Annotated in this window: 45 protein-coding genes and 2 other RNA genes; 30 read left to right on the forward strand and 17 right to left on the reverse strand. The window is 53.0% G+C overall.

Features of this window, described 5'->3' with window-relative positions:
* Nucleotides 1–658, reverse strand: a protein-coding gene (locus OGY72_RS22215; RefSeq protein ID WP_249362192.1) for an IS1-like element IS1A family transposase whose coding sequence is annotated in 2 segments (ribosomal slippage) — nucleotides 1–409 and nucleotides 409–658 — 659 coding nt annotated over the 2 segments. Because the reading frame shifts where the segments join, the coding sequence is not laid out codon by codon here. This gene is flagged as partial in the annotation.
* A 530-nt stretch (nucleotides 659–1,188) separates the two neighbouring features.
* On the opposite strand from OGY72_RS22215, the gene OGY72_RS22220 reads away from it, so the two are divergent.
* The 6 genes from OGY72_RS22220 (at nucleotide 1,189) to OGY72_RS22245 (ending at nucleotide 2,631) form a co-directional block, all read left to right on the forward strand.
* A complete protein-coding gene (locus OGY72_RS22220; RefSeq protein ID WP_286549545.1) occupies nucleotides 1,189–1,455 on the forward strand; it encodes a hypothetical protein in 267 nt (88 codons plus the stop codon).
* Nucleotides 1,445–1,597 carry a hypothetical protein gene (locus OGY72_RS22225; RefSeq protein WP_180270928.1) on the forward strand — a complete coding sequence of 51 codons (153 nt, stop codon included), beginning with the start codon at nucleotides 1,445–1,447 and terminating at the stop codon, nucleotides 1,595–1,597. The genes OGY72_RS22220 and OGY72_RS22225 overlap by 11 nt, the downstream gene beginning before the upstream one ends.
* Before the next feature lies 1 nt (nucleotide 1,598).
* Entirely contained in the window at nucleotides 1,599–1,748 is a 150-nt protein-coding gene (locus OGY72_RS22230; protein WP_202217794.1) for a hypothetical protein, read from the forward strand.
* Complete coding sequence (locus OGY72_RS22235; protein WP_286549550.1) at nucleotides 1,745–1,927, forward strand: hypothetical protein; 183 nt, start codon at nucleotides 1,745–1,747, stop codon at nucleotides 1,925–1,927. Before OGY72_RS22230 ends, OGY72_RS22235 begins: the two co-directional genes overlap by 4 nt.
* 63 nt (nucleotides 1,928–1,990) lie before the next feature.
* On the forward strand, nucleotides 1,991–2,506 hold the full coding sequence (locus tag OGY72_RS22240; protein WP_286549553.1) for a hypothetical protein: 516 nt from the start codon (nucleotides 1,991–1,993) through the stop codon (nucleotides 2,504–2,506).
* The gene (locus tag OGY72_RS22245; protein WP_286549555.1) at nucleotides 2,506–2,631 is read left to right on the forward strand and encodes a hypothetical protein; all 126 of its coding nucleotides are present in this window, start codon (nucleotides 2,506–2,508) and stop codon (nucleotides 2,629–2,631) included. Before OGY72_RS22240 ends, OGY72_RS22245 begins: the two co-directional genes overlap by 1 nt.
* Before the next feature lie 476 nt (nucleotides 2,632–3,107).
* On the opposite strand, the gene OGY72_RS22250 is transcribed toward OGY72_RS22245, so the two are convergent.
* The 3 genes from OGY72_RS22250 to pth all read right to left on the reverse strand — a co-directional run bounded on the left by OGY72_RS22250 (nucleotide 3,108) and on the right by pth (nucleotide 5,762).
* Nucleotides 3,108–3,791: a hypothetical protein gene (locus tag OGY72_RS22250; protein ID WP_202217797.1), complete on the reverse strand. Its 684-nt coding sequence runs from the start codon at nucleotides 3,789–3,791 to the stop codon at nucleotides 3,108–3,110.
* Nucleotides 3,792–3,967: 176 nt separating this feature from the next.
* The gene (gene ychF, locus OGY72_RS22255; RefSeq protein ID WP_003020818.1) at nucleotides 3,968–5,062 is read right to left on the reverse strand and encodes a redox-regulated ATPase YchF; all 1,095 of its coding nucleotides are present in this window, start codon (nucleotides 5,060–5,062) and stop codon (nucleotides 3,968–3,970) included.
* Between the two features lie 115 nt (nucleotides 5,063–5,177).
* Nucleotides 5,178–5,762, reverse strand: a complete 585-nt coding sequence (gene pth, locus OGY72_RS22260) for an aminoacyl-tRNA hydrolase (protein ID WP_003020814.1) — start codon at nucleotides 5,760–5,762, stop codon at nucleotides 5,178–5,180.
* Nucleotides 5,763–6,036: 274 nt separating this feature from the next.
* Between pth and ychH the strand changes: the two genes are divergently transcribed.
* Entirely contained in the window at nucleotides 6,037–6,318 is a 282-nt protein-coding gene (gene ychH, locus OGY72_RS22265) for a stress-induced protein YchH (RefSeq protein WP_003833480.1), read from the forward strand.
* Nucleotides 6,319–6,444: 126 nt separating this feature from the next.
* On the opposite strand, the gene lysC is transcribed toward ychH, so the two are convergent.
* Nucleotides 6,445–7,806: a lysine-sensitive aspartokinase 3 gene (lysC, locus tag OGY72_RS22270; protein WP_286549558.1), complete on the reverse strand. Its 1,362-nt coding sequence runs from the start codon at nucleotides 7,804–7,806 to the stop codon at nucleotides 6,445–6,447.
* Between the two features lie 608 nt (nucleotides 7,807–8,414).
* On the opposite strand from lysC, the gene OGY72_RS22275 reads away from it, so the two are divergent.
* Nucleotides 8,415–9,800, forward strand: coding sequence for a diaminobutyrate--2-oxoglutarate transaminase (locus OGY72_RS22275; RefSeq protein WP_126957259.1), 1,386 nt, complete (start codon nucleotides 8,415–8,417; stop codon nucleotides 9,798–9,800).
* A gap of 15 nt (nucleotides 9,801–9,815) precedes the next feature.
* Nucleotides 9,816–11,279 (forward strand): pyridoxal phosphate-dependent decarboxylase family protein, encoded by a 1,464-nt coding sequence (locus OGY72_RS22280; RefSeq protein WP_126317881.1) that lies wholly within the window; start codon nucleotides 9,816–9,818, stop codon nucleotides 11,277–11,279.
* A 98-nt stretch (nucleotides 11,280–11,377) separates the two neighbouring features.
* Here OGY72_RS22280 and dauA read toward each other — a convergent pair whose 3' ends face one another.
* The 4 genes from dauA to lolB form a co-directional block, all read right to left on the reverse strand.
* Complete coding sequence (gene dauA, locus OGY72_RS22285) at nucleotides 11,378–13,060, reverse strand: C4-dicarboxylic acid transporter DauA (protein ID WP_071692414.1); 1,683 nt, start codon at nucleotides 13,058–13,060, stop codon at nucleotides 11,378–11,380.
* Between the two features lie 124 nt (nucleotides 13,061–13,184).
* Nucleotides 13,185–14,132 carry a ribose-phosphate diphosphokinase gene (prs, locus tag OGY72_RS22290; protein ID WP_001518537.1) on the reverse strand — a complete coding sequence of 316 codons (948 nt, stop codon included), beginning with the start codon at nucleotides 14,130–14,132 and terminating at the stop codon, nucleotides 13,185–13,187.
* A 269-nt stretch (nucleotides 14,133–14,401) separates the two neighbouring features.
* On the reverse strand, nucleotides 14,402–15,253 hold the full coding sequence (gene ispE / locus OGY72_RS22295) for a 4-(cytidine 5'-diphospho)-2-C-methyl-D-erythritol kinase (RefSeq protein WP_003833423.1): 852 nt from the start codon (nucleotides 15,251–15,253) through the stop codon (nucleotides 14,402–14,404).
* The gene (gene lolB, locus OGY72_RS22300) at nucleotides 15,250–15,873 is read right to left on the reverse strand and encodes a lipoprotein insertase outer membrane protein LolB (RefSeq protein ID WP_003833422.1); all 624 of its coding nucleotides are present in this window, start codon (nucleotides 15,871–15,873) and stop codon (nucleotides 15,250–15,252) included. The genes ispE and lolB overlap by 4 nt, the downstream gene beginning before the upstream one ends.
* A 211-nt stretch (nucleotides 15,874–16,084) precedes the next feature.
* On the opposite strand from lolB, the gene hemA reads away from it, so the two are divergent.
* The 6 genes from hemA to kdsA are packed head-to-tail and all read left to right on the forward strand — an operon-like array spanning nucleotide 16,085 to nucleotide 21,389.
* Nucleotides 16,085–17,341 carry a glutamyl-tRNA reductase gene (gene hemA / locus OGY72_RS22305; protein WP_003833420.1) on the forward strand — a complete coding sequence of 419 codons (1,257 nt, stop codon included), beginning with the start codon at nucleotides 16,085–16,087 and terminating at the stop codon, nucleotides 17,339–17,341.
* Between the two features lie 41 nt (nucleotides 17,342–17,382).
* On the forward strand, nucleotides 17,383–18,465 hold the full coding sequence (gene prfA, locus OGY72_RS22310) for a peptide chain release factor 1 (protein WP_003020786.1): 1,083 nt from the start codon (nucleotides 17,383–17,385) through the stop codon (nucleotides 18,463–18,465).
* Complete coding sequence (gene prmC, locus OGY72_RS22315) at nucleotides 18,465–19,298, forward strand: peptide chain release factor N(5)-glutamine methyltransferase (RefSeq protein ID WP_286549567.1); 834 nt, start codon at nucleotides 18,465–18,467, stop codon at nucleotides 19,296–19,298. The genes prfA and prmC overlap by 1 nt, the downstream gene beginning before the upstream one ends.
* The gene (gene sirB2 / locus OGY72_RS22320; protein WP_003833414.1) at nucleotides 19,295–19,687 is read left to right on the forward strand and encodes an invasion regulator SirB2; all 393 of its coding nucleotides are present in this window, start codon (nucleotides 19,295–19,297) and stop codon (nucleotides 19,685–19,687) included. The genes prmC and sirB2 overlap by 4 nt, the downstream gene beginning before the upstream one ends.
* A gap of 2 nt (nucleotides 19,688–19,689) precedes the next feature.
* Nucleotides 19,690–20,499 carry an invasion regulator SirB1 gene (gene sirB1 / locus OGY72_RS22325; RefSeq protein WP_191235508.1) on the forward strand — a complete coding sequence of 270 codons (810 nt, stop codon included), beginning with the start codon at nucleotides 19,690–19,692 and terminating at the stop codon, nucleotides 20,497–20,499.
* Nucleotides 20,500–20,534: 35 nt separating this feature from the next.
* Nucleotides 20,535–21,389, forward strand: a complete 855-nt coding sequence (kdsA, locus tag OGY72_RS22330) for a 3-deoxy-8-phosphooctulonate synthase (RefSeq protein ID WP_003020772.1) — start codon at nucleotides 20,535–20,537, stop codon at nucleotides 21,387–21,389.
* Nucleotides 21,390–21,456: 67 nt separating this feature from the next.
* On the opposite strand, the gene bdcA is transcribed toward kdsA, so the two are convergent.
* A complete protein-coding gene (gene bdcA, locus OGY72_RS22335) occupies nucleotides 21,457–22,170 on the reverse strand; it encodes an SDR family oxidoreductase (protein WP_048216243.1) in 714 nt (237 codons plus the stop codon).
* Between the two features lie 72 nt (nucleotides 22,171–22,242).
* Here bdcA and OGY72_RS22340 point away from each other — a divergent pair, with 72 nt between their 5' ends.
* Together OGY72_RS22340 and OGY72_RS22345 are read left to right on the forward strand one after the other, a co-directional pair.
* Nucleotides 22,243–22,836 (forward strand): TetR/AcrR family transcriptional regulator, encoded by a 594-nt coding sequence (locus tag OGY72_RS22340; protein WP_003833409.1) that lies wholly within the window; start codon nucleotides 22,243–22,245, stop codon nucleotides 22,834–22,836.
* Nucleotides 22,837–23,121: 285 nt separating this feature from the next.
* Nucleotides 23,122–23,253, forward strand: coding sequence for an amidohydrolase family protein (locus tag OGY72_RS22345; RefSeq protein ID WP_164084794.1), 132 nt, complete (start codon nucleotides 23,122–23,124; stop codon nucleotides 23,251–23,253).
* A 54-nt stretch (nucleotides 23,254–23,307) separates the two neighbouring features.
* Here the strand turns inward: OGY72_RS22345 and chaA are convergent, their stop codons facing one another.
* Entirely contained in the window at nucleotides 23,308–24,408 is a 1,101-nt protein-coding gene (gene chaA / locus OGY72_RS22350; RefSeq protein WP_003833407.1) for a sodium-potassium/proton antiporter ChaA, read from the reverse strand.
* 403 nt (nucleotides 24,409–24,811) lie between these two features.
* Between chaA and OGY72_RS22355 the strand changes: the two genes are divergently transcribed.
* Nucleotides 24,812–25,507: a gamma-glutamylcyclotransferase gene (locus tag OGY72_RS22355; protein ID WP_286549580.1), complete on the forward strand. Its 696-nt coding sequence runs from the start codon at nucleotides 24,812–24,814 to the stop codon at nucleotides 25,505–25,507.
* Between the two features lie 54 nt (nucleotides 25,508–25,561).
* Here OGY72_RS22355 and OGY72_RS22360 read toward each other — a convergent pair whose 3' ends face one another.
* Complete coding sequence (locus tag OGY72_RS22360) at nucleotides 25,562–25,807, reverse strand: DUF1883 domain-containing protein (RefSeq protein WP_003833405.1); 246 nt, start codon at nucleotides 25,805–25,807, stop codon at nucleotides 25,562–25,564.
* 261 nt (nucleotides 25,808–26,068) lie between these two features.
* Entirely contained in the window at nucleotides 26,069–26,422 is a 354-nt protein-coding gene (locus OGY72_RS22365; RefSeq protein WP_003833402.1) for a DsrE/DsrF/TusD sulfur relay family protein, read from the reverse strand.
* 72 nt (nucleotides 26,423–26,494) lie between these two features.
* Between OGY72_RS22365 and nasR the strand changes: the two genes are divergently transcribed.
* The 7 genes from nasR (at nucleotide 26,495) to OGY72_RS22400 (ending at nucleotide 38,993) form a co-directional block, all read left to right on the forward strand.
* Nucleotides 26,495–27,676: a nitrate regulatory protein NasR gene (gene nasR, locus OGY72_RS22370; protein ID WP_286549584.1), complete on the forward strand. Its 1,182-nt coding sequence runs from the start codon at nucleotides 26,495–26,497 to the stop codon at nucleotides 27,674–27,676.
* A 222-nt stretch (nucleotides 27,677–27,898) separates the two neighbouring features.
* Nucleotides 27,899–29,158 (forward strand): CmpA/NrtA family ABC transporter substrate-binding protein, encoded by a 1,260-nt coding sequence (locus OGY72_RS22375; protein WP_286549585.1) that lies wholly within the window; start codon nucleotides 27,899–27,901, stop codon nucleotides 29,156–29,158.
* A 1-nt stretch (nucleotide 29,159) separates the two neighbouring features.
* Nucleotides 29,160–30,035 carry a nitrate ABC transporter permease gene (gene ntrB, locus OGY72_RS22380; protein WP_008784966.1) on the forward strand — a complete coding sequence of 292 codons (876 nt, stop codon included), beginning with the start codon at nucleotides 29,160–29,162 and terminating at the stop codon, nucleotides 30,033–30,035.
* Between the two features lie 9 nt (nucleotides 30,036–30,044).
* On the forward strand, nucleotides 30,045–30,833 hold the full coding sequence (locus tag OGY72_RS22385; protein WP_148361898.1) for an ABC transporter ATP-binding protein: 789 nt from the start codon (nucleotides 30,045–30,047) through the stop codon (nucleotides 30,831–30,833).
* Between the two features lie 10 nt (nucleotides 30,834–30,843).
* Nucleotides 30,844–34,908 carry a nitrite reductase large subunit NirB gene (gene nirB, locus OGY72_RS22390; RefSeq protein ID WP_286549590.1) on the forward strand — a complete coding sequence of 1,355 codons (4,065 nt, stop codon included), beginning with the start codon at nucleotides 30,844–30,846 and terminating at the stop codon, nucleotides 34,906–34,908.
* Nucleotides 34,905–37,505: a nitrate reductase gene (locus OGY72_RS22395; protein ID WP_063940835.1), complete on the forward strand. Its 2,601-nt coding sequence runs from the start codon at nucleotides 34,905–34,907 to the stop codon at nucleotides 37,503–37,505. The genes nirB and OGY72_RS22395 overlap by 4 nt, the downstream gene beginning before the upstream one ends.
* A gap of 102 nt (nucleotides 37,506–37,607) precedes the next feature.
* On the forward strand, nucleotides 37,608–38,993 hold the full coding sequence (locus tag OGY72_RS22400; RefSeq protein ID WP_050542097.1) for a YchO/YchP family invasin: 1,386 nt from the start codon (nucleotides 37,608–37,610) through the stop codon (nucleotides 38,991–38,993).
* 21 nt (nucleotides 38,994–39,014) lie between these two features.
* Here OGY72_RS22400 and narL read toward each other — a convergent pair whose 3' ends face one another.
* The gene (gene narL, locus OGY72_RS22405) at nucleotides 39,015–39,665 is read right to left on the reverse strand and encodes a two-component system response regulator NarL (protein WP_003833392.1); all 651 of its coding nucleotides are present in this window, start codon (nucleotides 39,663–39,665) and stop codon (nucleotides 39,015–39,017) included.
* Nucleotides 39,658–41,454 (reverse strand): nitrate/nitrite two-component system sensor histidine kinase NarX, encoded by a 1,797-nt coding sequence (narX, locus tag OGY72_RS22410; RefSeq protein ID WP_003833391.1) that lies wholly within the window; start codon nucleotides 41,452–41,454, stop codon nucleotides 39,658–39,660. Before narX ends, narL begins: the two co-directional genes overlap by 8 nt.
* 340 nt (nucleotides 41,455–41,794) lie before the next feature.
* On the opposite strand from narX, the gene OGY72_RS22415 reads away from it, so the two are divergent.
* The 5 genes from OGY72_RS22415 to narI all read left to right on the forward strand — a co-directional run bounded on the left by OGY72_RS22415 (nucleotide 41,795) and on the right by narI (nucleotide 50,244).
* Nucleotides 41,795–43,186 carry a NarK family nitrate/nitrite MFS transporter gene (locus OGY72_RS22415; RefSeq protein ID WP_003833390.1) on the forward strand — a complete coding sequence of 464 codons (1,392 nt, stop codon included), beginning with the start codon at nucleotides 41,795–41,797 and terminating at the stop codon, nucleotides 43,184–43,186.
* A gap of 395 nt (nucleotides 43,187–43,581) precedes the next feature.
* The gene (locus OGY72_RS22420) at nucleotides 43,582–47,325 is read left to right on the forward strand and encodes a nitrate reductase subunit alpha (RefSeq protein ID WP_063940833.1); all 3,744 of its coding nucleotides are present in this window, start codon (nucleotides 43,582–43,584) and stop codon (nucleotides 47,323–47,325) included.
* The gene (gene narH / locus OGY72_RS22425; RefSeq protein WP_003833388.1) at nucleotides 47,322–48,860 is read left to right on the forward strand and encodes a nitrate reductase subunit beta; all 1,539 of its coding nucleotides are present in this window, start codon (nucleotides 47,322–47,324) and stop codon (nucleotides 48,858–48,860) included. The genes OGY72_RS22420 and narH overlap by 4 nt, the downstream gene beginning before the upstream one ends.
* On the forward strand, nucleotides 48,857–49,567 hold the full coding sequence (gene narJ / locus OGY72_RS22430) for a nitrate reductase molybdenum cofactor assembly chaperone (protein WP_063940832.1): 711 nt from the start codon (nucleotides 48,857–48,859) through the stop codon (nucleotides 49,565–49,567). Before narH ends, narJ begins: the two co-directional genes overlap by 4 nt.
* A complete protein-coding gene (gene narI / locus OGY72_RS22435) occupies nucleotides 49,567–50,244 on the forward strand; it encodes a respiratory nitrate reductase subunit gamma (protein ID WP_286549597.1) in 678 nt (225 codons plus the stop codon). The genes narJ and narI overlap by 1 nt, the downstream gene beginning before the upstream one ends.
* A gap of 240 nt (nucleotides 50,245–50,484) precedes the next feature.
* Here the strand turns inward: narI and OGY72_RS22440 are convergent.
* Nucleotides 50,485–50,615, reverse strand: a non-coding RNA gene (locus OGY72_RS22440) — RtT sRNA.
* Nucleotides 50,616–50,659: 44 nt separating this feature from the next.
* Nucleotides 50,660–50,790: non-coding RNA, RtT sRNA (locus OGY72_RS22445), on the reverse strand.
* Nucleotides 50,791–50,912 lie beyond the last annotated feature (122 nt).

A 50,912-nucleotide genomic window follows, 5' to 3' on the forward strand; every position in this document is an offset into this window, starting at 1 on the left:
TTGTCATGCAGCTCCACCGATTTTGAGAACGACAGCGACTTCCGTCCCAGCCGTGCCAGGTGCTGCCTCAGATTCAGGTTATGCCGCTCAATTCGCTGCGTATATCGCTTGCTGATTACGTGCAGCTTTCCCTTCAGGCGGGATTCATACAGCGGCCAGCCATCCGTCATCCATATCACCACGTCAAAGGGTGACAGCAGGCTCATAAGACGCCCCAGCGTCGCCATAGTGCGTTCACCGAATACGTGCGCAACAACCGTCTTCCGGAGCCTGTCATACGCGTAAAACAGCCAGCGCTGGCGCGATTTAGCCCCGACATAGCCCCACTGTTCGTCCATTTCCGCGCAGACGATGACGTCACTGCCCGGCTGTATGCGCGAGGTTACCGACTGCGGCCTGAGTTTTTTAAGTGACGTAAAATCGTGTTGAGGCCAACGCCCATAATGCGGGCGGTTGCCCGGCATCCAACGCCATTCATGGCCATATCAATGATTTTCTGGTGCGTACCGGGTTGAGAAGCGGTGTAAGTGAACTGCAGTTGCCATGTTTTACGGCAGTGAGAGCAGAGATAGCGCTGATGTCCGGCAGTGCTTTTGCCGTTACGCACCACCCCGTCAGTAGCTGAACAGGAGGGACAGCTGATAGAAACAGAAGCCACTGGAGCACCTCAAAAACACCATCATACACTAAATCAGTAAGTTGGCAGCATCACCTTCGGAACCGTCTAAACGCATTGATATTGCTGGTTTTTATTCTGTAAGGCTCCAAAAGGTCTAAATAAAACTATTACAGAGGTAATAAAATATATACATGTATGTATAAGCTACATACATGTATATATTTTATGTAGCGTTGGTATGCAGTGTTTCGGACCTCTCGGTATTCAGACCCTTCCCACATTAAAATCCAGTAATATCAGTAAGTTGTAATTATCTGAATGAAAGGGCTATTCAGACCCTTTTCACACCAGCGTGGCAATCGCGTACTTTCCGCCGCCTGCATCTTAATTGCTTTGTGTAGCGATTATTCACTGGTGCTGGTGGTAACTAATTTGCTGCATATCACATCTTGACGCTATCGTCAATAAACTAATTGTAATATTTCTTGTGCATTCACCATTAATAATGTTTAATTAACCTATCGAACACTGGCAATAATGAAAAATCATTAATTAATAGGAGCAAGCAAATGGCTGGTCGCCCAGTGGGGAGCAAAAATACAACGCGCCGCATTTTGCCAAAATCCCTCTCTGACTCGGCAATGGTTCAACTCACGCGTCTTGTTGATAACGGGGACTGGGATGCGGTCAAATTTACGCTTGAGCGTGTCTACCCGGGTCTTAAAGCCATCACACCTGCAAATAGTATTGATGCCGAAGTTCTCCGCGCACGTATTAATGAACTCGTGGAATTCGATCGCCGTCTCGCCGCTCTGGAGTCTCGCAATGACAAGTAAGGAAAAGATGGAACGGCTCAACGCGCTTGAGCGTTCTGAACAGGACGATGTGCCTGTAACGAAAGAAGACATGTTCAGGGCGCTCTATGAGCCAGATGGTGAATTGTACAACTTATTCTATGGCGATAACCCGGAGTACTGACATGGATTACCACAATTTAATGAAGCAACGCATTGCAAACGCATGGCGTGACAGCGAGCCATTAACGCCAGTGGTTAACGATGCTCAACCAGTTCAAGACCCTATGGCAGCCGCTAAGAAAAAGATCAGTGAAGCGTGGAGACGAAAATGAGTAAGTCTATTTATAACAGAGCTGTGATCACGCGAAACGGTGTGGACTTATCGAAGCACGGCAAACGAGACGCACTACTAAAGCAATTTAATGCCGGAGAACTTCGACACCCTTACACCGGTGCGCCAGTTAACGACCGCCGACTATTGCAGGAAGTAATGAAAATTAAAGGCCTCTAAGTAAAGAGGCCTTTTTATTTCCCTAATGACGATCCCGTCAGACTATTTGAGGACAAGAATAATATGAATTATGTAGACGCAGCTATTGAAGCCATGGACGATTGGCGCACCAAGCGCAAACAAGTAAGAGAAGAAGTGGCAAAGCTGGAAAAACAGATTGAGCAGCTCAAAACCACTGTGGTGAAGCCGGATATGTCTAAGCACATCGAAGCGTGCGCCGCTGAATTAAAGTCAAAGAAAGAAGCATTTTTACCGGCACTCAAAAAAGCCGTGATGAGTGATGATTTCACAAGTAAATGGCAAATGCGTGCAATATCAGCATTCGGACAGACTAAATTTGTGCAAACGCCTGCCGACCTATTCCGCATCGATGGCGGCGCGGCAGCGATGGCCTATATGCTGACCGGTCAACTTGATGATGAGGTTCTCAGAATTGTGATGCCTCACAGTGACATTTTCAATTATGTCCACGTTCTCACGGATATGTGCGAGCAACTGAAAATTCTGGAAACAGAAATCGCCGATATTTCGTTAGATATCAAATTTATCAAAGACATTAAATATTTTGCGGAGGTGTGATGATGAAAGGTAACGACAAGCGAGTGATGAACGATTTCAAACGGGGCTATCAGCGTGGTGACAGACATCCCGGCATCCCTGCTCACGTCATCGCTAAGCAGCAACAGCGTAAGGCTTCGGAATGAAAATGCTTACCGCGCCTGAATGGGCATACCGTGCTATGAGTAGTTTAGTACCCGATGAATCTGGCGCGGGTATACCATTTGACGAGCTACGCAAGATGCTTCAAATAGCCCCTACGTACACCCGTGAACACTTGAAGGCTCTGAGAATCCCTGTTATCGAGGGGGTGGTCAAGGCTCGCTGGGTGTGGGATGAGCCATTATGAGTGACTGCGCAATGGCTATCGAAGCCGCGAAACAATGGGGCATAAGAATGCCCCGCCGCTGGACGTCATTTTTCGGTGGTTGCGCACAGCACAACGCCGCCACAGTCGGAGAATGGAGTGAATACCGTCATCAAAGAGGCATTATTTTTAGCCTGGTAAAGCCATTGAGATATTCGGATGGTAACTGATTTCTATTTTTGGCTCGTTTTCACGGGTATGTCCGCAATGCTTATTCATAGCGTTGCGCTGCTAATCCGGAAGATAGAAAAGGTATTATGATCGGGTAACAAAATTGACGCAGTCATTGGGAGAATTTGCCAGCAGCTTTCCATAGTCGAATGCTCTACCAATGCGTGAGATTGCCCCGCCATTACCCTTAAACTCGCTCGTAATGGTTGCATATTTAACCATTTGAGTAGACCAGTCTCCTGTCAGCGTGCCGTTCATGCCTGCGTAACAGGCGTTGATTTGAGCCATGACTATTTTTTGGAAGTCAGATACAACAGGTGTTGCATTTCTCAATGCTCTGTCCATTGAATTTTGACTCTTACAGTCTCTCTCTTCTGCTTCGGTAACATTTCCACCAAGCCTGAAGTCAACAAGTCCAATGGTTTTGTCCACGCGGTAGTAGCATTTGGTTTTGTCGCCGTACTCGTGGTCGAAATGAGGCGCGTTATGCCATACAAGTTTATTTTCTTTATCCAGCTTGTTGACCTGCTCGTCTGCCTTTATATCCCAGCACACGCCTGAGCCATCTGGCCCCATTGCCTCACTGTTCAAACGACCCGCGTCGTCCCTTGTCCACAGGCAATCCACCTGTAAGTCGTCCAGATGCGTAATGGTCCAAGGTTTCTCGATAAATATTAACTGATTCTTAATGGTATCGCTCAGCGATAAAGCCGGTGCGCTCACCAGTAGGGTGAGTATTGACAAAGAGTACGCATATCCTTTCATCATTAAGTTCCTCGATTTTCATGAATGGATAATACGATAACAGCCGACAACTTTGTGTGATCGGCTGTTACATTTAGAAGGGTAGCGCCGCGCACTTTGTACGCGGGTCTGTGCGCGCCGCAAAATCGCAAGCTTTTATTTCTATGTAACTATATGATTTATAAGTAAAAATGACAGTGTTAGACGTTGAACAGGAAGTTCATGATATCGCCATCTTTGACGATATAGTCCTTACCTTCGGCACGCATTTTCCCAGCTTCTTTCGCACCTTGCTCACCTTTATAGGTGATGAAATCTTCAAACGCGATGGTTTGTGCGCGGATAAAGCCTTTCTCGAAGTCGGTATGGATTTTACCGGCTGCCTGCGGAGCCGTGGCACCGACAGGAATGGTCCAGGCACGGACTTCTTTCACGCCAGCAGTGAAGTAGGTCTGCAGGTTCAGCAATTCGTAGCCAGCACGGATAACGCGGTTCAGGCCCGGCTCTTCCAGACCCATTTCAGCCATGAATTCTTCACGGTCAGCATCATCGAGTTCAGCGATGTCAGCTTCAACGGCAGCGCAAACGGCAACCACAACAGAACCTTCGGCAGCCGCGATTTCGCGCACTTTATCTAGGTATGGGTTGTTTTCAAAACCGTCTTCGTTGACGTTGGCGATGTACATTGTTGGCTTCAGCGTCAGGAAGCTCAGGTATTTGATGGCCGCTTTGTCTTCGTCAGTCAGCGTTTTCAGCGCGCGCAGCATGCCAGCGTTTTCCAGCTGTGGCAGGCATTTTTCCAGCGCAGCCAGCTCTGCTTTAGCGTCTTTGTCGCCGCCTTTGGCCTTCTTCTGCACGCGATGGATAGCGCGCTCACAGGTATCGAGGTCGGACAACGCCAGCTCGGTATTGATAACTTCAATGTCGTCAGCCGGATCCACTTTGTTATTAACGTGGATGATGTTGTCGTTTTCAAAGCAACGCACCACGTGGCCGATAGCTTCGGTTTCACGGATGTTGGTCAGGAATTGGTTACCCAGACCTTCACCTTTGGACGCACCTTTTACCAGGCCGGCGATGTCGACGAATTCCATCGTTGTTGGCAGGATACGCTGCGGTTTGACGATTTCGGCCAGCTGATCCAGACGCGGATCGGGCATCGGGACAACACCGGTGTTCGGCTCGATAGTACAGAACGGGAAGTTTGCCGCTTCAATACCCGCTTTTGTGAGCGCGTTGAACAGGGTGGATTTGCCTACGTTTGGCAAACCGACGATACCGCATTTGAATCCCATGTTTAAATCACCTTAATCTTTTGATATTCAACCTGTTATGGAAAACAGATTGTAGAAATGTAAATAACTTTGCCTATTATACACAGCACGCGAGAAAAATGCCGCACATCGCTGCTTATTGCGCTTTAAAGGTGTGTAACCGGCTCGTCGCTTTGGTCAGGCCGTCTTTGAACAAAATCTCGGTACAACGTGCCGCTTCGTCAATTGCTTCATCAATTAACTTCTGTTCTGAAACAGGCGGTTTGCCTAAAACAAATCCGACAACTTTGTTTTTATCGCCCGGATGGCCAATTCCAACGCGTAAACGATGAAAGTTGGGGTTATTACCTAACTTACTAATGATGTCTTTCAGGCCATTATGTCCGCCATGACCGCCGCCAAGCTTAAATTTGGCCACGCCAGGGGGCAGGTCTAACTCATCGTGTGCGACCAAAATTTCATCGGGGTTAATACGATAAAAACTGGCCATCGCACCGACAGCCTTGCCGCTCAGATTCATAAATGTGGTTGGCACCAGCAGACGGACGTCCTCACCTTCAAGCGTAACTCTGGAGGTGTAGCCGAAGAATTTCGGCTCATCGCGCAGGGGAGCGCGTAATCTTTCTGCCAGCAGATCGACATACCATGCGCCTGCATTGTGTCGCGTTGCCGCATACTCTGCGCCGGGGTTCGCCAGGCCAACAATCAATTTAATCGCCACGTGTTTTGTCCTGAGTGTTTCGATAAACGACGTGTAGTTTACTGTCTGACGCTGCTGTTGACAAAAAACTGCGTGCTTATCGCAAAAAGCTGAATAATTGCAGAAATGGACTATTAGAAAATGAGTGTGTTCAGTGGCTTATTTGTAAAGTTTTGTTGCGTGAGTGTTTGTAATTGTGATCGCTCCCGCACTTGCGAACGGCAGTGTTGTCTATACTTTACACATAAGGATTAGGGGTATTCCCTGTAACAACCCAAAGTTCCGGAGGTGACACATGAAACGCAAAAACGCTTCGTTACTCGGTAACGTGCTCATGGCTTTAGGGTTGGTGGTGATGGTGGGTGGTGTTGGTTACTCTATTTTAAACCAACTGCCGCAATTTAATCTGCCACAGTTTTTCGCACATGGTGCCGTGCTCAGTATTTTTGTTGGTGGTGTCCTTTGGTTGGCGGGTGCCAGAGTGGGGGGGCACGAACAAATCAGCGATCGTTACTGGTGGGTGCGCCACTATGACAAACGCTGCCGTCGCGGTGATACCAATCATCGGCATAACTAAATAGCTCTCCCAACTCGGAGTGCGGTTGTTTGAACACAAAGTCCTGGTTTAAAAACCAGGGCTCTGCTTTTTCGTCAGTACTGGATTAAACGACTTCTACCTTTGGTGGCATACTACAAAGAAACGTTATTCGAATAACCGATAATGTAACGCTTTGATCGCGCTGTCTGCATTGTCAGCCGGTAACAGGATGCTCAGGTTGTCGTTTGACGCCCCATGGCAAATCATTCGTACCGTATGCTCTTCAAGCCAGGCAAAAACGTCTTTGCAAACTCCCGCAGCCTGTGTGAGTTGATTCCCCACCAAAGTGACCAACGCCAGTCCGGTTTCCACTTCCACACGACAGTGGGAGGACAAGGCGGTAAACAATGCGGTGGTCAGCACATGGTCTTCACCTGAGGTTGCATGAGTGGCATCCAGCGCCAGCGCAATACTATTCTCTGAGGTTGTAACCAAATCCACCGTGACCGCGTGGCGAGCTAAAATGGCGAAGGACTGCGCCAGGAAAGAACAGGTAGGTTGCGTCTCCAGACTGTGTAACCGCAACAGCGTCTGTTTACGACGCACGGCGAGCGCACGATAGCGAGGTGGATTATCGGTGGTGTTGTGTACCAGCGTACCTCCGGCGGCAGTATCCTTACTTGAGCCAACAAAAACCGGAATGCTTTTACGCATTGCCGGGAGCAGTGTCGCCGGGTGGAGGACCTTCGCCCCGTAGGCGGCCATATCGCTGGCCTCGGAAAATGAGATATGGTCGATTCGTTTGGCCCGCGGCGCAATGCGTGGGTCGGTGGTGTAGATCCCTGCGACGTCGGTCCAGATGTCAACGCGTGTGGCGTGAAGCGCCTCACCGAGAAGCGTAGCCGTGTAATCACTACCGCCGCGTCCAAGCGTTGTGGTGTGTCCTGCGACATCACGCCCGATAAATCCCTGAGTCACCATAATCGCTTGTTCAAGACGAGGGCGCAGGTGAGTCTCCACCTGGTGGTGCAGTGTGCCAAGCTCGGGTTCGGCACAGCCGAAGTTCGCGTTAGTACGCATCACACTACGGGCGTCAAACCACCCAGCCTCGGCATGCCGTTCACGTAAGACTTCAGTAAAAAGTAGCGAGGACATCAGCTCGCCATGGCTGACTAATTCATCGCTTAACGCATCAGACGGCGAAACCATCGCCGTTTGTGCAAGACGACGTATGTTGTTGAGAAGATTATCGATTTCCGTGCTGATAACGGACGGCTGCTTCAGGCGGGAAATAATGTTGTATTGAATGGCGCGTAAAGTCTCAATCTTATCTAATTGTTGATGTGTTTCCAGACCTTCAGAAAGCTCAACCAGTAAGTTTGTCACGCCTGCTGAAGCAGACAAAACGACTAAACGGACATCTTGATCAGCAAGGACAATGCTGGCGCTTCGATTCATCGCATCAAAATCAGCGACGCTGGTGCCGCCAAATTTGGCAACGACGGATGGTGGATAAATGCGAGTCATAACAATCTCATATCAGGGCGCCATAAAAGTATGGCTAGAAAATTTTCATTCTCGGCATAAGGGAACGAAGTTCGCCTTACGAAATGTCCGCCCGCGAACATTTCTGCTGACAACCCAGGGAATACCTGTTGTCGATAACGCGTGTCGCCTGTACGCGTTATCGGGTGCTGCGCATTAATTTTATCTACATAGCCTGTAAATAAGCGCGCCATACTAAGTGATTTATATTTAGGGATCGACTTTTTTATTCGATTTATCGACAAATAAGTGAAAAATCATGTCATCACAAGATATCGCGAGCATCATTAATGGTAAAAACGTGTAAAAAAATAATAAAAACACGAAAATCTCATGGTTTTTATTAGATTGTCTGCGTTGCAATTAGCTACAACATTGTTAATTAAATAGATATATTTCTTTAGGATTTAGTAATGGCAAATGGTTGTTACGCTTTGAATTTTAAGGGAAAAGTTGTTATTTTTAATGCCGAAAAATAAATGATTGAGTCCTAAGCTAAAACAACATATATTAGCCGCGCTTTTTTACAGGTAATCCTTATAACCATTTATTCAATCAGGTGTTAATCTACACCTGGTTGTAGGAGTGATATGATGACGGATAAAGTCCGTATTGATACTTTAAGTGCTAATTCATTACCACAGAGCAATGATACCTTTTTAGCAAGACAGGCTGAGTTTGAATCTAATGTCCGCAGCTATCCACGTAAACTGCCATTAGCGATCGCTAAAGCGCAGGGCGTCTGGATTACTGATGTAGAAAATAATCAATATCTTGATTGCCTGGCAGGTGCCGGAACCCTGGCGCTTGGTCATAACCATCCTGAAGTGCTGCAGAGCATTCAAAGTGTCATCACAAGCGGCTTACCGTTACATACGCTTGACCTTACCACGCCGTTAAAAGATGAATTCTCATCATATTTACTTTCTTTATTACCGGGTCAGGGCAAAGAATATTGCCTGCAGTTTACCGGGCCGTCCGGTGCCGATGCCGTTGAAGCCGCGCTGAAGCTGGCGAAGAAAGTCACCGGCCGTTCCAGCATCATCAGTTTCTCCGGCGGCTACCACGGGATGACCCACGGCGCGCTGTCCGTGACCGGCAACCTGTCGCCGAAAGAAGCGGTCAGCAACATGATGGCGGAAGTGCAGTTTATGCCGTATCCGCATCAGTACCGTTGCCCGCTGGGTATCGGCGGCGACGCTGGCGTCAAAGCATTAACCTACTACTTCGAAAACCTGATCAACGACGTTGAAAGCGGCGTGCGTAAACCGGCTGCCGTGATCCTCGAAGCGGTGCAGGGAGAAGGTGGCGTGAATCCGGCTCCGGTCGAGTGGCTGCAGCGCATTCGTAAAGTGACGCAGGAACACGGCATTCTGCTGATCATCGATGAAGTTCAGGCTGGTTTTGCACGTACCGGTAAACTGTTCGCCTTCGAACATGCCGGTATTGAGCCAGATATCATCGTGATGTCCAAAGCGGTTGGCGGCGGTCTGCCGTTGGCGGTGCTGGGTATTAAGAAGAAGTTCGATGCGTGGGCTCCGGGCCACCACACTGGCACCTTCCGCGGCAACCAGCTGGCGATGGCGACCGGTCTGACAACGCTGAAGATCCTCAAAGACGACAAGATTGCCGATAAAGTTGCTGCCCAGGGCGAGTGGCTGAAAGGCAAACTGGCTGACCTGCAGAAACGCTACCCGGTTATCGGCCAGGTGCGCGGTCTGGGTCTGATGATCGGTCTGGAAATCGTGAAGCCGAACGAAGCGCAGGATCACATGGGCTGCTACCCGGCCGATGGCGAGCTGTCCGCGTTGCTGCAGAAAAAATGCTTCGAAAATGGGCTGATTCTGGAGCGTGGTGGCCGCAACGGTTGCGTGCTGCGCCTGCTGCCGTCACTGCTGATCACCAACGCTGAGCTGGAAATCTTCCTCGATAAATTCGAAAACGCCCTGCTGGGCGCTGGCGTTAAGCCGGTTTAAACGGAGTTGGATCGAATGTCAGACGTAAACCCGATTCTGTCCGGCTCGGCGCAAAGCATTGCAGCTTATCAGGACGCTATCGAGCAGAGTACGCAAGCGGTCGTTGAATGGTTGAAGCAGCCTGAGATGTATCAGGGTAAAACCGTTGAGCAACTGCGTGAACGTATCAACCTGAATTTTACGTCTCAGGGCCTGGGCAACCAGGCCGCTATTGAGCGTGCGGTTGAATACTTTCTCAAAGACAGCTTGTTGGTTCACCATGCGCAGTGCGTGGCGCATCTGCACTGCCCGAGCCTGGTAATAAGCCAGGCGGCGGAAGTGCTGATCAACGCCACCAACCAGAGTATGGACTCCTGGGACCAGAGCCCGTCGGCCACCATCATTGAGATCAAGCTGATCGAGTGGTTGCGTGAGCAGGTTGGATACCCGACAGGTGATGCGGGCGTATTCACCAGCGGCGGTACGCAGAGTAACCTGATGGGCCTGATGCTGGCGCGTGATGCTTTCTTCGCTCGCCAGGGGCACTCCATTCAGCAGGAGGGTCTGACCGGTGATCTGAGTAAAATCAAAGTGTTCTGCTCTGAAAGCGCGCACTTCTCAGTGCAGAAGAACATGGCGCTGATGGGGCTGGGCTACCGTTCCGTCACCCAGGTGAAGACCGATGCGTTTTCACGCATGGATCTGGCTGACCTGAAAGACAAGCTGGCCCAGGCGAAAGCCAACGGCGAGCAGGTGATGGCAATTGTCGCCACTGCCGGTACTACCGATGCGGGCGCAATCGATCCGTTAGCGGATATAGCAGCGCTGGCGGCAGAACATCAGATCTGGATGCACGTGGATGCAGCATGGGGCGGGGCGTTACTGCTTTCTGAGAAGTACCGTGACTTCCTGAACGGCCTTGAGCTGGCCGATTCCGTGACGCTGGATTTCCACAAGCAGTTCTTCCAGACCATCAGCTGCGGTGCGTTCCTGTTAAAAGATGCGCGCCACTACGAGCTGATGCGTTACCAGGCGGCGTATCTGAACTCTGATTTCGATGAAGAGGCTGGCGTACCAAACCTGGTATCGAAGTCGCTGCAGACCACGCGTCGTTTCGATGCGCTTAAGCTGTGGATGGGCCTCGAAGCGCTGGGCAAAAAGCAGTATGCCGAGATCATTGATAACGGTGTGACGCTGGCGCGTGATGTTGCTGAGTTTGTCAAAACCCAGCCGCATCTTGAACTGGTGATGGAACCACAGCTGGCAAGCGTGCTGTTCCGCTTCCGCCCGCAAAGTGACGACGTGGCATTTGTCGCGCTGCTGAACCAGCGTATTGGCGACGTTCTGCTGGCTTCTGGTAGCGCCAACGTCGGCGTGACCGAAGCCGATGGTGTCACCTGCCTGAAGCTAACGCTGCTCAATCCGACGGTATGTCTGGAGGATGTCAAAGTCCTGCTGGCAAGCGTGAAGGCAACGGCTGAGCAACTGCTGAACGCGTAAGCAATAAGCTTATTATAAAAAATGGCTCCCACGTACGGGAGCCATTTTTTTGTCTGTCATTTGTAATCCGGTGGCGTTTCGCCTGGCCGGGCTACACGTTAGCGGATATCTGCTAGCGCAGCATCTTTATTCGGGAAGAACGTCAGACGCCCGGCAATCGGCTGAATACCCGCGCGCGCCATGGTACGTAGCGGCTGGAATTCCAGATTACTGATGCGTAATTCACAACCTTCCGGCAGACGTTTTACAAAGCGCTGGAAAGCGTCCAGACCACCGGCATCCAGTACCGGGACCGCGTCCCACTTCAAGACTACGATGCGTTTACCTTCAATACGCGACTCGAGATCGGTAAATAATCCTTCCGCCGCGGCAAAGAACAGCGGACCAATAACGCGCAGCACCAGCACATCGTCCGGTACGTCTACGTTGACCGGCGCCAGACGCGTCATGCGCGCAATACGACGCATAAACAGCAGAGAAGCGAGAACAATACCGACGCTGATGGCAATAACCATGTCGAACAGCACCGTCAGCGACATACACATCAGCATGACAATGATGTCGTCTTTCGGCGCATGACGCAGCAAATCCACCACTTTATGCGCTTCACTCATGTTCCATGCCACCATCAGCAGTAGGGCGGCCATGGCGGAAAGCGGTAACCAGGAAAGCAGCGGTGCAAGTACCAGCAGGGCGAGGATCACCAGAATCGCGTGGATAACCGCAGAGATTGGCGAGGTCGCCCCAGCGCGGACGTTTGCCGCAGAGCGGGCAATTGCTGCTGTGGCGGTGATACCGCCAAAGAACGGTGCCACGATGTTACCCAGCCCCTGGCCAATCAACTCGCTGTTAGCTTTATGCTTGGTGCCGGTCATCCCATCGAGTACGACGGCGCACAGCAGAGATTCAATTGCCCCCAGCATCGCCATCGAGAAGGCTGCCGGTAACAGCGCCTGTAACGAGCTCCAGCTCAGGGTAAAGTTTGATTCCGGCATATTCCACGGCAGGACCAACTGCGGCAGCAGTTGTGGGATACCGTTACCCTGTGAGCCGTCAGCCAGAATGTAGTGGAACTGCGAACCAATGGTGGCGACATGGCCGCCGGTCAGGTTCACGATACCCATTACCGCACAGCCAGCCAGCAGCGCGGGAAGGTGGCCCGGCAGTCGGATCCCCAGGCGCGGCCAGAAAATCAAGATCCCTAGCGTCACTACGCCAATGGCGGCATCACCGAAGTTAATGGTTGGCAAGGCCATAAACAGCGCGCCGACCTTTTGCAGGTAGTGCTCCGGGACATGGGCCATCTGCAGGCCAAGAAAATCTTTAATCTGCATGGTACCAATGGTGATACCAATACCCGATGTAAAACCTAACGTTACCGACACGGGGATATATTCGATCAGGCGGCCAAAACGAGCGAGGCCGAAAAGGATCAGGAATATCCCGGACATGAGCGTGGCAACCAGCAGGCCTGCCAGCCCAAACTGTTGCGACACCGGATACAGAATGACCACGAAGGCGGCGGTTGGGCCAGATACGCTAAAGCGTGAACCGCCGGTAAGGGCGATAACAATCCCAGCGACGGCTGAGGTATACAGGCCGTACTGCGGCGCAACGCCACTGCCTATTGCCAGGGCCATTGCCAGCGGAATGGCGATGATCCCAACGGTTATCCCGGCGATCAGGTCACGGGTAAAGCGAGAGGCAGTATATTTTTCTTTCCAACAAGCGTCGATGAGGGCGCGGAAAGGCATCACATGTGAGGAAAATAATCTGTTCACAATAATGTTTCATCCATGAGCGCATCATCTGTCAACTAAATGGCAGGTGAAGGAGGCATAAGTCATACAAATAAGTATTGCAGATAAAAAAACCCGCCGCAGCGGGTTTTTGAGCCGGGCTCGATTAATGCTCGAACATAGCAGAGATGGATTCTTCGTTGCTGATACGACGAATCGCTTCGGCCAGCATACCCGACAGGGTCAATGTACGCACGTTTGGCAGCGCTTTGATTTCGTCAGTCAGTGGAATAGTGTCACAGACTACGACTTCATCAATCACTGAGTTGCGCAGGTTGTTTGCCGCATTACCTGAGAAGATCGGGTGAGTAGCGTAAGCAAATACGCGTTTTGCACCACGTTCTTTCAGTGCTTCTGCTGCTTTGCACAGCGTACCGCCGGTATCGATCATGTCATCAACCAGAACACAGTCACGACCTGCAACGTCACCAATAATGTGCATCACCTGAGAAACGTTCGCACGCGGGCGACGTTTGTCGATGATAGCCATGTCGGTATCGTTCAGCAGTTTAGCGATAGCGCGGGCACGCACGACGCCACCGATATCCGGAGAAACCACAATCGGGTTGTCCAGGTTCAGCTGCAGCATGTCTTCTAACAGGATCGGGCTACCGAATACGTTATCAACCGGTACGTCAAAGAAGCCCTGGATCTGTTCAGCATGCAGGTCAACGGTGAGGACGCGGTCAACGCCAACGCTGGACAGGAAATCAGCGACGACTTTAGCGGTAATCGGTACACGAGCGGAACGTACGCGACGATCCTGACGTGCATAGCCGAAGTAAGGAATAACGGCGGTGATACGGCCTGCGGAAGCACGGCGCAGCGCATCAACCATAACGACCAATTCCATCAGGTTGTCGTTAGTAGGGGCACAAGTGGACTGGATGATGAAAATATCACCACCGCGTACATTTTCATTAATTTGTACGCTGACTTCGCCGTCGCTAAAGCGACCTACAGCGGCGTCGCCGAGTGAAGTGTACAGGCGGTTGGCAATACGTTGTGCTAGTTCCGGGGTGGCGTTACCAGCAAAAAGCTTCATATCAGGCACGAGAAGAACCTCAGGCATGCGTCCATTGGTGGAAAGAATCTGCCGAAAACTGTGCGGGCCAGGCAGTATCCTCTCCATGCGGTGTATTAAAGAGCGCGATGCAACGTCTGGAACAGGGTGACGTTGTCACCGCAACTCAGCTTGCCCGGCTTACTCTTTATCTTCCGCGTTTCATTTGCGCTGGCATCAATTCCTCACACCAGTTACATACTGAAGTTGTATGCACCTGGCGATTCGTCGTTTCGCCATTTTCCTGAAACCCGAAGGATTTAGAGTAACGCTCTGTGCAATGGGGAGAGGTTGACGCCTTTCGCCACAAAGCCTTTGAGCCATTCCGGGGCTTGCTCAAGCACCTGGCGAGCACGAGACTCAGTGTCAAATTCAGCAAAGACACAAGCCCCTGTACCAGTCAGGCGCGACGGCGCGTATTCTAACAGCCAGGAAAGCGCCGCATCAACCTCGCGAAAACGTTTTCTTGCGATAACCTCGCAATCATTGCCGAATTCACATTTTAGTAACGTTTTTATTGACCTTTTTGGCGTGTTGCGCGGGAGGTCGGGATCGTTAAAAATCACCGGTGTCGGAATACTGACTCCCGGATGTGCAACCAGATACCACTTTTCCTCAGGCTCGACCGGCGTCAGAATTTCGCCAACACCTTCGGCAAAGGCCGCATGGCCGCGCACGAATACGGGAACATCCGCCCCCAGCGTTAAGCCGAGTGCCGCCAGTTCATCAACCGAAAGTCCGCACTGCCAGAGATGATTCAGCGCCACCAGAACGGTTGCCGCATTAGACGAACCTCCGCCAAGACCGCCGCCCATCGGCAGGCGTTTGTCGATACTGATGTCCGCACCACTCCCTTTGGGAAGGCGATTGCTTTCAGATGCCGCTTTCATCAGCGAACGTGCCGCACGGACGATCAGATTGTCTTCATGCGCAACGCCTTCCACTGGGGTTAACAGGTGAATTTCGCCGTCGCTACGCGGTGTAATATCTATCGTGTCGCCATAATCAAGAAACTGAAATAAGGTCTGCAGCGTGTGGTAACCGTCCGCACGCTGTCCGGTGATGTATAAAAACAAATTCAGTTTTGCCGGAGAGGGCCAATGGGTCATCATTTCACAATCCAGTTATCCATTTTCAGCTTAATACGCTGGGAACCGTCAGACAGCTCCATGTTTGCTGGCATCGCAGGCTGGGTTTTGCTGTCGTAGGCGCTATAGACCACTTTCCAGTTTTTACCGTCTTTGCTGTAGTTCACTTCACTCAGACGATATTGGTCGTCGAGCTTATAATCGGTGGCGTCACCTGGCAGACCAAGGATCCATTGGCGCAAGCTGTTTAATGGGATAGGCATGCCGGTCAGTTTGCCAATCATCTCTTCAGCGTCGTCGGCGGTGTAATGCTTGCCTTTGTTATCGACCAGTTCGACGTTGCCAGGCTGCGCATTAAGTTCCAGTTCCGTGCTGCCCAGTGGGTTGGTCAGCAGGAGACGATAGCGATCCTGACCGGTTTGCTGCCAGAAAAAGCGGGCATACACTTTCTGTTGATCGGAAATATAGGCAAACGCACCACGCGTCTGATACTGGTTCAGGGCGCGAACTTCCTGTTGGTGCTGGCGCCACTGCGGAGAATCGGGGCTTTTACCGGGACCTTTAGGCGCGTTGAGCGTACAGGCAGTAAGAACCAGGGCCGCCAGCGGCAGCAGGCGAATCAGGCGAAAATCAGGCAGGGTCATAATGATGACAAATCCTTGAGATACGTTGCAGTTATAACTCTTAATGCTAGCGCCGCCATCAGACATCGTCTACGTTCAAGTTATCTTAAATCGCTTAAATTTGTGCACTAAGCTATTACTCCAAAAGGGGTCAGTCTCTTTTATTGACCGCACGCATCCTGTATGATGCACCCAGTCTAACCTTATCAACGCTGGTACTATTCCCGCACACATGACCCTTTTAGCGCTTGGTATTAACCATAAAACGGCACCTGTATCGCTGCGAGAACGCGTAACGTTTTCGCCGGATACGCTCGATCAGGCGCTGGACAGCCTGCTCGCGCAGCCAATGGTGCAGGGCGGGGTAGTGCTGTCGACGTGTAACCGCACGGAGCTGTATCTCAGCGTTGAAGAGCAGGATAACCTGCAAGAAGCGCTGGTTCGCTGGCTGTGTGAATACCATAACCTCAATGAAGAAGATCTGCGCAACAGCTTGTACTGGCACCAGGACAACGACGCAGTCAGTCATTTGATGCGTGTTGCCAGCGGTCTGGATTCACTGGTGCTCGGTGAACCGCAAATTCTGGGGCAGGTGAAAAAAGCGTTTGCGGATTCGCAAAAAGGTCACCTGAACGCCAGTGCGCTGGAACGCATGTTCCAGAAATCATTCTCTGTCGCAAAACGTGTACGTACAGAAACTGACATCGGCGCCAGCGCCGTGTCGGTGGCGTTTGCCGCCTGTACCCTGGCGCGGCAGATATTTGAATCGCTCTCCACGGTAACCGTGCTGTTAGTCGGTGCGGGCGAAACCATTGAGCTGGTAGCGCGACATCTGCGCGAGCACAAAGTCAAGAAGATGATCATCGCCAACCGCACTCGCGAGCGTGCGCAGGTGCTGGCGGATGAAGTCGGCGCCGAGGTGATTTCACTGAGTGATATAGACGCGCGTTTACAGGATGCCGATATCATTATCAGTTCTACTGCCAGTCCGCTGCCGATTATCGGCAAAGGAATGGTGGAACGTGCGCTTAAAAACCGCCGCAATCAGCCTATGTTGCTGGTGGATATCGCCGTACCGCGCGATGTCGAGCCGGAAGTGGGTAAATTGTCTAACGCCTATCTGTACAGTGTTGATGACCTGCAAAGCATCATTTCGCATAACCTGGCCCAGCGCAAAGCGGCGGCGGTGGAAGCCGAAACGATAGTGGAGCAGGAAGCCAGCGAGTTTATGGCCTGGCTACGCGCCCAGGGCGCAAGCGACACTATCCGCGAGTATCGCAGTCAGTCAGAACAGATCCGTGATGAACTGACCGCCAAAGCGTTGGCCGCTCTTCAACAGGGCGGTGATGCGCAAGCCATTATGCAGGATCTGGCCTGGAAACTGACCAATCGCCTGATTCATGCACCAACCAAATCACTTCAACAGGCCGCCCGTGACGGGGATAGTGAACGCCTGAATATTCTGCGCGACAGCCTCGGGCTGGAGTAGCAGCACACCAATCTTATTTTTTACAGGGTGCATTTACGCCTATGAAGCCTTCTATCGTTGCCAAACTGGAAGCCCTGCATGAACGCCATGAAGAAGTTCAGGCGCTGCTCGGTGATGCGGGGACTATCGCAGACCAGGATCGCTTTCGTGCGCTGTCGCGCGAATATGCGCAATTAAGCGATGTATCTCGCTGTTTTACGGACTGGCAACAGGTTCAGGAAGATATCGAGACGGCTCAGATGATGCTCGACGATCCTGAAATGCGTGAAATGGCGCAGGATGAACTGCGCGAAGCAAAAGAGAAATGTGAGCAGCTGGAACAGCATCTGCAGGTCCTGCTATTACCTAAAGATCCCGATGACGAACGTAACGCCTTCCTCGAAGTGCGCGCGGGAACCGGTGGTGATGAAGCGGCGCTGTTTGCCGGCGATCTGTTCCGCATGTACAGCCGCTACGCTGAATCGCGTCGCTGGCGGGTTGAGATCATGAGCGCCAGCGAAGGCGAGCATGGCGGGTTTAAAGAAGTCATTGCCAAGATTAGCGGCGAAGGCGTTTACGGGCGACTGAAGTTTGAGTCTGGCGGCCATCGCGTGCAGCGCGTACCTGCGACGGAATCGCAGGGGCGTATTCATACCTCTGCCTGTACGGTCGCGGTTATGCCGGAACTGCCGGATGCCGAACTGCCGGACATCAACCCGGCCGATCTGCGTATTGACACCTTCCGTTCATCAGGCGCGGGCGGTCAGCACGTTAACACCACCGACTCCGCAATCCGTATTACCCACTTACCGACCGGTATCGTAGTGGAATGCCAGGACGAACGTTCACAGCATAAAAACAAAGCCAAAGCGATGTCGGTGCTGGGGGCGCGTATTCGTGCCGCCGAAGTGGCAAGACGTCAACAGGCGGAAGCCTCTGAACGTCGTAACCTGTTGGGCAGTGGCGATCGCAGCGATCGTAACCGTACCTATAACTTCCCGCAGGGTCGTGTGACCGATCACCGCATTAACCTGACGCTCTACCGTCTGGATGAAGCGATGGAAGGCAAACTGGATATGCTCATTGAGCCGATTGTCCAGGAATACCAGGCCGACCAACTGGCGGCGTTGTCCGAGCAGGATTAATGGATTATCAGCACTGGCTGCGTGAAGCAATTAGCCAATTACAGGCAAGCGAAAGCCCGCGCCGTGACGCCGAGATTTTACTCGAGTTTGTTACTGGCAAAGGGCGCACCTTTATTCTGGCTTTCGGCGAAACGGAGTTAACCGAGGCGCAGCGTCAACAGCTTGATACGTTACTGGAGCGGCGTCAGCGGGGAGAGCCGGTGGCGCACTTAACCGGCGTGCGTGAGTTCTGGTCGCTGCCGCTATTTGTGTCTCCAGCCACGCTTATTCCGCGTCCGGATACCGAGTGTCTGGTGGAGCAGGCGCTGGCTCGCCTGCCGGCCTCAGCGTGTCGTATTCTTGATTTAGGAACCGGCACGGGTGCCATTGCGCTGGCGCTGGCAACCGAGCGTCCGGATTGTACAGTGACTGCTGTAGACCGCATGCCTGATGCCGTGGCACTGGCCATTCGCAACAAGCAGCAACTGGGCATCGACAATGTTTGCGTGCTGCAAAGCAACTGGTTCAGCGCATTGCAGGGACAGCAGTTTGACATGATTGTCAGCAATCCGCCGTATATCGACGAGCAGGATCCGCACCTGGCACAAGGCGACGTTCGCTTTGAACCGCTGTCGGCACTGGTGGCGAGCGATCAGGGGCTGGCGGATATCGTGCATATCATTGACCAGTCTCAGCGCGTATTAACGCCCGGCGGCTATCTGTTGTTGGAACATGGTTGGCAACAGGGCGAGGCCGTCCGTGACGCTTTTACTCGTGCAGGTTACCTGGCGGTTGAAACCTGTCGTGACTATGGCGGCAACGAGCGAATTACGCTTGGACGCATCCCATCATGAGTACCTTCGGTGTGTTACTCAACGTCCATCTCATCAGCATTGCGCTTTCGGTTGGTTTGCTGACGCTGCGATTTTGGTGGCGTTACACCGACTCGCGCCTTGCCTGCGCGCGCTGGACGCGCATCGTGCCGCCGGTTGTCGATACCGTTTTATTACTCAGCGGCGTAGCGTTAATGGTTAAAGCGCACGTCCTGCCATTCACTGAGCACGGGACATGGCTGACTGAAAAGCTGTTTGGGGTTATCATTTACATCGTTTTGGGTTTTATTGCGCTCGATTATCGTCGGGCGCGCAGTCAGCAGGCGCGATTAATCGCTTTTCCGCTGGCGCTGGTGGTGCTGTACATCATCATTAAACTCGCCACCACAAAAATACCGTTACTGGGGTAAGCATGAGGTCGTTAGCTGATTTCGAATTTAATAAAGCGCCATTGTGTGATGGGATGATCCTGGCGTCGGAGTCTATCCGTCTGGATTTTCCAACACAAACTGTCTATGACGAACTGGAACGTCTGGTCAGTCTGGCGCAAGAAGAAATTAGCCAGCTCCTGTCTCAGGATGAGCAACTGGAAAAACTGCTGGCACTTTTTTACGGCGAATGGGGGTTTACGGATACCCACGGCGTCTATCGTCTTTCTGATGCACTATGGCTTGATCAGGTACTGAAAAATCGTCAGGGCAGTGCCGTATCCCTGGGCGCGATCTTATTGTGGATTGCCAACCGACTGGAACTGCCGCTGGTGCCGGTGATTTTCCCGACACAACTCATCCTGCGTATTGAATCGCTCGATGGCGAAATGTGGCTAATCAATCCGTTCAATGGCGAAACGTTAAATGAGCACACGCTGGAAGTGTGGCTGAAGGGGAATATCAGCCCGGTCGCGGAGCTGTTTAACGAAGACCTGGATGAGGCGGATAATGCAGAAGTAATTCGTAAGCTGCTCGATACGCTGAAATCATCGCTGATGGAAGAGCGGCAAATGGAGCTGGCGCTGCGTGCCAGCGAAGCACTATTACAGTTTAATCCTGAAGATCCGTATGAAATACGCGATCGTGGATTAATTTACGCGCAACTGGAGTGTGAACATGTTGCGCTGACCGATTTAAGTTATTTCGTTGAACAGTGTCCGGAAGACCCGATCAGCGAAATGATTCGTGCGCAGATTAGTACTATTTCGCACAAGCAAATTGTATTGCATTGATTAATGACACTTTACCTACCGTTTAAGGCGATCCTATGAAACAAAAAGTGGTTAGCATTGGCGACATCAACGTGGCAAATGACCTGCCGTTCGTGCTGTTTGGCGGAATGAACGTGCTGGAATCCCGCGATCTGGCGATGCGCATTTGTGAGCACTACGTAACCGTTACTCAAAAGCTGGGTATCCCTTACGTGTTCAAAGCCTCCTTTGATAAAGCCAACCGTTCTTCCATCCACTCTTACCGTGGACCGGGCCTTGAAGAAGGGATGAAAATCTTCCAGGAACTGAAGCAGACTTTTGGCGTAAAAGTGATCACCGACGTTCACGAAGCCAGCCAGGCTCAGCCTGTTGCTGACGTGGTGGATGTGATTCAGCTGCCGGCCTTCCTCGCTCGTCAGACCGATCTGGTGGAAGCGATGGCGAAAACCGGTGCCGTTATCAACGTGAAAAAACCGCAGTTCGTAAGCCCGGGCCAGATGGGCAATATCGTGGATAAATTCCATGAAGGCGGCAACGACAAAGTAATTCTGTGCGACCGTGGCGCGAACTTTGGTTATGACAACCTGGTTGTGGATATGCTGGGCTTCAGCGTGATGAAGAAAGTTTCTGGCAACTCGCCGGTGATTTTTGACGTTACCCATGCGCTGCAATGCCGTGACCCGTTTGGCGCAGCAAGCGGCGGTCGTCGTGCGCAGGTTACCGAACTGGCGCGCGCAGGTATGGCGGTAGGTCTGGCCGGTCTGTTTATTGAAGCGCATCCGGATCCAGCCAATGCGAAATGCGATGGTCCATCCGCGCTGCCGCTGGCGAAACTGGAACAGTTCCTGACCCAGATTAAAGCGATTGATGACCTGGTAAAAAGCTTCGACGAGCTGGATACCGAGAACTAAGAAAGTATTGCAGTCCGGAGAGATATCTCTTCGGACTGCTGTTTGAGAAAAGTGTTAAGGGTGGCCGTCAGGCGCCAAACGCACCGTCAATTGTATGCATTGCCCCCGTCACAAACCCAGCCTCAGGGCCTGCAAGCCAGGCAACCATTCCCGCAACTTCCTCTGGACGGCCATGTCGTTTTAGCGCCATAAAACTGTGCATCACCTCTTTCAGTGGGCCATCTTCCGGGTTGGCATCGGTATCAATAGGACCCGGTTGAACCACGTTTACCGTAATGCCGCGCGGGCCGAAATCACGAGCCAGTCCACGGGCCAGCCCTTGCAGCGCTGATTTGCTCACCGCATAAGAAGCCAGGCCAGCAAGAGGCATACGGTCGCCATTCACAGAGCCAATAATGATAATGCGTCCGCCGTCAGGCATCTGTCGTGCCGCTTCCACGGCCGCATAGTATGGGGAATGAATGTTAATTCGGAACAGGCGCTCAACGTCATCCGGATCCTGCTCCAGCGCATCACCAAACAGAATAATGCCTGCATTAACTACCAGCACGTCCAGCGGGCCGCTTTCGCGAACCCGGTTGATGACGGCGTTACGATCGGCGCTATCGGTTTGCGCTGTCTGGGTACCCGTCTCATCAGCAAGCGCTTTGGCAGCGTCAGGGGAGCCTGAATAGGTAAAGGTAACCGATGCGCCATCCGCGGCAAAACGGCGCACGATAGCCGCGCCAATCCCACGACTGCCGCCAAGAACCAGAACTGACTTGCCGTTAAAAGAAGACATGAGGTACTCCTTGAACAATTATGTAGTGATCGATATATAATAGGTGCACAGTTTTCTGTCAATGGATTTGTAATGAGCACTACAAAATGCACTCGTGCACCTGGACGCCCACGTAATTTTGATCCAGAAATGGCCGTTGCCAAAGTACAACCCTTGTTTCACGCACATGGCTATGACGCAGTTAGCGTGGCGGATGTCACCGCGGCGTTGTCGATCAAGCCCCCCAGTTTCTATGCTGCTTTTGGGAACAAAATCGGTCTTTATAAACGTGTTCTTGACCGCTACGTACAAACTGAGGCAATCCCTTTTGATGACATTCTGCGTCCCGACAAACCGGTTTCTGAATGTCTTACCGATCTGCTTGAAGAGGCGGCGCGACGTTATGCCGCAGATCCGCATGCGCCGGGATGTTTGGTCCTGGAGGGCACGCACAGTAACGATCCGCAGGCGAGGAAGGTCGCGCGGAATTTCTACTCGGCTGCCGAATATAAAATTCACGACTTTATCGCACAGCGGCATCCTAAAGAGGCTGACAGCCTGACTGATTACGTCAGTACCACAATGCTTGGCCTGTCGGGAAAAGCACGTTGCGGGCATTCGTTCGAACGTCTGCTAGCCAGCGCGCGAATCGCCAGCGTAGCGGTGCGGCATCAGCTTTCCAGATGATCATCACATGATAAGGTAGATAAATATGATGGGGAAAATGGGAACTTAATCAGGCGGTGCCTCATATCAACCCGCATCAGAGCAGGGGGTTATCGTTGTAGGTGGTACTGATGCGACGCGGATTGGCGTTGCAGGAGTATGGCATGCCATTGAATATCATGTAACAGCTAAAGCGCTCGACGGCACGGTACGCCATAATGCGCGCCAGTTAAGCCGAGAAGATGCGTTAAAAATGTAAACTCTAAATGCCGCCTGGATAGCTTTTGCAGAACAGCAGAGGGTAGTTTGCGGGTAGGTAAGCTCGCCGATTTTGCGGTGCTTAATCAGGATATTATGGCTATTCCGGCAGATAAATTGCACCAAACGGAGTCGTTATTAACGTTTGTCGATGGCCAACAGGTCTATCCGGAGCAGTGAGCGGTAAAAGAAAACGGCCCTGCGAAGGGCCGTGGGTTCTACCAGAAAAACTAATCAGGCAAATATCGTCATCAGATAGGCGATAAACAGCGCCAGATGCGCCGCACCGTTAAGCACGTTGGTGCGTCCGGTGGAGAAAGAGATGTGGCACAGTACCAGTGATGAAACCATCACAATCATCTCTGGCGCGCCCAGCGCAAAGACCAAGTCATTCCCGGTTGCCCATGCGATCAGGGTCACTACCGGAACGGTCAGTGAAATGGTGGCTAATACTGAACCGAAGAACAAATTCATCGCCCGCTGTACCTGGTTGCTCAGAACCGCTTTCAGCGCACCCAGCCCTTCAGGGGAGAGGATCAGCAATGCGACCAGGAAACCGGTAAATGCCACTGGGGCATTCAGTTCAGTCAGCAATGTCTCCAGCGGGCTGGCGTTCATTTTGGTCACGGCAATAACAGCGATCAGATGAATGATAAGCCAGGCGGCATGCCACATATTGCTGTGGGCTGACGGTTTACCGTGATGCGGATCGTCGTCGTCACCCTCGTCTTCATGCTCATAAATGAACAGACTCTGATGCGTTTTAGTTTGTATCAGCAAAAATACGCCGTACATCGCCGCAGAAATTAATGCCACTAATAGCGCCTGCGCGGTAGTGAAATTTGCACCCGGTAAAGCCATCGGGAACACCAGTACAATAATGGCCAGCGGAAACAGGGCGATTAAATACTGCTTAATACCAAACAGATTCATATACTGAGTGGCAAATTTACGGCCACCTAACAGTAATGAAAAACCGACCAGGCCGCCGGTTACGATCATAATGATTGAATATAGCGTATCGCGCATGAGCGTAGGCGCTGCATCGCCGGTCGCCATTAATGCGGAGATTAAGCTGACTTCAAGAATAACAACGGACAGGCTGAGGATCAGCGACCCGTAGGGTTCGCCAAGTCGATGTGCTAATACATCCGCATGACGGACAACGCTGAATGCGCTGCTTAATATACCAATAAGGGCCAGCGCATTAATACCGATGACCACTGGTAGTGACTGACTGCTCCCCCAGAAGAACAGTACTACCAGCGCCAAAATCGGGAAGACGAGAGAGGTCTCCTTGTGGCGGGTTTTTACCGCCTCATGTACATGTGTCATTGAACTAATTCTCCATCTCTGCAGGTATTTATAATTATAAAAGTATTAAAGAATGTAAAAAATAACAGAACTTTCGGTATTTCCGATCTGATTTTACGTAATTTTACGGCATGGACCATTTTTTGCATCCGAGCGAATGAAATTGCATATCTTGTTTAGAGAATATTTAAATAACAACACATTAGATTTTAGCATCCACAAAAATTGATGATCGTACTGATACAAATGATAGTGCAGGACGTACCACCGCGAGAGGATATAAAGTGCCGTTGACACTTTGTTCCCTTGCAAGCGAACGGTGAATTGCCTATTGTCCAGCTATTGGTTTCAAAATGAGCAGTAAAAAAGCCCGGAAGGCGTCAAAAAAGTTGTCGCAGGGAAGCAGCAGTGGCGGAGGTGTAAGGTGTTAACGCGTGATTTTTTATTGAATGCCGACTGTAAGACGGCATTTGGTGCTATTGAAGAATCACTACTCTGGTCAGCGGAACAACGTGCAGCCTCACTGGCTGCCACGCTCGCTTGCCGACCAGATGATGGACCGGTGTGGATCTTCGGTTATGGATCATTGATGTGGAACCCGGCCTTAGAATTTGAAGAGTCTTGTACCGGGACGTTAGTCGGCTGGCACCGTGCCTTTTGCCTGCGTCTGACGGCGGGGCGAGGAACGGCGTGTCAGCCAGGACGTATGCTGGCCCTGAAAGAAGGCGGACGCACCACCGGTGTGGCCTACCGTTTGCCGGACGCGTCCCTGGAACAAGAGCTTTCACTGCTGTGGAAGCGAGAAATGATCACCGGCTGTTATCTGCCGACCTGGTGTCAGTTGGCGCTTGATGACGGCAGGACGGTGAACGCACTGGTCTTTATTATGGATCCGCGTCATCCGCTGTTTGAGTCAGACACGCGCGCGCAGGTGATTGCGCCGCTTATCGCCACGGCGAGCGGACCTTTAGGCACCAACGCCCAGTATCTGTTCTCACTGGAACAAGAGCTGGTCAAGTTGGGGATGCAGGATGATTGTCTTAACGATCTGGTGATCTCGGTCAAACGATTGTTGGGAGAGAATCTGCCGGAAGGTGTTATGCGTCCAGGGTTTGCCTGAATCCAGCCAGGAACTGAATGCCCGAAAGCCAGGCGCTTTTCGGGCAATTAACGCTTAGGCTGCAATATAACTTATTGAATGCTCGAGCGACTGGCTATGGCTGTCGATCAGCACATTCCATACGCCGGTATACGGTACGGTTAACCATGCGTTATCACGATCCTGCACGCTTAAAATGTCGGACTGCGTGTCTTTGACGTGATTTTTCTCGCTCATCAGATGGATGTGACAGCGCTCGGAACAGCGCACAACCACCGTATCGCCACCAAATAACTTTAAACTCGCCTTCACTAATGCCATTTTTCACCCCGTTCTTGAAAACAACGTACTTTCTGTCGAAAGTGCTGCGTGATGTTGTTCACATTTCACTCATTGCATAACACCAAAGGGGGAGCAACAGGATGCTGATTTTGATCAAAAAATGGCATAACGATTAAACAAAAGTGACAAAATCCCTCAAAAGGGTTGAAAGGGCGTGCTAACGTTCAACGAAACCGCGCCCATCTACGATTAAATCCGGAAATTATCGACACTTTCAGTGAGCTTGCCTGAAGCGGTGTATCAGAAGGTCAGCACTTTATCTGCAGCCAGCGTCCATTGAGCCAGTTCTACCAGCGTGCCGACGGCTACTCCGTCAATTAACGGCAGCGTCGTGATCCCACGGCCATCGGTGCAGGTTTTGCACAGTTTGACCGGCACATTTTGCGCCGTCAGGATCTCCAGCATTTGCTGAATATTGTATCCTTCTGCAGGTTTCTGACCTCGTAATCCCGCGGTTACCGCGTCCGACATTAAAAACAGACGCAGGTCGAGATCCGCTTCCTGTTCGCGCAGGGCGATGGCCAGACGCAGGCTGTTAAATAACGATTCGCTTCCATAGGCCGCACCGTTCGCGACGATCACTATCTTTTGCATTTTTACTCCTGTTGTCAGGGGGCATGGATATTGCTTGTCCTCAGGGATAACCCGTTATCGGTGAGGGCAGAGATGATGACAAATGCACAAAATTCCGGCGCGACGCAATGGTTTCGCCATGCCCGCCAGCTTGAGAACACCCAGCTTCGCCAACTGGCACAGTCCGGTAAGTTGGTGATGCGCATTAGCCATCTGGTGCATATGCTACAGTGCGAACGCGGTGCATCCAATATCTGGTTGTGTTCTCAAGGTACGCTTTATGATCGGGAGGTCCGTGCCAGTCGGGCGCTGGTGGATGAAGAGTGTCGGCAACTGCATATCCTTTTCCAGCACATTATGCCGGTGGCGGGCAGTGCATTGTGCCACCGTATTGCTGGCACCGTCTGGTGCCTCGATCAGCTAACGACGCTGCGTGAGTCTGTCAGCGGGCAGACTATCGATGCACAGCAGGCGATGGAGCAGTACAGCCGGACGTTACGCCATCTGCTGGGTATTGTGCCGCAGCTTAACGACAGCATTGATTATCCCCATGTCGCAGGTGGGCTGGTGGCGCTGTACAGTTTTATGCAGGGTAAAGAGCTGGTAGGACAAGAGCGGGCGTTAGGGGCCATTGGCTTTACCCAGGGCGAATTTAACCCTCAAATGCGCCAGGAGCTGGTGGACAGAATAGACGGGCAGCAGCCGTGCTTTGATACCTTTATCTCCCTGGCTTCGCCTGTACTGGTGCAGCATTTTCGTCAGCAATGCGAGGCATCGGGCGCCATCGAACAACTGCGACGCCAGGCCTGTACGCGACAACCCCAACTCGATAACGGTGAACGCGTGCTACGCTGGTTTACCCTGCAAACGCAGCGGCTTGAACAATTACGACATCTCGAAGAGATGTTGATTACCGAATTGCTGAATGTCGTGGCGCGTCGGCTGGCGGAAGAAACCTACGCTTTGCCGCTCGACAACTGGCTTGACGACCGTGCTGACGAACCCCTCTCGCTGCGCCGGGATAAACAATTATTGCGGGTTGTTCGCCAGCAGGCTCGCCAGCTGGAGCAAATGAGCGCCCAACTTGCCTCATTGCAGGACGCCTTAGAGGAGCGCAAGGTGATTGATAAAGCAAAAAGCATCCTGATGAATCACCAGCAGGTCAGCGAAGAACAGGCGTGGCAGCTATTGCGAAAAATGGCGATGGATAAAAACCAACGGATGGTCGATATCGCCCGGGCATTGCTTACCGTTAAATCCCTGATGCAGGGATAGCGACTGCACAACAGGCGGGCAGTGTCTGCCATATTTGGGTGCACCGCGGCGTCTGGTACGCGTCGAACCCGCTAAAACCGCCAGTGTAATTCTGGCATCTGAATTGCATTCACTCATACAGACAATTTAGCAGCAGGCCAACGGCGGTCTGACTGTTTTGAGGATAAAGGCGTCCCGCAATGCTTAGGCATTGTTGGACGCCTTTTTTTATGGGGAGCATGTATGGGTGACAGAACAGTTTCGTTAACGCGGCGGCGGTTTTTACAGGCAAGTGCCGTGATGGGGGCCAGCTCGCTGATTCCAGGACTGATGTCTTCGGTCTGGGCGGCAGGGTCTGATGCGCCGGAGATGACTACCGTTCGGGTCGGTTTTATTCCGCTAACCGACTGCGCGCCGCTGGTTATCGCCACCTTGAAAGGTTTTGATAAAAAATACGGCATTACGCTGGTGCCGACCAAAGAGGCCAGTTGGGCCGCAGTGCGTGACAAACTGGTCTCTGGAGAGCTGGATGCGGCTCATGTTCTGTACGGCCTGTTGTATGGCCTGGAACTGGGTATTGCCAGTAAAGCGCAGCCCATGGCCAATCTGATGACGCTCAATCAGAACGGTCAAGCGATCACGCTCTCCGCAACGCTGCTGGAGCAGGGCATTACCGATGCGTCTGCGCTGAAGAAACGGATCGTCTCGCAGGCGCCCGGAACCTATACCTTCGCGCACACCTTTCCCACAGGCACACATGCCATGTGGCTCTATTACTGGCTGGCCAGCGCTGACATCAATCCTTTCACCGATGTTCGCACCGTTGTGGTACCGCCTCCGCAAATGGTGATGAACATGCGCATTGGCAATATGAGTGGCTTCTGCGTCGGCGAGCCGTGGAATGCGCGGGCGATCAACGACCGCATTGGTTTTACCACGGCGACGTCCCAGGATATCTGGCCCGACCATCCGGAAAAAGTACTCGGTACGCGCCGGGAGTGGGTAGAAAAATATCCACATACTGCCCGGGCACTGGTTAGCGCGCTGCTTGAGGCATCGCGCTGGATAGACGCCAGTGAAGCCAATAAACGCGAAACAGCACAAATTCTGGCGCGCCGGGCCTGGCTCAATACCAAAGAAAGCTATCTGACGGCGAGAATGCTGGGCGAGTACGACAACGGTGCCGGTCGTCGCTGGCAGGATCCGCATGCCATCCGCTTTTTTCGCGACGGCGAGGTGAGTTTCCCCTGGCATTCCGATGGCATGTGGTTTCTGACCCAGTTCTGCCGTTGGGGATTGTTGAAGCAGCAACCGGATTATGCAGCCATTGCCGCGCGCATCAACCGGACCGACATCTGGCGCGATGCGGCAGCGGCGGTTGGTGGGATAACACCTCCTGCGAAATTGCTACGAACCAGTACGCTGATGGACGGTTCCGTATGGGATGGCCGCAATCCAGAAGCCTATGCCAACAGTTTTACCCTCCACCGTACAGGAGCCTGAGATGAAACAAAATACGCAGCTTAAATCCCCTGAGCCGGTAGTCGGTGAGGTCATCACGCTATCAACGATGAAGGTCAGAAAGCGCAAAATGCCATGGTCAATGTGGCTTAGTACATGGCTAAGACGCGCCGTACCCGCTCTGCTGGGGATTGCCTTGCTGGTGGTGTGCTGGCAACTTGCCGCCATCAACAGCAAAGGATTTCCGACGCCGCTGAGCACCCTGGATTCAGCCCTGACGTTGTTTGCCGATCCGTTCTATAACGGCGGGCCGAATGATATGGGTATCGGCTGGAACGTGCTGGCGTCGTTGCAACGGGTCGCGATCGGTTTCGGATTAGCGGCGCTGGTGGGGATTCCGCTGGGCTTTCTGATTGGGCGTTTCACCTTCTTTTCGCACATGTTTTCGCCGCTGATTGCGCTGTTGCGCCCGGTCAGTCCGCTGGCCTGGCTGCCGATTGGACTGCTGTTGTTTCAAAAAGCGGAACCCGCATCGAGCTGGACCATCTTTATCTGCTCTATATGGCCGATGGTGATCAACACCGCCGAAGGGGTGCGGAGAATCCCTGACGATTACCTCAACGTAGCTCGCGTATTGCAACTCTCTGAGTGGACGGTGATGCGGCGGATACTTTTCCCCGCCGTGCTTCCGGCGATCCTCACTGGCGTACGCCTGTCGATTGGCATCGCCTGGTTGGTGATTGTGGCAGCAGAAATGCTCACCGGCGGGTTAGGGATTGGTTTTTGGATCTGGAATGAGTGGAACAACCTTAACGTCGAAAACATTCTCATCGCTATCGTCATCATCGGCGTTGTAGGTCTGCTGCTTGAGCAGGGGCTAATGCTGGTGGCACGTCGTTATAGCTGGCAGGAAAAATAAGGAGACAACATGAAACCCATTATTCAGGTCCAGGCGGTCAGCCAACGTTTTTCGACCGCCAGCGGTGAGTTCCTCGCGCTACACAATGTCTCTTTTGATATCCATGAAGGGGAGACAGTGAGTTTGATTGGTCACTCCGGTTGCGGAAAGTCGACGCTTTTGAATCTGATTGCCGGCATTACGTTACCAACTGAAGGTGGCCTGATTTGCGATCACCGCGAAATCGCCGGGCCGGGGCCTGAGCGGGCGGTCGTTTTCCAAAATCATTCGCTGCTGCCGTGGCTGACCTGTTTCGATAACGTAGCCCTGGCCGTCGATCAGGTATTTCGCCACACCATGAGTAAAGCCGAGCGACGTGAGTGGATCGAATACAACCTGCACCGCGTCCAGATGGGGCACGCGATGCACAAACACCCCGGTGAAGTCTCTGGTGGGATGAAGCAACGCGTGGGTATTGCCCGGGCACTGGCGATGAAACCCAAAGTCCTGCTTATGGATGAACCGTTTGGCGCACTGGATGCGCTCACCAGGGCACATTTGCAGGATACGGTGATGCACATCCAGCAGTCGCTGAATACCACCATTGTGCTGATCACTCACGACGTTGATGAAGCGGTGCTACTTTCCGACCGGGTTCTGATGATGACCAACGGGCCAGCGGCGACGGTGGGCGAGATCTTGACGGTTGATTTACCGCGCCCACGCAATCGGGTCCAGCTTGCCGATGACAGCCGATACCACCACCTGCGACAACGCATTCTCCATTTTCTATATGAGAAACAGCCGAAGGCGGCGTAAGGAGGGGAAGATGACGCGACTGGTCATTGTGGGTCATGGCATGGCGGCAACTCGTCTGATTGAGGCGCTTGTTATGTACAAAAACGGCGGCATTTCCGTCACCGTTATTGGTGAAGAGCCGCAGCTTGCCTACAACCGGATCCAACTTTCACCGGTGCTGGGGGGAGAAAAGCCCTTTGCGCAAACTTTGCTTCATCCGGCGCAGTGGTATCTCGATCACGGCGTGACGGTTCTGAGCGATGAAGCTGTGTTGGCCGTTGATGCCACCAGCCGCAGCCTGACCACCACAAAACGGCTTTTGTTCTGGGATGAGCTGGTATTTTCCACCGGATCGTATCCGTTTATTCCGCCCATTCCAGGCGTCCAACAACCGCATGTTCATGCTTTTCGCACGATGCAGGATGTCGAGGCGATTCTCCAGCAGTCTGGGCCAAAGGTGGTGCTGGGTGGTGGCGTACTCGGCGTGGAGGCCGCGGCAGCCTTACGTCTTCACGGTGACGATGTCACGTTGATTCATCGCGCGGGAAGGTTGATGGAACAACAGCTTGATCAACAGGCTAGCGATCTGCTGCAGGCGCAACTAACAGGACGTGGTATTCGCTGCGAGCTTAGTTCTGGGCTCGTCAATATCGAAGCCGACTGCGTAACGTTGCTGGATGGCCAGCGTATTGCGGCGGATGGCGTGGTGATTGCTACGGGGGTTAAACCCAATATCTCCCTGGCGCAGGAGTGCGGTGCTGTTTGTCAGCAGGGGATTGTGGTGGATGAACAGCTTCGCACCTCAATGCCCGGCATTAGCGCCGTCGGGGAATGCTGCGAGATTAACGGCCAGACGTGGGGACTGGTTGCGCCGTGCCTGAAACAGGCTGAGGTGTTGGCTGCGCGACTAGCGGGTTTTATCGGTGCCGGATTTGGTTGGCAGGCGAGTGGAACGCGCCTCAAGGTGACGGGAATTGATCTGTTTAGTGCAGGCGTAACGGACACGACGGCGACGGATGCCACCCTGAGCACATACGATCCGCTCAGCGGGCACTATCGCCGCTTGCTGACGCGTGATGGAAAACTCCATGGTGTGCTGCTGATGGGCGATTGCCATAGCGCAGCGCCATTAACCGATTTGCTGGCCCAGGGGGCGACAGCACACTCCGACTGGCTCTTCGACCGCTTTGATACGCAGCCATCGGCTGCAGGACAGATGACGATGACAAAACCGACACTGGCTGTTGTGGGACACGGTATGGTTGGCCACCATTTTCTTGAGCAATGCGTTAGCCGTAATCTGCATTTACATTATCACATTGTGGTGTTTGGCGAAGAACGTTATGCCGCCTATGACCGGGTGCATCTGTCAGAGTATTTCGCCGGGCGCAGCGCGCAATCACTTTCGCTTGTCGCTGATGATTTCTTTGCCCGTAATGGCATAGAGCTACGTTTGGGGCAATGCGTGACCGAGATCGATCGTGAGATGCACGTCATCCGCAACGCCGACGGACATGAAACCCACTGGGATTCGCTGGTACTTGCCACCGGATCGTATCCATTTGTCCCCCCTGTGAAAGGTGGGGACTCACCCGCCTGCTTTGTTTATCGTACGTTGGACGATTTAGATGCCATTGCAGCGAAAGCGAAAAGTGCGCGCCGCGGGGTGGTGATCGGCGGTGGCCTGCTTGGTCTGGAGGCTGCGAACGCGCTGCGTCAGCTTGGGCTGGAAACGCATGTTGTTGAGTTTGCCGCTAATCTGATGGCGGTGCAGCTGGATAACGCCGGTGCCGCGATGTTACGAGAAAAGATAGAGGCGCTTGGCGTTGGCGTCCACACCGCAAAATCAACCACGGAAATTGAAAGTACCACTGACGGACTGGTACTGCACTTTGCCGACGGCGAAAAGCTGGAAACCGAAATGGTGGTTTTTTCTGCGGGTATTCGTCCGCAGGATGCGCTGGCGCGTCGCAGCGGTTTAGATATTGGCGAACGCGGTGGGATTTGTATCGATAGCCACTGTCGCACGTCAGATGACGCCATTTTTGCAATCGGCGAATGTGCGTTGTGGGAAGGGCGAGTCTTTGGCCTTGTCGCGCCGGGATATCAAATGGCGCGGGTAGTCGCCGCACAGCTGGCCGGAGAAGATGTCAGCTTTAGCGGGGCGGATATGAGCACCAAGCTCAAGCTGCTGGGCGTTGATGTTGCTTCTTTTGGCGATGCGCATGCCCGTACGCCGGGCGCGAAAAGCTATCAATGGACGCATGGTCCTGAGCAGATCTACAAAAAGATCGTCGTCAGCGCAGAGGGCAAAACGCTGTTGGGCGGAGTGCTGGTTGGCGATGCTGGCGATTACGCCACGCTATTGCAAATGATGTTGAATGGGATGCCGCTTCCTGGTCAGCCGGAATCGCTGATCCTGCCCGCGCTGGCGGGCGGTGCGCCAAAAGCGCTTGGGGTTGCGGCATTGCCCGATACAGCGCAAATCTGCTCTTGTCATAACGTCAGTAAGGCCGATATATGCCGGGCGGTAAGTGCTGGTGCGACGGACATTGGCGCCATCAAACAGTGCACTAAAGCAGCGACCGGTTGTGGTGGATGCAGCGCGCTGGTGAAACAAGTGATGGAGCACCAACTTGCGGCCCAGGGCGTTGAGGTCAAAAAGGATATCTGTGAACATTTTCCCTGGTCGCGCCAGGAGATTTATCACCTTGTACGGGTGAACCATATCCATACTTTCGAACAGTTGATTAGCCGTTACGGCCATGGTCACGGCTGCGAAATCTGTAAACCTCTGGTGGGGTCAGTGCTGGCGTCCTGCTGGAATGAGTATCTGCTTAAACCTGCGCACTTACCGCTGCAGGACACGAACGATCGCTATTTTGCCAATATTCAAAAAGACGGTTCCTATTCTGTGGTCCCGCGTATGCCTGCGGGAGAGGTCACACCGGACGGCCTGATCGCCATAGGACAGATTGCGAAACGTTATCAGCTGTACAGCAAAATCACCGGCGGGCAACGGGTGGATCTTTTCGGCGCGCGTCTGGAACAGTTACCTGATATCTGGCGCGAACTGGTGGCTGCGGGGTTTGAAACAGGGCATGCGTACGGGAAGTCGTTGCGAACGGTGAAGTCTTGCGTTGGCTCGACCTGGTGTCGCTACGGCGTACAGGATTCAACGGCAATGGCGGTGATGCTTGAAAATCGCTACAAAGGGTTGCGTGCACCACACAAAATTAAAATGGCGGTGTCCGGTTGTACCCGGGAGTGCGCCGAGGCACAGAGCAAGGATGTGGGCGTCATTGCGACGGATAAAGGCTGGAATCTCTATCTGTGCGGCAATGGAGGAATGAAACCACGCCATGCCGATTTGTTTGCCAGTGATTTAGATGATACCGCGCTGATGCGCACTATCGACCGTTTCCTGATGTTCTACATTCGCACCGCGGATCGTCTGCAACGTACCAGCACCTGGATGGATAATCTGGAAGGGGGCATTGCGTATTTGCGTGAAGTGATCCTCGACGACAGTTTAGGGATTGCCAGTGAACTGGAACAAGAGATGGCGCGGGTTGTGGAAAGCTACCAGTGCGAATGGCAAACCACGCTCAGTAGCCCGCAGCGTCTGGCGCTGTTTCGTTCATATATCAATAGTGATGAGGCGGATGAGACGGTTGCCCGCGCGCCTTTACGCGGGCAACCGCAGTTGGCTAAACCTGCATCCAGGGGCCGTGAGTCATTACCGACAAAACCCTGGCAGGAGATATGCGCCCTTGATGCAATCCCTGAGCAGGCGGGTATTGGCGCACGTCTGGGAGATGTGCAAATTGCATTATTCCGCTTTGGGCAGACGATTTATGCCCTTGATAACCTTGAACCCGGTAGCGCTGCGCAGGTGTTATCGCGCGGTATTCTGGGGGATGTGCAGGGTGAGCCGATTGTTATCTCGCCGCTGTATAAACAACGTATTCGTCTGCGCGATGGCCGCCAGTATGACAGCGGAGAACAGGCGGTACGCGCCTGGCCGGTGAAAGTGGAGGCGGGCAAAGTGTGGGTGGGAACTCAGGCGCTGATCCTGCGGGCGGAGGCATCATGAGTGAGACTCGTACAACGTGCCCGTACTGTGGCGTTGGCTGCGGCGTGATTGCGCAGGTAGACAATAATGGCGTCACCGTCAGAGGTGACCCCGAACATCCGGCAAACTTTGGCCGCTTATGCGTCAAAGGCGCGGCGCTGGCTGAAACCACAGGACTTAGCGGCAGGTTGTTGCAACCGATGGTGGATGGCGAAACGGCGAGTTGGTCGCAGGCGCTGGACACCGCCGGTGAACGTCTGCGCGCTATCATCGCTCAGCATGGCCCGCATGCCGTAGCCTTTTATGCCTCCGGGCAACTGCTGACGGAGGATTACTATGCGGCGAATAAGCTGATGAAAGGCTTCATTGGCGCGGCCAATATTGATACCAATTCGCGGCTTTGTATGTCGTCTGCGGTGACCGGATACAAGCGGGCGCTAGGAGCGGATGTCGTGCCCTGCAGTTATGAGGACATCGACTGCAGTGATTTGGTGGTATTGGTGGGATCGAATGCAGCATGGACGCATCCGGTGCTGTATCAGCGTCTGGTGCAGGCGCGTAATGCTAATCCGTCGATGAAAGTCGTGGTTATCGATCCTCGCTGCACCGCAACCTGTGATATCGCCGATCTGCATCTTTCCCTGCTGCCCGGTAGCGATGCTGGGTTGTTTGTTGGCTTACTGAACAGGATTGTGGCTGAGGGTAATGCGCAAAGTGAATTTGATGACGCTGCAGAAACGTTTGCTATTGCGCGCGACTGGAGCCTCGCGCGTGTGGCGCAGTTTTGCGGGCTGGATGTTGCCGATATTGTCACCTTCTATGACTGGTTTATGCGCGCGCCAACAGCCATCACGCTATACACCATGGGCATTAACCAGTCTGCCAGCGGTAGCGATAAGTGTAATGCGATTATTAACGTGCATTTGGCCAGCGGTAAGTTTGGTCGACAGGGGTGCGGCCCATTTTCGCTGACCGGGCAACCCAATGCGATGGGCGGCCGGGAAGTTGGCGGGTTGGCGACGCAGCTGGCGGCGCATATGAATTTTGAACCCCAGGATCTTGCCCGCCTGTCCCGCTTCTGGGGCACTGAAAGGTTGGCGCAGACGCCTGGTTTGATGGCCGTGGATTTGTTTGAGGCGATCGGTAAAGGCGACGTTAAAGCGGTATGGATCATGGGGACAAACCCGGCGGTGTCATTACCGGACAGCCATGCCGTGTGCCAGGCGTTGGCAGCCTGTCCACTGGTGATTGTCTCTGAAGTCGTGGCAGACACGGACACCAGCCGCTACGCGCATATTCGGTTTCCGGCTCAGGCCTGGGGCGAAAAAAACGGTACGGTGACGAACTCAGAACGACGGATCTCGCGCCAGCGCGCATTTTTACCAGCGCCGGGTGAGACGAGGGCGGATTGGTGGATCGTCGCGCAAATAGCGAAACAGTTGGGTTTTGCCCATGCGTTTGGCTGGCAAAGCGCATGGGAGGTATTTTGTGAACATGCGGCGCTTTCCGGTTATGAAAACAGGGGGGAACGTGCATTTGATATCGGCGCGTTAGCGGAGCTGACGCATCAACAGTGGGATGAGATGACGCCGGTTCGCTGGCCAGTGAGTACCGGCTCATCAACGCTAAATTTTTGGCAGGGGTGGCGTGGTAACCAACGTTTACGCCTGGTATCTGTTACGCCACAGGGGATGAAAACTGCCTGTGATGCCCTCTATCCATTGGTACTAAACAGTGGTCGCATTCGCGATCAGTGGCACACTATGACGCGGACGGGGACGATTTCACGCCTGATGCAGCACATCAATGAACCGCTGGTAGAAATTGCACCAGAGGATGCCTATCGCTTAAAGCTGAATGAAGGTGCGCTATGCCGGGTTAACTCCCCGCGCGGCGTAATGGTTGGTAGGGTGACCATTCACCGTGGGCAGCGGCCAGGGAACGTCTTCACTTCAATGCATTGGAATAATCATTTTGCCCGTCAAGGACGGGTAAATGCATTGGTGGCGCCGATTTGTGACCCTGACTCTGGACAGCCGGAAAGCAAACAGACAGCGGTGCGCATTATGGCATGGCAGCCCCGGTGGCAGGGAGAGCTGTTTTGTCGCTCCGCGCTGACGTTACCGGGGTTCGTTCACTGGTGGCGCAAAAGTGCTGACAATGCCGTGCGTTATACGCTGGCGGGCGACAGCGATATTTCTGCGTGGCTGCAACAATATTGTGTGACGCAAGGCTGGCAACTTCAGCAGGCGAAATGGGAGCAGGGACTGAATCTGTTGGCCTGGCATGAAGGAAAGCTGATGCTTGGGCTCTGGTCAGCGGCAACGCTGCCGCAGATTGATGATGCGGCGATCCTCTGCGCATTCATGCAAACGCCGGAAAACGCTCAGACTCGTCATGCCCTGTTGGGCGGGAAACCCGGTGGTATTACGGCTGATAAGGGCGCGACTATTTGTAGTTGTTACAGCGTAGGAGAAAAGGCCATTACCCAGGCTATTGCTAACGGTTGTGATACGGTTCAGGCATTGGGAAAAGCGTTACGTTGCGGGAGTAATTGCGGCTCGTGTATTCCGGAACTGAAGACATTACTGGCACAAAAAATTACACTCAATGATTAAGGATATTCCTGAAAATTTGAGAAAAAGCTGCAAAGGTGACGTCGGACAGGTAGGATTTACGCTGTGGTCCCCAAATTCAATGATATAAAAGCCAGTAACGATTTGAGCCGTTTTGTTTGCTGCAGATTTTCTCTTCTCCTACTCTTGCCATTGGCAGGCGGTATTGCCAGCGCACGGACATCTTTTATTTACCAGGCCGAAAACCCTTTCGATAACAATAGTGATGGTTTACCCGATCTCGGTCTGGCGCCGGAGTCGCGGGCAGGCGAAAAGCACTTTGCTGAAATGGTCAAAGCGTTTGGTGAAGCCAGCATGACCGATAACGGGCTTGATACGGGTGAACAGGCGAAGCAGTTCGCATTTGGTCAGGTGCGTGACACGGTCAGCGAACAGGTTAATCAGCAACTGGAATCCTGGCTCTCTCCCTGGGGAAACGCCAGCGTTGGATTGCAGGTGGATAACGAAGGCAGCTTTACCGGAAGTCGGGGAAGCTGGTTTATCCCATGGCAGGACAATCCACGTTATCTTACCTGGAGCCAGTTGGGGCTGACGCAACAGGACGAAGGTTTAGTCAGCAATGCGGGGATTGGGCAGCGCTGGGTACGCGACGGCTGGTTTCTGGGTTACAACACCTTTTATGACAACCTGTTGGATGAAAATCTGCCCCGGGGAGGCCTTGGCGCCGAGGCGTGGGGCGAATACTTGCGCTTATCCGCTAACTATTACCAACCGTTGTCCTCCTGGCAGGAGCGTTCCGCAACCCAGGAACAACGGATGGCCCGCGGCTACGACCTGACTGCGCAAATGCGCATGCCGTTCTATCAACACCTCAATACCAGCGTCAGCGTGGAACAGTATTTTGGCGACCGGGTGGATCTGTTTCATTCCGGAACCGGGTACCACAATCCTGTGGCGGTGAATCTGGGATTGAGCTATACGCCGGTGCCGTTGATTACCGTGACGGCACAACATAAGCAGGGCGAAAGCGGAATCAGCCAGAATAACCTCGGCTTAACGCTGAATTACCGATTTGGCGTACCGCTAAAAAAACAACTGATGGTCAGCGAGGTGGCAAATAGCCGATCGCTGCGCGGCAGTCGTTATGACGATCCGCAGCGTAACAATCTGCCGACGCTGGAATATCGTCAGCGTAAAACATTGTCGGTATTTTTGGCCACGCCGCCCTGGGATCTCAAGTCTGGTGAGTCGGTGGCGCTGAAGCTGCAGGTGCGTAGTTTGCATGGGATCCGCCATTTAACCTGGCAGGGTGATACCCAGGCGTTGAGTTTAACGGCGGGTAGCGATAACCGAAGCGTGCAAGGTTGGACGATTATTATGCCGAAGTGGGACAGCAGCGAAGGCGCGACAAACCGCTGGCGGTTGTCTGTGGTGGTAGAAGATGAGCAGGGTCAGCGTGTCTCTTCCAATGAGATCACGCTATCACTGACCGAACCGTTTATTACCGTTTCGGAAAATGATCCTCGTTAGCAATGAAGCATCAACGCGTTATCAGAAAATGCGTTCCTGATGTACCCATACCGCGGCTTCGACGCGTGATTTGAGCTTCATTTTCTTCAACATATGCTTCACATGGACTTTTACCGTACTTTCAGTGATGTCCAGACGACGGGCGATCATCTTGTTCGGCAGCCCCTGGGCAATGAGCTTGAGAATGTCGCGCTCACGCGGTGTCAGTTGGGTGACATCACGGTCCGACGTTGCACGATTAGCACGCAGGCTGGCGGCCAGAACCGGCGTTAAGGCTTCACTCAGCACCATTTCACCGGCCGCTGACTGCTGTAAGGCTTTGAGTAAATCTTCAGGCTCCATATCTTTCAGCAGATAACCGTCAGCGCCGCGTTTCAGTGCGGTAACTACGTCTTCTTCATGATTGGATACGCTAAACACAACGATACGGCCCGACAGTGACTTTTCACGCAGCTTATCGAGAGTTTCCAGGCCGTTCATGCCGGGCATGTTGAGATCAAGCAGGATCAGATCGGGATCAAGGGATTCAGCCAGCTCGATACCCTGCTCACCATTGCTGGCTTCGCCGACAACGGTAATATCGGGCGCCATGCTGACAAGCTGTTTTACACCGGTTCGCAGCATCGGATGATCGTCGATCAACAGGATGGTTGCCGGTTCCAGATTACTCATGGGTATCTCCTTGGACTTCTGTGAAGTTTGTTTCGGGAATAAAAGTGACAGCAACTTCAGTACCGCCCGTCTCGCGACGGCGTACGCGGCAATCGCCGCGCAAGCTCTGCGCACGGTCGCGCATTATTATCATGCCGTAGTGGTTACTGCGTTCGGCGTTTTCCGGTACGCCGCAGCCGTTATCTTGCACTGTTAGTTTGACCTGCTTGCCATTTTGCACCACCGTCACGACAACTTCATTGGCCTGAGAGTGTTTAAGTGCATTACTCAGGGCTTCGCGCGCAATTTGTAGCAGGTGAATCGCCTGATGCGAAGGGACCAGGCGTGGCGGTAGCTGATAATCCAGCTTAACCGTAAATCCAAAACGGGCGCTGTACTCCTGACAGCTGGCTTCCAGCGCCGGCCGTAATCCAGGTTCTGTGAGCTGTAAACGGAAGGTGGTTAACAGTTCACGCAGTTGTGCCCACGAAGCATTCAGCTCGTTACGAATCTGGCTGAGCAACTCGCGACAGTTATCTGAAAGCGCATCGCCCTGCATCTGCAAACAGCTAACCTGCATCTTCATACAAGAGAGCGATTGTGCAATAGAATCATGAAGTTCGCGTGCAATGGTGGCACGCTCTTCCATCACGATCAACTGCTGCTGACGCTCCTGATGTCTGTCGAGCGCGAGCGTTGCGGTCAGTTGCTCAACCAGGGTATCAACCAGTTGCTGCTGATCGTGACTGAGATGGCGTCCGTTCGGCAAAGTAGCGAGCAGGATACCATACTGGGTATGTGCATCGGTCAGCCGCCATTTCAATGTAATCCCGCCGTCAATCGCGGGCAGCGTTCCGCGAGGACACAGATGGCATCCTTTCTCATCACAGCTGGCATTTGACTGACAGGTAAATTCCTGATGATTGTCTTCATCTTCCAGGTCGTAAACCCGGAGTTCAATATCATGCAGCAAGGTCAAATTTTGCAGACCATTCAGTACCGGAGAGAGGCGTTCGCACAACGGCACCTGAGAGTGCAGGCGGCGGTTAGCTTGCCACAGAAAAGAAAGGATCTGATTTTTGTGCTCCAGACCCGCCGTTTTCTCCTGTACCCGCTGTTCCAGCACGGCGTAACTTTCGGCCAGTTCTTCCGACATATTATTCAGTGCCGAGCCCAGAGCGGCCATCTCATTACGCCCGCTGATACGCGCGCGTTGGGTAAAATCACGTTGGCTGACGGCTCGCGCCATCGCCAGCAGCTGTTTCCACGGCTCTAACAGGCGCACGCGCAGCCAGATAATGGTGAAAACCAACAGCAATGCCATAAATATGGCCATCAGGCGATGCAGCAGGACGACGCGTTCAATGCGTAATTCAGTGGTATGGTCAAAGGCGGTAACCAGCTTATCCAGACCGCCTACAAAGCGTGTCACATCCTGCGCTACCGCATCAGGCGTTTGCGCATGCGCAAGCCCCGGCGCCAGTTCAGTGTGCCAGTAATCCTGTAGTGCTTTTAACTGCGCCTGTTGTCCGTCTCGCTTTGCGGCACGCGTCAACTCCGGGCTAAACGCCGTTTTCTCCATTTCATCCAGAAGCGGTTGATCGCTAGCGTCCAGCGGTACGGCTGCCAGCAGGCGATAACTCTGCATGCGCAGCGATCCCGCTTTGTTGATTGCATGGGCGCTACCCTGAACGCCCTGAACCAGCCAGCCGGAGACAGCCATACCCGCCACGCCGATGGCTGTGGACAATAAAACAATCAGCGCCACCTGGTTGACCAGCGTAAGCGGGGAGAGACAACGTTTAAACATGGTGACTTGTTCCTTCGGGTTTTCGTCGAACAGAAAACCTTATTGAATGACGATTCTGCTGCAGGCAGTGGCGTTATTCTCGGCGATACACTGGAGTATACCCATACCTCAAACGGGCTACCTCTTAATTGCCAGTGGAGGGAGAGATCCTGGGCGAGGGGGAGTAGGGGGCGACAGAAGCGTGAAAAACCACATCTTTTTTACCGAAGTTATGTACTCATTTAGGGTAATGATAAATTTTAGGCATGAATAATGACACCTTTTCCTTTGATTTATATCAACTTACCTCCAGCTGTAAACCCTAATGTTGCAGGCATCGAAACAAGTATCAGAGGTGTCTATGAGTCACTCATCTGCCCCGGAAAGGGCATCTGGAGCTGTAATTACCGAATGGCGGCCGGAAGATCCCGCCTTCTGGCAGCAGCGTGGTCAACGAATCGCCAGCCGTAACCTGTGGATTTCCGTCCCTTGCTTGCTGCTGGCGTTTTGCGTGTGGATGTTATTTAGCGCCGTGGCGGTGAACTTACCGAAAGTCGGATTTGATTTCACCACTGAACAGCTGTTCATGCTGACGGCATTACCTTCTGTGTCCGGCGCGCTGCTGCGTGTTCCGTACTCCTTTATGGTTCCCCTGTTTGGTGGACGTCGCTGGACAGCGTTTAGCACCGGTATCCTGATCATTCCTTGCGTATGGTTAGGTTTTGCGGTGCAGGATACTTCCACGCCGTTTAGTACCTTTATTATTATCTCTCTGTTGTGCGGTTTCGCCGGTGCGAACTTTGCGTCCAGCATGGCAAACATCAGTTTCTTCTTTCCAAAACAGAAACAGGGTGGTGCGCTGGGTCTGAACGGTGGCCTGGGCAACATGGGCGTCAGCGTGATGCAGTTGGTTGCGCCGCTGGTGGTTTCACTGTCAATCTTTGCCGCATTTGGTAGCCACGGGGTTGAACAACCGGATGGTACACAGCTGTATCTGGCAAACGCCGCATGGATTTGGGTACCGTTCCTTGCGGTGTTAACGCTGGCTGCATGGTTTGGTATGAATGAACTGGCAACCTCAAAAGCGTCGCTGAAAGAGCAATTGCCGGTGCTGAAACGTGGGCATCTGTGGATTATGAGCCTGCTGTATCTGGCAACCTTCGGTTCATTCATCGGTTTCTCTGCCGGTTTTGCCATGTTGTCAAAAACGCAGTTTCCTGAGGTACAGATCCTGCATTACGCCTTCTTTGGACCGTTGATTGGCGCGCTGGCTCGTTCAGCGGGCGGCGCAATCTCTGACCGTCTGGGCGGAACCCGTGTAACGCTGGTGAACTTCGTGCTGATGGCAATTTTCAGTGCCTTACTGTTCCTGACGCTGCCATCAAACGGCGTTGGCGGCAACTTTATCGCCTTCTTCGCGGTGTTCCTGGCATTGTTCCTGACGGCTGGTCTGGGGAGTGGTTCAACCTTCCAGATGATCTCCGTTATCTTCCGCAAGCTGACGATGGACAGAGTGAAAGCTGAAGGCGGTTCAGAAGAGAAAGCAATGCGCGAAGCAGCAACAGACACTGCGGCAGCGTTGGGCTTTATCTCAGCCATTGGTGCGATTGGCGGCTTCTTTATCCCGAAAGCATTTGGTACGTCTCTGGCGTTAACCGGTTCTCCGGTCGATGCGATGAAAGTATTTCTGATCTTCTATGTCGCTTGTGTGGTCATCACTTGGGCGGTGTACGGACGTCATTCTAAAAAGTAAAAAAGTAGTAGCAGTTGATTATCCATTGCGCGGTGTTAGACCGCGCTTTTTTTTGTTCTAAATTAGTTACAACATACTTATATGTGAGCTCATGACGAAAGTCTGCGAAAACGGCGCTGGTAATATGCCTGGCAGGGGGGATACCCCTTAATACCCACTTATAAAGAATTTAACATTTGTATGATAAGTGATTTTAATAAAATCATTTAAATTCAATATGTTGACTGTTTTATTAATATCCTACTAAGGGGGTATGTGAAAATCGACCCTCTGTTTTCATCCCTGCATGCCTTGATCGTTATCAATTCTCACGCCCTTTCAGAGCGTTACCTTCGCTCTCAATCAAGCAATGTCGATTTATCAGAGAGCCGTCAGGCTCCTACAGGAGAAAACCGATGAGTAAATTCCTGGACCGGTTTCGCTACTTCAAACAGAAGGGCGAAACCTTTGCCGATGGGCATGGCCAGCTTCTCAATACCAACAGGGACTGGGAGGACGGATACCGCCAGCGTTGGCAGCATGACAAAATCGTGCGTTCAACCCACGGGGTAAACTGCACGGGCTCATGCAGCTGGAAAATCTATGTGAAAAATGGTCTGGTGACTTGGGAGACCCAGCAAACTGACTACCCACGCACGCGTCCAGATATGCCTAACCACGAGCCTCGCGGCTGCCCACGTGGTGCAAGCTATTCCTGGTATCTCTACAGCGCTAACCGTCTGAAATACCCGCTGATGCGCAAACGTCTGATGAAGATGTGGCGTGAAGCAAAAAGACTGCACAGCGATCCGGTAGACGCATGGGCATCCATCATCGAAGACGCCGACAAAGCAAAAAGCTTCAAACAAGCGCGCGGTCGTGGTGGGTTTGTTCGTTCTTCCTGGCAGGAAGTGAATGAACTGATTGCTGCATCTAACGTTTACACCATCAAAACCTATGGCCCTGACCGAGTTGCAGGCTTCTCTCCGATCCCAGCGATGTCGATGGTTTCTTATGCTTCCGGCGCACGCTATATGTCGCTGATTGGCGGTACCTGCCTGAGCTTCTACGACTGGTACTGTGACCTGCCGCCGGCTTCCCCGCAAACCTGGGGCGAGCAAACCGACGTACCGGAATCTGCCGACTGGTATAACTCCAGCTACATTCTTGCATGGGGCTCTAACGTACCGCAGACCCGTACTCCGGATGCACACTTCTTTACTGAAGTTCGCTATAAAGGCACCAAAACGGTAGCGATTACTCCGGACTACGCAGAAATTGCCAAACTTTGCGACCTGTGGCTAGCACCGAAGCAGGGAACCGATGCGGCGATGGCAATGGCGATGGGCCATGTCATGCTGCGCGAGTTCCACCTCGATAACCCGAGCCAGTACTTCACCGACTATGTTCGTCGTTATACCGACATGCCAATGCTGGTGATGCTCGAAGAGCGTGACGGCTACTATGCTGCTGGTCGTATGCTGCGTGCGGCGGATCTGGTCGACTCTCTGGGCCAGGAAAATAACCCAGAATGGAAAACCGTCGCTATCAACAGCAACGGCGAAATGGTTGCGCCAAACGGTTCAATTGGTTTCCGTTGGGGCGAAAAGGGCAAATGGAACCTTGAGCAACGCGACGGTACGTCCGGTGATGAAACTGAACTGCAGCTCAGCCTGCTGGGTAGCCAGGACGATATCGCTGAAGTGGGCTTCCCGTACTTTGGCGGCGAAGGCACCGAGCACTTCAGTAAAGTAGAGCTGGAAAATATTCTGTTGCACAAACTGCCGGTTAAACGCCTGCAGTTGGCCGATGGCTCTACCGCGCTGGTGACCACCGTTTACGACCTGACCATGGCTAACTATGGCCTGGAACGTGGTCTGAACGACGAAAACTGCGCGACCAGCTACGATGACGTGAAAGCGTACACGCCGGCATGGGCAGAAAAAATCACTGGCGTATCTCGCTCTCAGATCGTGCGCATTGCCCGTGAATTTGCGGATAACGCCGATAAAACACACGGTCGTTCGATGATCATCGTCGGTGCGGGCCTGAACCACTGGTACCACCTCGATATGAACTATCGTGGCCTGATCAATATGCTGGTGTTCTGCGGTTGTATCGGTCAGAGCGGCGGCGGTTGGGCCCACTATGTCGGCCAGGAAAAACTGCGTCCGCAAACCGGCTGGCAGCCGCTGGCGTTTGCTCTTGACTGGCAGCGTCCGCCTCGTCATATGAACAGCACTTCCTACTTCTATAACCACTCCAGCCAATGGCGCTATGAGACGGTTACTGCGCAGGAACTGCTTTCCCCGATGGCAGACAAATCCCGCTACAGCGGTCATTTGATTGATTTTAACGTTCGCGCTGAACGTATGGGCTGGTTGCCATCTGCGCCGCAGTTAGGGACTAACCCACTGCGTATCGCCGAAGAAGCGCAGAAAGCAGGTATGACGCCGGTGGATTACACCGTTAAATCCCTGAAAGAAGGTTCAATTCGCTTTGCAGCAGAGCAGCCGGAAAACGGTAAAAACCATCCGCGCAACCTGTTTATCTGGCGTTCTAACCTGCTCGGTTCTTCCGGTAAAGGCCACGAGTACATGCTCAAGTATCTGCTGGGTACTGAACATGGTATTCAGGGCAAAGATCTCGGCCAGCAGAGCGGCGTGAAGCCTGAAGAAGTGGAATGGCAGGATAACGGCCTGGACGGCAAACTGGATCTGGTTGTCACGCTGGACTTCCGTCTGTCGAGCACCTGTCTGTATTCCGACATCGTGCTGCCGACCGCAACCTGGTATGAAAAAGACGATATGAATACCTCGGACATGCATCCGTTTATTCATCCTCTGTCTGCGGCCGTTGACCCGGCCTGGGAATCAAAGAGCGACTGGGAAATCTACAAAGCCATCGCCAAGAAATTCTCTGAAGTTTGCGTGGGTCATCTCGGTAAAGAAACCGACGTCGTTACGCTGCCAATTCAGCACGACTCTGCCGCAGAACTGGCACAACCGCTGGACGTGAAGGACTGGAAAAAAGGTGAATGTGACCTGATTCCTGGTGTTACCGCACCGCACATCATGACCGTTGAGCGTGATTATCCAGCAACCTACGAGCGTTTCACCTCCATCGGCCCGCTGATGGAAAAAATCGGTAACGGCGGTAAAGGGATTGCCTGGAATACCCAGAGCGAAATGGATCTGCTGCGTAAGCTCAATTACACCAAGGCTGAAGGTCCGGCAAAAGGCCAGCCGATGCTGGATACCGCAATTGATGCAGCCGAGATGATCCTGACGCTGGCGCCGGAAACTAACGGTCAGGTAGCCGTTAAAGCCTGGGCTGCGCTGAGTGAATTTACCGGTCGTGACCATACGCATCTGGCGCTGAATAAAGAGGACGAAAAAATTCGCTTCCGCGATATTCAGGCGCAGCCGCGCAAAATTATCTCCAGCCCGACCTGGTCAGGACTGGAAGATGAACACGTGTCTTATAACGCCGGCTATACCAACGTTCACGAGCTGATCCCATGGCGTACGCTGTCTGGTCGCCAGCAGTTGTATCAGGATCATCAGTGGATGCGTGACTTTGGTGAAAGCCTGCTGGTTTACCGTCCGCCAATCGACACCCGTTCGGTGAAAGCGGTGATCGGCGAGAAATCAAACGGTAACCCGGAAAAAGCGCTCAACTTCCTGACGCCGCACCAGAAATGGGGTATCCACTCCACTTACAGCGACAACTTGCTGATGCTGACGCTGTCACGCGGTGGCCCGATTGTGTGGATGAGCGAAGTCGATGCGAAGGATCTGGGAATCGAAGATAACGACTGGATCGAAGTCTTCAACAGCAACGGTGCGCTGACGGCACGTGCAGTTGTCAGCCAGCGTGTACCGGCCGGGATGACCATGATGTACCACGCGCAGGAACGTATCGTTAACCTGCCGGGTTCAGAAATCACCCAGCAGCGTGGTGGGATCCACAACTCGGTGACCCGTATTACGCCGAAACCGACCCATATGATCGGCGGCTATGCGCAGCTGGCCTACGGCTTTAACTACTACGGTACCGTCGGTTCAAACCGTGATGAGTTCGTAGTTGTACGTAAGATGAAGAACATTAACTGGTTGGATGGCGAAGGCAATGACCAGGTACAGGAGAGCGTAAAATGAAAATTCGTTCACAAGTCGGCATGGTGCTGAATCTCGATAAGTGCATCGGCTGCCACACCTGTTCAGTGACCTGTAAAAACGTCTGGACCAGCCGTGAAGGTATGGAGTACGCCTGGTTCAACAACGTCGAAAGTAAGCCTGGCGTTGGCTTCCCGAACGACTGGGAAAACCAGGAAAAATGGAAGGGCGGTTGGATCCGTAAAATCAACGGCAAACTGCAGCCGCGCATGGGTAACAAAGCGCTGCTGTTGGGTAAAATCTTTGCTAACCCGCATCTGCCGGGCATGGATGATTACTACGAGCCGTTCGATTTTGACTACCAGACGTTGCATAACGCCCCGGCAGACAGCAAAGCACAGCCAATTGCTCGTCCACGCTCGCTGATCACCGGTCAGCGAATGGATAAAATCACCAGCGGTCCGAACTGGGAAGAAATTCTGGGCGGCGAGTTTGAAAAACGCGCCAAAGACCAGAACTTCGAAAACATGCAGAAGGCGATGTACGGTCAGTTCGAAAACACCTTCATGATGTACCTGCCGCGTCTGTGTGAGCACTGCCTTAATCCGGCGTGTGTGGCGACCTGTCCGAGCGGCGCTATCTACAAGCGTGAAGAAGATGGCATCGTGCTGATCGACCAGGACAAGTGCCGCGGCTGGCGTATGTGTATCACCGGCTGCCCGTACAAGAAGATCTACTTCAACTGGAAGAGCGGGAAATCTGAGAAGTGCATCTTCTGCTACCCGCGTATCGAAGCCGGTCAGCCGACCGTTTGCTCCGAAACCTGTGTAGGTCGTATCCGTTACCTCGGCGTACTGCTGTATGACGCAGATGCGATCGAAAGTGCAGCAAGCACCGAGCACGAGAAAGATCTGTACCAGCGTCAACTGGACGTGTTCCTCGATCCGAACGATCCGGCTGTTATTGAACAGGCGCTGAAAGATGGTATTCCGCTGAGCGTCATTGATGCCGCACAGCAGTCTCCGGTTTACAAAATGGCGATGGACTGGAAGCTGGCGCTGCCGCTGCATCCGGAATACCGCACACTGCCGATGGTCTGGTACGTGCCGCCATTGTCACCGATTCAGTCAGCTGCTGATGCGGGCGAGCTGGGCAGCAACGGTATTCTGCCGGATGTTGACAGCCTGCGTATTCCGGTTCAGTACCTGGCGAACCTGCTGACCGCAGGTGACACCCAACCAGTACTGTTGGCGCTGAAACGTATGCTGGCAATGCGTCACTACAAACGTGCGGAAACTGTTGACGGCAAAGTTGATACCCGTGCACTGGAAGAGGTGGGCTTAAGCGAAGCACAGGCACAGGAAATGTATCGTTACCTGGCAATCGCGAACTACGAAGATCGTTTCGTGGTACCGAGCAGTCATCGTGAACTGGCGCGTGACGCGTTCCCGGAGAAAAGCGGTTGTGGCTTTACCTTCGGCGACGGTTGCCACGGTTCTGATACTAAATTCAATCTGTTCAACAGCCGCCGCATCGACGCTGTCGATGTGACCAGCAAAACGGAGCCGCACCAATGATTGAACTCGTCATTGTTTCGCGTCTGCTCGAGTACCCGGATGCTGCCTTGTGGCAGCATCAGCAGGAACTTTTCGATGCACTCGCGTCATCTGAGAACCTGGATAAAGAGGATGCCCAGGCTCTGGGCGTTTTCCTGCGCGATCTAACCGCGCAGGACATGCTGGATGTGCAGGCCGCCTACAGCGAACTGTTTGACCGTGGCCGCGCGACATCGCTGCTGCTGTTTGAACATGTTCACGGTGAATCCCGCGATCGCGGTCAGGCTATGGTTGACCTGATGGCACAGTATGAGCAGCACGGTTTGCAGCTCGACAGCCGCGAACTTCCCGATCATCTGCCGCTGTATCTGGAATACCTTGCGCAACTGCCGAAAAGCGAAGCGCTAGGTGGCTTACAGGATATTGCGCCGATTCTGGCGCTGCTCAGCGCTCGTTTGCAACAGCGTGAAAGCCGTTATGCGGTGCTGTTCGATCTGCTGTTAAAACTGGCGAATACCGTTATCGACAGCGATAAAGTGGCTGAAAAAATTGCGGATGAAGCCCGTGACGATACTCCACAAGCGCTGGATGCGGTCTGGGAAGAAGAGCAGGTGAAATTCTTCGCCGATCAGGGGTGTGGCGAGTCGGAAATCTCCGCTCACCAGCGTCGTTTTGCCGGGGCCGTTGCGCCGCAGTATCTGAATATCACCACCGGAGGACAGCAATAATGCACTTCCTGAATACGTTCTTCTTTGACATCTATCCGTACATCGCGGGTTCTGTCTTTCTGATCGGCAGCTGGCTGCGTTATGACTATGGGCAATATACATGGCGTGCGGCTTCCAGTCAGATGCTGGATCGCAAAGGGATGAATCTGGCGTCAAACCTGTTTCACATCGGGATCCTGGGTATCTTTGCAGGGCACTTCCTTGGCATGTTGACGCCGCACTGGATGTATGAAGCCTGGCTACCGCTTGAAGTGAAACAAAAGATGGCAATGTTTGCGGGCGGTGCCAGTGGCCTGATGTGTCTGGTTGGTGGCGTACTGCTGCTGAAACGTCGTCTGTTCAGCCCACGCGTGCGGGCCACCACCACCGGAGCGGATATTCTGATCCTCTCACTGCTGGTGATCCAGTGTGCGCTGGGCCTGCTGACCATTCCGTTCTCCGCCCAGCATATGGACGGTAGTGAGATGATGAAGCTGGTGAACTGGGCGCAGACAGTGGTGACCTTCCAGGGCGGAGCGTCTCAATATCTGGATGGTGTTGCGTTCATTTTCCGTATGCACCTGGTGCTGGGTATGACGCTGTTCCTGTTGTTCCCATTCTCGCGTCTGGTACACATCTGGAGCGTCCCGGTCGAATATCTGACACGCAAATACCAGATTGTTCGCGCGCGTCACTAATCGTATATTTGAGAATGACAAAACCCTGCTTCGGCGGGGTTTTTTTATGCCTGTTTGCCGGATGGCGGCGCAAGCGCCTTATCCGACCTACGAAGGTATCAGCGAGTGCTGTAGGCCTGATAAGCGTAGCGCAGCAGACAAATAGCGGGCACGTGTCGAGTTCGTAGGCCTGATAAGCATAGCGCATCAGGCAAATAAAGGGCATTGCAGAGGAATTGAGTGTGTTGCTTTATGAAGTGATGGTGGTGGGGGAAGGATTACTCAGCGCAGTGCGCTTCGCCCTTCGGGTCGTTGCCTGCGGCAACGCTTTCTCGCTTCGCTCGAATCGAACCTTAGTCGAAGCTTCTCATCCTTCCCGCATGGGCAGAATATGGGGCATTAGAGATTGATTTGCTGTTGATGCTTTATGAAGTGATGGTGGTGGGGGAAGGATTACTCAGCGCTGCGCGCTTCGCCCTTCGGGTCGTTGCCTGCGGCAACGCTTTCTCGCTACGCTCGAATCGAACCTTAGTCGAAGCTTCTCATCCTTCCCGCATGGGCAGAATATGGGGCATTAGAGATTGATTTGCTGTTGGTGCTTTATGAAGTGATGGTGGTGGGGGAAGGATTCGAACCTTCGAAGTCGATGACGGCAGATTTACAGTCTGCTCCCTTTGGCCGCTCGGGAA

This window comes from Citrobacter sp. Cpo221 (assembly GCF_030332345.1).
In the GTDB taxonomy this organism is placed as follows: Bacteria; Pseudomonadota; Gammaproteobacteria; order Enterobacterales; family Enterobacteriaceae; genus Citrobacter; species Citrobacter portucalensis.

Bases quoted from the DNA above. Each gene is read 5' to 3' on its own strand.
- OGY72_RS22220 (WP_286549545.1), top strand. From the start codon at position 1,189: ATGGCTGGTCGCCCAGTGGGGAGCAAAAATACAACGCGCCGCATTTTG.
- OGY72_RS22225 (WP_180270928.1), top strand. From the start codon at position 1,445: ATGACAAGTAAGGAAAAGATGGAACGGCTCAACGCGCTTGAGCGTTCT.
- OGY72_RS22230 (WP_202217794.1), top strand. From the start codon at position 1,599: ATGGATTACCACAATTTAATGAAGCAACGCATTGCAAACGCATGGCGT.
- OGY72_RS22235 (WP_286549550.1), top strand. From the start codon at position 1,745: ATGAGTAAGTCTATTTATAACAGAGCTGTGATCACGCGAAACGGTGTG.
- OGY72_RS22240 (WP_286549553.1), top strand. From the start codon at position 1,991: ATGAATTATGTAGACGCAGCTATTGAAGCCATGGACGATTGGCGCACC.
- OGY72_RS22245 (WP_286549555.1), top strand. From the start codon at position 2,506: ATGATGAAAGGTAACGACAAGCGAGTGATGAACGATTTCAAACGGGGC.
- OGY72_RS22250 (WP_202217797.1), bottom strand. From the start codon at position 3,791: ATGATGAAAGGATATGCGTACTCTTTGTCAATACTCACCCTACTGGTG.
- ychF (WP_003020818.1), bottom strand. From the start codon at position 5,062: ATGGGATTCAAATGCGGTATCGTCGGTTTGCCAAACGTAGGCAAATCC.
- ychH (WP_003833480.1), top strand. From the start codon at position 6,037: ATGAAACGCAAAAACGCTTCGTTACTCGGTAACGTGCTCATGGCTTTA.
- lysC (WP_286549558.1), bottom strand. From the start codon at position 7,806: ATGACTCGCATTTATCCACCATCCGTCGTTGCCAAATTTGGCGGCACC.
- OGY72_RS22275 (WP_126957259.1), top strand. From the start codon at position 8,415: ATGATGACGGATAAAGTCCGTATTGATACTTTAAGTGCTAATTCATTA.
- OGY72_RS22280 (WP_126317881.1), top strand. From the start codon at position 9,816: ATGTCAGACGTAAACCCGATTCTGTCCGGCTCGGCGCAAAGCATTGCA.
- ispE (WP_003833423.1), bottom strand. From the start codon at position 15,253: ATGATGACCCATTGGCCCTCTCCGGCAAAACTGAATTTGTTTTTATAC.
- lolB (WP_003833422.1), bottom strand. From the start codon at position 15,873: ATGACCCTGCCTGATTTTCGCCTGATTCGCCTGCTGCCGCTGGCGGCC.
- hemA (WP_003833420.1), top strand. From the start codon at position 16,085: ATGACCCTTTTAGCGCTTGGTATTAACCATAAAACGGCACCTGTATCG.
- prfA (WP_003020786.1), top strand. From the start codon at position 17,383: ATGAAGCCTTCTATCGTTGCCAAACTGGAAGCCCTGCATGAACGCCAT.
- prmC (WP_286549567.1), top strand. From the start codon at position 18,465: ATGGATTATCAGCACTGGCTGCGTGAAGCAATTAGCCAATTACAGGCA.
- sirB2 (WP_003833414.1), top strand. From the start codon at position 19,295: ATGAGTACCTTCGGTGTGTTACTCAACGTCCATCTCATCAGCATTGCG.
- sirB1 (WP_191235508.1), top strand. From the start codon at position 19,690: ATGAGGTCGTTAGCTGATTTCGAATTTAATAAAGCGCCATTGTGTGAT.
- kdsA (WP_003020772.1), top strand. From the start codon at position 20,535: ATGAAACAAAAAGTGGTTAGCATTGGCGACATCAACGTGGCAAATGAC.
- bdcA (WP_048216243.1), bottom strand. From the start codon at position 22,170: ATGTCTTCTTTTAACGGCAAGTCAGTTCTGGTTCTTGGCGGCAGTCGT.
- OGY72_RS22340 (WP_003833409.1), top strand. From the start codon at position 22,243: ATGAGCACTACAAAATGCACTCGTGCACCTGGACGCCCACGTAATTTT.
- chaA (WP_003833407.1), bottom strand. From the start codon at position 24,408: ATGACACATGTACATGAGGCGGTAAAAACCCGCCACAAGGAGACCTCT.
- OGY72_RS22360 (WP_003833405.1), bottom strand. From the start codon at position 25,807: ATGGCATTAGTGAAGGCGAGTTTAAAGTTATTTGGTGGCGATACGGTG.
- OGY72_RS22365 (WP_003833402.1), bottom strand. From the start codon at position 26,422: ATGCAAAAGATAGTGATCGTCGCGAACGGTGCGGCCTATGGAAGCGAA.
- nasR (WP_286549584.1), top strand. From the start codon at position 26,495: ATGATGACAAATGCACAAAATTCCGGCGCGACGCAATGGTTTCGCCAT.
- OGY72_RS22375 (WP_286549585.1), top strand. From the start codon at position 27,899: ATGGGTGACAGAACAGTTTCGTTAACGCGGCGGCGGTTTTTACAGGCA.
- ntrB (WP_008784966.1), top strand. From the start codon at position 29,160: ATGAAACAAAATACGCAGCTTAAATCCCCTGAGCCGGTAGTCGGTGAG.
- OGY72_RS22385 (WP_148361898.1), top strand. From the start codon at position 30,045: ATGAAACCCATTATTCAGGTCCAGGCGGTCAGCCAACGTTTTTCGACC.
- nirB (WP_286549590.1), top strand. From the start codon at position 30,844: ATGACGCGACTGGTCATTGTGGGTCATGGCATGGCGGCAACTCGTCTG.
- OGY72_RS22395 (WP_063940835.1), top strand. From the start codon at position 34,905: ATGAGTGAGACTCGTACAACGTGCCCGTACTGTGGCGTTGGCTGCGGC.
- narL (WP_003833392.1), bottom strand. From the start codon at position 39,665: ATGAGTAATCTGGAACCGGCAACCATCCTGTTGATCGACGATCATCCG.
- narX (WP_003833391.1), bottom strand. From the start codon at position 41,454: ATGTTTAAACGTTGTCTCTCCCCGCTTACGCTGGTCAACCAGGTGGCG.
- OGY72_RS22415 (WP_003833390.1), top strand. From the start codon at position 41,795: ATGAGTCACTCATCTGCCCCGGAAAGGGCATCTGGAGCTGTAATTACC.
- OGY72_RS22420 (WP_063940833.1), top strand. From the start codon at position 43,582: ATGAGTAAATTCCTGGACCGGTTTCGCTACTTCAAACAGAAGGGCGAA.
- narH (WP_003833388.1), top strand. From the start codon at position 47,322: ATGAAAATTCGTTCACAAGTCGGCATGGTGCTGAATCTCGATAAGTGC.
- narJ (WP_063940832.1), top strand. From the start codon at position 48,857: ATGATTGAACTCGTCATTGTTTCGCGTCTGCTCGAGTACCCGGATGCT.
- narI (WP_286549597.1), top strand. From the start codon at position 49,567: ATGCACTTCCTGAATACGTTCTTCTTTGACATCTATCCGTACATCGCG.